The organism is Leptolyngbya sp. GGD (assembly GCF_026735145.1).
GTDB classification, from domain to species: Bacteria; Cyanobacteriota; Cyanobacteriia; order Leptolyngbyales; family Leptolyngbyaceae; genus Leptolyngbya; species Leptolyngbya boryana.
Genome location: NZ_JAPQKE010000009.1, coordinates 1 through 57,671, shown reverse-complemented (window position 1 = coordinate 57,671; position 57,671 = coordinate 1). Strand labels below are relative to the sequence as shown.

Genomic DNA, 57,671 nt, shown 5'->3' with positions numbered 1-57,671 from the left:
AGGTTACGGAGAACTTGGCAATGATGCCAAAGCAATGGAAGTGGCTCAAGCCTCCCTCACCTTTGCTCGCACCACCAAAAATAGACTTTGGGAAAAGCAATCCCTTGCGCTAATTGGCAGCATACACCGCAAATTCGGACGCCATCAGCAAGCGATCGACGCTTACGAACAAGCCCTTGCAATCCCTAGTGACAACCAAATTACTGGAGCTAATGCCTTCATCTACGCCGGACTTGCCCGCACCCGCAACGCTCTCAAACAGCCAACTGTTGCCATTACCCATTACAAACAAGCGATCGAGAATATCCAAGCGGTTCGTCGCGCAATTGTGGGGTTACCACCAGAACTCCAAAGAACATTTCTGGATGCAACGGTAGACCTCGATCGACGAAAGGTTTCTGACATCTATCGAGAACTTGCAGCTCTGTTGAACGATCAAGGCGAAATTGGTGAAGCTGTTAAAGTGATGGAATTGCTAAAAGACCAAGAATTGAAGGAAACGAAGACAGCATCTCCAACCCAACCGGCAAAGGTCACGCTGTCAGATGTACAGGAAAAAATTCGTCAACAGCATGGTACTCTCATCGCTTTGGGACAAAAAATCGATGAATGCCAAAATAAAGCAGGAAACTCACCACAACAATGTAGTGAATTAATTCGACAGCGGCAAGTTATCGTTGAAAGATACGCTACAGAGAATAGAGAAATTGACAAACAAATCAATGATCGACGAGCAAAAGATAGAGACTTTCTTGATCCAGGAGATCCCTATCAGCGTCAAGCGATCGAACTGACAGAACAACAACCGGATGGCGTTCTCATCTATCCTTTGGTATTAAACGATCGAATTCAGATTTTAGTGGCATCTAGAGGCAAAATTGTTCAAAAGTTTGAAACTAAAGTTGAACAGACTAAACTTAATCAAACGGTTGAGAAATTCCAGGAGCTTCTGAGAGATAAGAATTCCGATCTCAAAGAAGTACAAGCCACGGGACAAAAACTCTACACTTGGCTGATTCAGCCCCTTGAACAAGAACTGAAAGCTGGAAAAATTAAGCATTTAGTTTTTGCCCTCGATCGCTCAACCCGTTACATTCCAATGGCAGCATTGTTTGACGGAAAGCAATACTTGATTGAAAACTACACGATTGCGACTGTTCTCTCTGCCGAGAAAACGGATCTTTCCGACAAAGGTAAGTTACCAAACGATCGCGATTCTATCCGAGTTTTAGGGATGGGACTTTCTCAAAAAGTGCCAAATTGGGATTCACTACCCAACGTTCCCCAAGAACTTGATGCGATCGTGCGACAAACGAAACAGGAGAAAGGCATCTTTATGGGGAATAAGTTCCTTGATCCCGCATTTACCTTTGAGACTTTACGAGACAATCTGCATGGGCACCATATTCTCCATCTCGCAACTCATGGAAAGTTTGTTCCCGATCAACCTGCGGAGTCTTTCATCCTGCTGGGTAACGGCGAGAAGCTCAAAATTTCCCAATTCGGGACGTTACCAGATTTATTTGATGTCAATTTAGTGACGCTTTCTGCTTGTGAAACCGCACTAGGGCAAACTCGCAACGGCGATGGGCTAGAAATCGCTAGTGTCAGTAGTGCAATTTTGGCGAGATCGAAGAGCGTCATGGCTTCTCTCTGGCGTGTTGGCGACAATAGCACTCGCCTATTGATGGAAGGATTCTATAGTCAATTAGCTCAGAAACAATCCCTCACGAAAGCAGAATCTCTCCGGAATGCCCAGCTTGCCCTTTTAAGAAACCAAATCAAATCTAGTCCAGACAAAACCCGTAGCCTTCCAGAAGCAGACTGGGTTGAAGGTAAACCAGGCGCACGATCGCGCACTGATACCCCTGCTCCTGGGACGACTCATCCCTACCATTGGGCAGCCTTCATTCTGATCGGTAATAGCTTGTAGGGAATCTCTTGAAAGAATTCGTGTTGTTCTGAAAAAGCGATCGCAGCCTGTAAATGGGCACTGAACATATATCATCCGCTAGTCGATCGTCAAGAAGTGACTATTTTGTGTGCTCTGTCATCAAGCTGTGACCCCAGATTTTCATCTTTTCGATGGATCGATCTCGCTATAACGATCGCGACTTTGGTTGACAATTGCATATGATCAAATGCCTCAGAAATAAAAGAAGACATCAAAGAATTTTGCAATTGCACCTTTTCTTTTTTTCAATCGTATTTGTGGATGAAATCGGATGCCTTATGATGATGCTCTTCCTGCCCAAGGCCCTGGTTTGGCAAAGTGGACTGGTGTTAGCCCTCTCGCTGTTCGGATCCAGCGTCGGGATGGAGCGATCGATGGGAGATCAACCTGTAACGATTGCCCAAGTACAAGAAACTGAGCAGAAACAGAAAGCTGATCGATTATTCAATCAAGGAGTTCAGCAATACCAAGCAAACCAATATGAGGCAGCGATCGCATCCTGGGAAACGGCACTGAAGATTTATCGAGTGATTGGCGATCATCTAGGTGAAGCACTGGCACTGAACAATCGCGGCACTGCCTATCGTTCCCTGTCACGCTACGAGGCAGCAATTCGAGACTACAATCAAGCCTTACCCATTTTCCAAGACGTGAAAGACCGCAACGGTGAAGCACTGGCACTAAACAATCGCGGCACTGCCTATCTTTACCTGTCGCGCTATGAGGAAGCGATTCGAGACTTCAATCAAGCCTTACCCATTTTCCAAGACGTGAAAGACCGCAACGGTGAAGCACTGGCACTAAACAATCGCGGCACTGCCTATCTTTACCTGTCGCGCTACGAGGAAGCAATTCGAGACTTCAATCAAGCCTTGCCCATTTTCCAAGACGTGAAAGACCGCAACAGCGAAGCACTGGCACTGGCGAATCGCGGCACTGCCTATTTTTATCTGTCGCGCTACGAGACAGCAATTCGAGACTTCAATCAAGCCTTGCCCATTTTCCAAGACGTGAAAGACCGCAACAGCGAAGCAAAGGCACTAAACAATCGCGGCACTGCCTATCTTTACCTGTCGCGCTACGAGGAAGCGATTCGAGGCTTCAATCAAGCCTTGCCCATTTTCCAGGATGTGAAAGACCGCAACAGCGAAGCAAAGGCATTGAACAATCGCGGCCTTGCCTATCTTTACCTGTCGCGCTACGAGGAAGCGATTCGAGGCTTCAATCAAGCCTTACCCATTTTCCAAGACGTGAAAGACCGCAACGGTGAAGCAAAGGCACTGGCGAATCGCGGCATTGCTTATCGTTCTCTGTCGCGCTATGAGGAAGCGATTCGAGACTTCAATCAAGCCTTACCCATTTTCCAGGAAATAAAAGACCGCAACAGCGAAGCACTGGCACTGAACAATCGCGGCGATGCTTATCGTTCTCTGTCGCGCTATGAGGAAGCGATTCGAGACTACAATCAAGCCTTGCCCATTTTCCAGGATGTGAAAGACCGTAACGGCGAAGCAAAGGCACTGAACAATCGCGGCAATGCCTATCTTTACCTATCACGCTACGAGGCAGCAATTTTGGACTTCAATCGAGCCTTGCCCATTTTCCGGGACGTGAAAGACCGTAACGGCGAAGCAACTGCACTGAATAATCTCGGAGTGGCTCAGTTCAAAACCCAGCAGTTGCCCCAATCAGAACAGTCTCTCCGCAGCGCGATCTCGCTCTATGAAAGCATTCGCCTTGATCGCCTGTCCGAGGAAAATAAAATCTCATTCTTTGAGACGCAAGCTAGCAGCTATCGCATCCTACAGAAAGTTCTGATCGCCCAAAATCAACCTGAAACGGCTCTCACCATCTCTGAGTGGGGACGTACCAAAGCCCTCGTCGAACGCCTCAGCCAACAACTTCAACCTAATACACTCCTGACTAGCCAAGCGCCCAACCTCAAAATGCTTAAGCAGATTTCTCAAACTCATAATGCAACCTTGGTCGAGTACTCGATGATTTATGATGGCAAGGAAAAGCAACTCTACATCTGGGTGATTCAACCCAATGGAACGGTTAACTTCAAAGCTGTGGAGTTAGCCGATGTTTTGCCGAAACAGTGTGCTTCGATTGCTCAACTCATTGGCAATAGTCGTGACTCGATTGGGGTTCGCAGTCCTGAAGGCGACTGGGTTGCCGCAGACCCCGCTGCCAAAGCTAATCCTTGCTTACAAATCGATGCAGACGAGAACTTCACAACATTACACAACCTGTTGATTGATCCGATCTCTCAATATCTACCTACTGACCCCAATCAACAGGTTGTGTTCATTCCTGATGATGTTCTCTTTCTTGTTCCCTTCCCCGCACTCAAAGACGCAAATGGCAAGTATCTGATCGAAAAGCATACGATTCGCACTGCGTCTTCAATACAACTGCTCGACAAAACTCGTGCCCTCAAATCTCGTCCCAAAGGCAAGGGTACGCTGATTGTTGGCAATCCCCTCATGCCCAATGACCCGACTGCATTACAACCCAAACAACTCACAAACTTACCCAATGCAGAACGAGAAGCTAGAGCGATCGCTCCTCTCTTCAATACGAAAGCAATCACCGGAAAGAACGGAACCAAGAATGCAATTCTTCAGCAAATGTCCAATGCAAGAATCATTCACTTGGCAACACATGGCTCATTCTACGATCGTAACGGCTTCAAGAGTTGGCTTGCTCTCGCCCCTTCTGGTAAGGATAGTGGCATCCTCACCGCAGAAGAGATTGCCCAGATGCAACTGAAAGCTGAGTTAGTTGTATTGAGTGCCTGTGATACTGGACGGGGCAAGATTACGGGCGATGGTGTGGTAGGACTGTCGAGATCGTTCATTGCAGCAGGAGTGCCCAGTGTGATTGTCTCGTTGTGGTCAGTGCCTGATGCGCCGACTGCGGATTTGATGGTCGAATTCTACCAGCACCTTCGATCGAATCCCGACAAAGCGCAGGCCCTCCGACAAGCCATGCTCAAAACCATGAAAACCCATCCCAACCCCAAAAACTGGGCAGCCTTTACGCTCATGGGTGAAGCTCAATAATTATTCAAACTGAGAAATTCTATGAAACGTCGTCATTTTATTCAAGCTACAGGCGCAACCGCAACCACGATCGCACTGCATTCCTTCTTTGCTCAACTCGATCGTTATACTCAAGTCCTTGCCCAAGATGCGCCCCGCAAATTTGCCCTATTAGTCGGAATTAATGAATATGAGGATAGCGATCGCGGCTTTCTCCAACTCAACGGCTGCACGACTGATGTGGAACTGCAAAGGCAACTTTTGATCCATCGCTTTGGATTCGAGCCAGACAACATCAAAACTCTTAAGGATGCAGAAGCAACAAGAGAAGGAATTCTACAATCCTTTGAAACTCACCTCATCAAGCAAGCAAAACCAGGTGATCTAGTCGTTTTCCACTATTCCGGTCATGGTTCTCAAGTCATTGACCCGACTCCAATTAACGGAAATCGATTCAATAGCACAATCGTTCCCTATGGAGCCGAACAACCCAACCCCGATGGCACCATCAACGACATCATGGGCAGAACGCTATTTCTGCTGATGAGAGCGCTCCAGACCCAAACCGTCACCGTCGTCCTCGATTGCTGCCATTCTGGTGGTGCAACCCGTGGTGCTGGACGAGTCCGATCGAGCAATTCTACGGGAGACTACTACCCCAGTAGAGCCGAACTAGGTTATCAAGAAAACTGGCGCAAACGGCTGAATCTTGCTCCCGCACAACTGCGAGCCTTAAGAGCCGAATCTGTTGCCAAAGGAGCCGTACTTGCCTCTGCCGATCGCACTCAAGAAGCCGTCGATTTTGATTTTCCGGGCTTTAGTGCAGGAGCCTTCACCTATTTACTCACCCAGTATCTTTGGGAGCAATCAGGGAGTTTTGGTGACCTCGAAACCGTTCTCCCTCGATCGCTCTATTCCCTCATCAAGTATCGCCAGCAACCTGTTTTTGAGCTAGAACAGTCCGCCTTCAAAGCACGCCCCCTCTATTTCCTGTTACCTCAACGCCAATCGGCTCAAGCTGTGATCAAAACGATTCGGAATGGTCAGGCAATAATCTGGCTCGGTGGGTTAGATCCGATTTCGCTCAATGCGTTTGCGATCGGTTCAACCTTCGCGATTTTAGATCAAACCGCACAGAAAACCGGAACCGCAATTCTCAACACTCGCGAGGGCTTACAAGCCACAGCAACCCTGCAAGGAAAAGCCCAACCTGGCGCATTTTTACAAGAAATCGAACGAGTCATTCCCAACGATCTACGCTTAAAAATTGGCATTGATCCCTCGATCGCTCAACAAACCACCGAAGTTCAAACCATTCTCAACCAACTCAATCGCGTCGAAGCAATTCCCGCTCAAACTGGAAACATTCCCTATCCCAATGGCGTGGATTACATCATCAGTCGGATTACTCCTACCCATCTCGCTCGAATTCAAACTCAGCCCAAACCTCCCCTCAATGCGATCGCACTGTTCACCGCTAGCTTAGAATTTCTACCCAACACCGGTACAGTCGTAGACCAGAAACCCCTCTCAACCGTGATTCAAGAGAAACTCGCTGCACGAATACAGTCTCTCGTTGCCGCTCATATCATTCGTCAAACCCTAAATCCACGTACCTCAAATCTCAAGCTAGAAGTCCAACTTCAGCACCAAGACCAACCCAATGCAGTTATCGCAAGCGCCGCAACTCAGCGCCAGAAATCTGCATTGACGAACAATCCAATCCAGGTAAAAACTGCCTTTCAATTTAAAGTGCTCAATCGAGAAGCAACGCCCCTTTATCTCCTGATTGCGCTCGTCAGTCCGAGTGGACGCCTATCGATTCTCTTTCCCAATCGCTTTACAGAGGGCAACTTAAACGAAGTTAGCCAAATTACGCCTGACGTTTCTCGACTGGTACCCGATCGTGATGGGGGGGATAGCTTTAAATTTGTCTCGCAACTAACAGGACGGGGAGAAGCTTTGATTCTTGCGAGTCGCACTCCCCTCGATCGCGTCTATAAACGGCTCCAATCCTTGGCAGCAGAGCAATCAAACCAGAATGCTCCACTTCAAGGTGAACGCGGCGGAGATGCGATTTCAGAACTCCTTTCTGATCTAAGTCGCAGTGAAAATTCTGCTTACACAATCAATACCAATGACGTAGCAACATTGGCTATTCCTTTTGAGATCATTTGATCCTATGACAGAAGTTTGCGATCGAGCTAAATCTCAGAGCCGAAGCAATCCTCATTGTCAAACCATTCTTCTGATTGTGAATTGGGCAACCTCTCTTCAGAAGGTCGGGTTTCTGCTAGGCCAAGATTAGGTTGAGTATCGACGACGAGAAAACGTTTGCGCCCTTTCATCAGCTTTCCACCATCGAAGCCATAGACATCCCCCTTGTATCTTAGAGAAGTGGCAGACCGCTGCGCCTTGAATTGCTTGAGCATGAATCAGGATGGGGTTCTCTATTTACTTTTTCTTCCACCCCACTCTCTGCAGTTTAAACCGACTTGTGTGTACACGGTAGGTTTTTTAAGCGGGGGAGTAGTCAATTACAATTACAGAGTTATGAGATGAATTTGGAACAGCAGCAAGTTCAGGTGTTTATCGATCTAATTCAACAAGCGGTTTGCTGTCCGGTCTGCGTTCAGGTTGCTAATCGAGTGCATAGCCATCACAAACGAACCATTGTAGTTGATTCATTCTTGACATTGAGAGATTTGCTTACGGCGAGCGATCGCAGCAGCAATCTGCTCAAGTTGTTCCTCCAAAACTTCCAGTGTTTCATCCGACAGTACTGCGATCTGCTGAAGCCAATGATCCAGATCAAGTTGAATAGGCATCGCTACCGAATCTTGCTCTTCGCCAAAATCAGAACTTTGAGTCTGTGAATCTGATAGTAGATTGGGTGGGATAACAGCAACTTTCGTAGGAGGTCGCTGTGGAATGGGAAGAATTGAAGTTTCAACTGGAAGTTCTGTACGGACAGATGGAAGGGGATCAGCATTGCTTTCGTGCCGGTACTGATTACAACGCAGAGGCATTTCATGAATGCGATCGAGACTCAGTGTATCTCTATAAAATCCGCACCAAGCTCCATATTGATTACCTTCATGTTGAGAGTCGTGCCATCGGCAATCTCGGCAAGTTGCTTTTTCGAGATTTAATTGAGCCAGTAACTCTGTGGAAGTCGCTGCGATCGTTCGAGGATTATTTGCAACCAGTCGCTCGGTTTTTGCTCTTCCTTCTTGATCCCACCACCGCATTAAGGAAGCTGGAGACGCGATCGTAAATTGCTTATTCACTCCAGGAATTTGACTATCAACCACAACTCGCTCTGGCCGTTTTCGGGCTGGAGCAAGCTTCACTGACCAATGTGGATGGAGTAACTCGACCACTTGTTCAAATTGCGATTTAAGCCGATGAGCTTTCCATTCGGTGTATTGTTTATTGATATCACTATAGTTCCGAAACCAGTGCGCTACACCGTCCCGATCAACTAAGAAAAATGGATGTTCTTCCTCTGGATCTTCTAGCCGTTTTAACTCACCCCACGGCTCTATCAAATTCCGCTGAGCCATGAACTTTTCATCCGCTTCAACTGCGATCGCCCTTCGATGCTTGGAGATAATTTCACCAACCGCTTCTTGGGTGAGTTCTTCTCCATTCAGAATCCGCATGACAAATTCTTCGCGAGCAGATTTTGGCGCATTCGTAGAGGAGATTTGATTGAGGATACGGACATCGATCGATTCAAAGAAAATCTTTGAGTTCGTAGATTCAAATGGTTGAAAAGCTTTTGCAGTTGCCATTGCTGCATACAGCGTTGTGCGTTTCAGTCCTGTCTCATTCACTGCCCACTCAATGCAGTCTTTCGTTTTCCCACGTCCGTTAAAAAACTCACGAGCCGCAATCAATTCTTTGCCTATCTCGTAAATATCGATTAGCATTCGCCCAACACGATGGCGAATTCTGACAGCAATTTCAGCAAGTTTATCCTGTTCAGGTGTTTCTGGAGTCTCAGGTGTAGGAGGCTTTAGGATTGTCGTGATTCCATCTGACATAGTTCTATATTTGACTGCTTGAAGTTTGATCAGCAGCCGAATGACTTAATTGCAAGTCCGGGAATTAACAGATTGAGCAGCACTATCTGAGAAGTCAGGTGACTTTTTAGTAATCATATCAAGTTCAAGAAATTTGACTCTATAAATTTGAAAAAATCTACGCTTTGTTCAGTATCGCCGCTAGAATAAAGGCTGGAATGACTTTTTATCAAACAGTTTATAAAAAAATCCAACCTGTCGGACTTTTTTATAAATCGCTCTAAATAGAGTTATTCTTATCGCTAAGTTCTTCTGCTTCAGCAAAAGTCTATGATTTGCTCAAGAGTAAGCAGGTTTATTGTGATGAGCTAGAGGCAAGCGATCGTAATGATGCGTCAGCAAGTCAGCATAGAACGATATACAGACCAAGAAATTCAGTTCCTGATCAATGCGCTAGAAGTCTTACTAGACAGGAACTTTGAAGATGCTGAATTTGCTCTGACTGATGCACTATTACATGATTTTAGTCTGGGATATGAGGAGATTGCTCAAGCTCGTGGATATAGTAAAAACTATTTGCGCGGACAAGTTGGTCCTCGACTGTGGCAAGACTTATCCAACGCTTTTCAGAATGTCTTTAGTCAACCTATTAATAAATCCAGCTTTGAAAGGTTTATCAATTATTTTGCTGAACAATTTAACTTATCTGGAGATATTGATGCGAATCAGATTAGAGTGCAGCTTAAGCTTGAATCATCAGATACGATCGCAGTTCAGCGCGCAGACACTCTCGCACAGATTTATGGACGCAATACCGAACTTGCAGAGTTATCAGATTTACTTTCAAATTACCAGTGTGTATCGCTAGTTGGAGCGATTGGAGTCGGAAAAACATCGCTCGCTTCCCATTGGGTGCAGTCGTTTGGACAAAATCAGTTTGATGTGGTGATTTGGCGATCGCTCATCCACGCACCAACCCCAGAGTTACTCGTAGATGATCTCATCAGTGCATTTCGCCAAACTCCACCAAAATCATTCACTTTATTTGCTGAAAAGCTGAACTTCTTGATGACGTTACTTCAGCGACAGCGATGCTTAATCGTGCTAGATAGCGCAGAATCTATTATCCAAACGACCGCGATCTCAGCCCTTAATACTTACGGTGATTTGCGAGATTACAATCAACTAATTCGCTACATCGTTGAGCAACGGCATCAGAGTTCTTTACTATTGCTCAGTCGGCAACGATTTAACCAGATTGTTCGGTTGAATCACTCTAAACGATCTGCACAGGAGATGATGCTTTCAGGATTGGCTCTTGAAGCGGCTCAAAAGATTTTAGCGACTCATCAACTAAAAGACCAGTCAAGCTGGAATGCATTGATTGAAATGTATCAGGGCAATCCTGGACTATTGATGCAAATTAGTCGATACATTCAGACCTGCTTTGGGGGTCGGGTTCGTCATTTTTTACGGTGTGGTACGATCGTCGTCCCAGACGAAGCATCTAAATTGTATTTGGAGCAGATCCATCAGTTGAGTGAGAGCGATCGCATTGTGTTGCTTGATCTCGCGACTCAAAATGCGCCTGTTCAACTCTCTGAACTATATGGTGTTGTGAAATCACGATCAACCCTGATTAAGTCTCTAACTCGTCTTGTCGAACTTTGTTTAGTGGAGCGACGAGAGATTGAATCTGATAGTGAAACTGAGTTTGTTTTTAATTTAGCTCCAGTTGTCAGAAAGATTATCTTGGCGCATTCACCCTAAATCAGCTAGTATCACATAGTGCGATTTTATTGCCTTATTTTGTGTGTACTGTATCAACCCTGCTTGTCCGGAGCGCCAACAGTCTGGAGCGATCAGAGATTACTGTCCAGCTTGTGGAACATTATTAATTCTCGAATCAAAATATCAAGTTATTCAACGGATTACCCAAACACCTCAAACCGAGGTGTTCAAGGTCAATGTACTTGATCAAGATGAACAAAAAATTCTAAAAGTTCTTGAAACAACAGACGCAAAACAGCTAGAGCTTTTTGAACGAGAATACGCTGTTCTTTCTTGGCTAGATCATCCAAATATCCCTAAAGTGGATATCAATGATTACTTTGTTGTCAATACACCTGCTGGGCGATCGCTGCATTGCTTAGTACTAGAGAAGATAAAGGGTGAAACACTAGAGCAGTGGGTTGCCCAAAACGGAAGAACTTCTGAATCGATTGCACTAAAATGGATGCGGCAGTTATGCGCGCCTGAAAATTTACAAGACCTTCCAGGCGTTTTGACTTATTTACATTCTCACAATCTAATTCATCGTGATCTTAAGCTTTCAAACCTGATCCTACAACCTAATGGTGAGCTAGCTTTGATCGATTTTGGTGGAGTGCGAGAACTTGGGCAGACAGATGCGATCTCATCTAATCATCCGACGATCATCACTTCGCCAGGTTATTCACCTCCAGAGCAAGTGAATGGACAAGCAACGATGACTTCCGATTTCTATGCTTTGGGGCGAAGTTGGGTGAGTTTGCTTACTGGAAGAAATCCTATCGATCTGATCGATTCACAAACGAATCAATTGCGTTGGCGACATCATGCCCCTCAAGTTTCAAAACCTTTTGCTGATTGGTTAGATGCAGTGATGTCAGCGTCACCTTACCAGCGACCGCAATCTACAACTGAAATCTATACTTACCTCACTGAGAAGTTACCTCAACAGATTCGAGTGAGTCGGAGGATTAATTCTTGGTGGTTTAAAGTGTCGATCGCCAGTATTTCTGCTTCGCTGGTGTTTGGAATTGGTTGGGGAGTCAGCCTCTGGATATCGAATGACTATCTCCGAAAAGGAGCCGAAAACCTCCGAACAGAACAGTATCAATCTGCTCGGACTGATTTTGAAATCGCGCTGAAATGGAACGATCGTTCAGCCATTGCCCATAATAATTTGGCGTTGTCTTGCTATTACGTGGGAGATGATGAGTGTGCGATCGCACATTACACTCGTGCGATCGCGCTTTCACCGGACTACTGGGAGGCTTACTACAATTTGGGATCAATTTACGATCGACAAGAACGCTACGATTTAGCATCAGCCCAATACATGAAAGCCGCAAACGGTTCACCAGAAACCAAAGCTCAGGCAATCAATAACCTCGCAAGATTAAAGAATCGACAGCAGCAATATATAGAAGCAGTTTCGCTCGTGCAATCTGTCATTCAACTGACCCAAGCAGAGCAGACTTTAGCATCTCTGCGCAAAAATCTAGGATGGGCATTATTTAGATTAAATCGTTTTGAAGAAGCACAGGCAGCACTAGAGCATGCTTTATCGCTGGATGGTTCACGAATTGATACTTATTGTTTACTGGCATTCGTGAAACAAGCTAGAAAGCTTGAGTCGGATGCTGAAGTCAAGACATGCCTGTTTTCAGCCACGAAATCCCCACTTCCGGAAGTTAAAGAGTGGCGAATTCAGCTTGCAAAACGAGGCTTCTAACTTCGTGCAGTAATAGTAATCTTTATTCCTTTCTACGCCTCAGAATCGAGAGTATTGATTACTATAGATTTAATCGTGTTCGTATTGCGGTACGGTTCTCGAAAGCATCTGCCACTACTCAGGTTGAAGTCGTTGAATGAAAGAATATCGTGATTCGTTTTGTCAATCTAAAGATTCTGCTGATGGGGTGCTTGGTCAGTAACGCGAGCGCTAGTTTCCTCTCTGCTGCATATTCTGCGCCTCGGCAATGTGTTCCGATCGCTTACGTTCTCACAAAGAGTGATCAACGCTTCAAGCCTGGGGATGTGCTTTGTGTTGGAGACAAAATCGAACTGCGAGAGGCACGATCTCTTCTCGTGCTCTGCTTCGCAACAGGGAAAGTTGTAGAGCTATGGAATGGGCAAATTGCGCCAACTGGATGTGGCATTTCTCAAGAAGACAAACCTCAAGCGTGTGGAAACAATCTAACATTCTGTGTTCGTCCGCGTGGGAGCATTACGGCTCGATTAAAAATTACAGAACCTGACAGCAATATTACTAATCTTCGTCCTGAATTTAGCTGGCAAGAAATTCCTAGCGCGACGAGTTACCGAGTTCGGATACTTGGAAATGTGGCATGGAGCAAGGCAACAACGCGGACCCAACTCAGCTATCCAACAAATCAGCCATCGCTTAAACCTGGAAGCGCCTATCGCGTCATTATCAGTGCATATCGAGGGAACCAAATGATTCTGAGCGGGGAGCAGACCTTGAACGTGCTTTCTCCTAATCAGGCTGCTCCAATTAGTACAAAAGCTGACCAAAAATAAGGATTTGAGTAGGCTGAAGTTTGACGGAGTTTCATCTGAGCTTGCTGAAGTGCGATTTCGGCAGTTTGTCCTGATTTCAGATTTTCATAGAAATGCCGAATGAATATAGCGGTTGCAGTATCATCGATTAGCCATAGGCTTGCCAGCGTTGTTTTTGCACCTGATTGGGCTGCAATTCCAGCCAATCCTAAGGGAGAGCGTTTATCCCCCTGCGCAGTTTGACAAGCACTGAGAACCAGAAGATCAAGACCTGCGTTCGGCTGAAACCTTGATTTGAGTAAACTGCTAAACTGCGGTGCAGTAATTAACTGATCCCATCCGATCAGAAATGTTTCATCAGGGGATGAGCTAAACTGTCCGTGAGTTGCAATGTGAACGATGTTATGGGACGACTTGCTGAGATCGGACTGAAACTTTGCTAGAGTAAACCGCTCGTTTAATAGCTTTGTTACTGGCAAAATAGCTTGGATTGCTTGTACTTCGGATTCGACATTAGAGAGAGGAAGTTTTAGCGATCGCACTCGCGGATCTTGAAAGCTAGGGCTAGGTTGACTGAGTGCCGCGACCAGGGCAGTCAACTTGTTGTCTCTGTGCGGTGTAGCTCGAAGTTGAGAGCCGATCGACAAAGACATTGGATAATGGGCAATTAGATAATCTGTTCCATCATGCAGTAATCCGAGCGGAATTCCCTGAAAAGCAGTGTCCATGATAAAAACTAACGAAGACTTCTCATCGACCAATTTTGCTTGCTCAGCAGGTGCGATCAATTGCCGATATAGAGGCTCACTGTAGCTTCTGAGAACTGATTCACTTGGCAGTTTGAGTTCAGTATCTTGCACCGCATTTTGCAGATTGAAGATAAGCCCATCTACGCTGTTTCTAACAGTTTCCGCATTTGCAGTATAGTACTTCATCTGATTTTCGGTTTGAACAATCACACCAACGGTTTGATCGAGATCGAGAATATAGAACAACGTTGATTTTGATGTTGGAGATTTTTGAGAAAGAGGCATAAGTTCAAGTTTGCCACACTGTAAGAAATTCTCAAGTTCTGCTAACTTCAAGCGCTCATAGGTTTGAATGACACGCCGCAAGTTTGGATTGGGTTGGCTGACCAACAACGCCATGAAATCACGATAAATTGGTTCTACCTGATCCTGAAAGGAAAATTGCAGATCTGGAGTAATCGACAGTAAATTTCCCCGTACTTGATCTAGGCTGTCGATCGCAGCACCATAATATTTCAGCGCAGATTGAATATTGTCTTGCTGCTTGGCAATGAGAGCCAACTCTTTCTGCCATTGATACGCTACATCCCAGGCTGAGATTGATTGTGCGATCGCCATTGCTTCTATCAGTTGAGTTTGTGCTGTACTAAAGTTCTTAGATTTAGCTGATATCCGTCCCAAAGCACCCAGACTAAAAGAGATTGCACGTTGATTTTGTAGGTATTGAGATGCCTGAAGGGCTGCGGTCGCTTCGCTCCATATAGCGTTCGCAAATGATTGTGCAGTTTTTTCCTCTGAAAATTCAAGCAAGCTATTGACTAAATTTAGTCGGGCATAGATTCGATCAATTTCTGAAAGCTCTGTAAAGTCAGATTGTAATACGATCGGCAAAAGTACCTTACGTCGTTCTGTAACTGTTTGAGCAAGTTTCTGCAATTCTGGTAAGTCATGGCTCTGTTGAGTTTGAAGCCATTTTGTTAAATTGGCAAGAAAGCTTAATTCGTTCAGTTGTGCAATCTCGCGAGTTACATCAGTACGAGCAGCCAATTGATAGTACTGAAGCGCTTTTTCTACTTGATTGCAAAGTTGAATCAAAATAGTGCCAAATTCATCAAAGGCAGCAGAGCGAGCTAATTTAGCGCGAAGTTGAAGAAAAGAAGCACGTTCAAGATTCCCAAAGCTGAGATAGATTTCTTGAATCGATGGTTGCTTTGAAGTTTGTTTGAGTAAGGTTTCAAGCGCGACCTTTGCATTGGGAAAGTCACCAATGAGCCGGAGCATTTCACTCAGATGATAGAGGGCTAACTGACTGATTGGAGTGAACTGAAGTTGCGTAATTACGGTAGTAAATTCTTGTGCTGAGGTATTGGAGCGATAAAGCTGTTTGAAGCAGAGCGAATCAGACAATTTCAGCACATCTCTTGCGAGGACTTGACAGGCTTGTGGGAATTGACCGAGCGATCGCATTGCCAAACTTTGATTCACTAAGTTTCCAAGTTGCCCATCTTGAGAACCTTGCTGATGATATAGTTCAGCGGCTCTCTTCCAAGTCTTCAGGGCCGTAGCAGCATCTCCAGCATTGAAGTGAGCAAAGCCTTCATTTGTCAGCACAGACGCATCAATCGGTTGATTGACTTGAGCGCGGGCAAAATTACCGATCTGAGGCAACCATGAAAGCCCAACAACTAAGCATAGCCCCATGAAAAGAGAAATCAGAATACGATGAATCCGACTCACGGTGAAGAACTCCTAAATAAGCAGCGTTAAAAAGAGAAATTGTATTGAACTGAGAAGTCAAATTGATTCGCTTGGGGGCTTTGATTCTCCAGGGTCGTCAATGGAAAGGCGTAGTTTGCTCGAACTTGTAGATCGTTCTGAGTCCACTGCAACCCCAATCCTAGAGATGCAAGCGTGTTGGAATCATTTCCATTCCTGTTCCATGCTCTACCCATATCAACAAAAGGAATCAGGAGCAGGCTTGTCGAATCGTTGCGAAGTAATCCGATTCTAAATTCAGCTGATCCGAAAATTCCGTTATCATTTAGAGCCGCGTTCTGCGCATAACCCCGCACAGTAGATGAGCCACCTAAACTAAATTGCTCTGCGGGAACTAAAGCATGGTCACCACCTGGAGCGAAGCTAGCGCTAAATTGCAACTGCGATCGCAAGAAAAGATCAAGTTGAGAATTAACCCGTTGTAACCATAAAACTTGTCCTCTCCAGCTGAGAAATCGGCTATCTGGAGCGCCACGATTGATCGTTGAGTTTAGAGCATTAATTCCGAAACTGAAATGCGATCGCGCAGCGAAAACAGAAGAATCGCTACGTTGTGTCCACTCTTGGAAAAGCCGAATCGCTGAGATCCGAGTTCGTCCCTGATCATCTGCACCTGGAGACAATGGAAAGGGAACACCTAAGATTGAGGAACGGCTTTCACTATGAGAAGCTGTAATGCCAAGCGCAAGTTCTTGGATTGATTCTTCTGTCGCTCGTTGAACAATTGGCTGACGGAAGGTTAGATCGTAAAATGTTGAACTTGAGCGGATATCTGCTTCATCAAAGGGTTCCTCAATAATTCGGCTATTTAGCCACGTTGCACTTAGCTGCACAGTTCCGTTTTGAACATTGACAGGAATCGTGTAGGTTGTGCCTATCGTATTGCTGCCATTAGTGTTGGCGTAGAAGAGACTGAGATCATCACCCAATCCTAGTAAGTTGGCTTGTTTTAGATCAATTCGTCTTTCTAATCTTCCAACAAGTTGCGATCGCTGATTATTCAACTCCATAGAACCGCTAAACGTTGGATTTGTTAAAATTTGCACGTCTAAAATCCGCGTATTGGGTTCAGTACCAGGATTGAGAACGGCTGAAATTGTTCGGATGCGCGGATCTGCCTGTAGAAGTCGAAGCGCTTCAATCAAACGCTGCTCCTGCAAGATTGGATGGGTTGCTCGTTCGAGGCGAGATTGAACATATTCGGCGAAGCGATTGTCGCCCGTGACTCTGATTTGCTCAACCGTACCTTCGACAACTTGAATCGTTACGATCGCAGCCTGCGGATCAAGTGCCTCATTTCCTGCTTCTGGAATGAATGCACCTGCAACGAGATAGCCACGATCTACATAGAATCTCCGAATCGTCGCACTCGCTTGAAGTAGTTCAGCAATGCTAAGGTCGCGCCCAATAACACTAGCAACAACTTCACTCAGTTGTTGTTGTGTGAAAACCGTGTTTCCCTGAAACCTAAACTCTTTGACTCGTATTGTTCGAGGAGAAGGAGTTTGTGGCTCTGGCTGAGAGCTAGGAGCATTGATAATCTTATGAGGACTGACGCGAGGCAGAAGCGGCGGTGGGGCCGCTGGAGTCGCTGGAGGTAAATTTAAACTGGGAATCGGTTGAAGTGGAAGGGCTTGAGCTTGTACCACAGTTAACAATACAGTACCCTCAAACAACTAGAGGTGATCTTGAAGTGGTGATGCCCCATCTCTAGCTTAAGCCCGTAGTTCAGGATATGCAAGTTAGCAAAAAGGAGTAACGGTTGCATATGGAGTGCCGCGTCCTGCAACTACGAGCCTTATTGTTTTTTGATCGGGGTTAAGTACCCAATCTTGAATTTCAGTTGGAGGATTTGATCGAGAAATTGGCTGCGCTCTCACTGTAGAAGCTGGAACTTTTGGCAGCCATCCTCGGCGACTACTGAGTGAATCAGTTGGATTGCTTGGAATTCCGCCTGTTCCGTTATCGATCAGCGTACTAGCACGAGGATCGGCTTGTGAGGGGCAAATTGTCGCAATTTTAGAACCTTCGGGTGTGGGTAAAACTCTTAAGCTCGATCGCTGAAGTTGGGATTCAAGTGCATTAATTTGAACCGTTCCATCGAATTCAGGTCCACGATCGGAGGTTGCGCTAATTAAGCTACTGCGGTCATTAAACACGCCTTGAGCCGTGATTTGAACATTGCCACCTCGTCCGCGCTCCGCGTTGGCGCTAATGCGACTATTGTTTAATACAGCCAAGACACCCGAAGTTAATCCAATACTGCCTCCGTTTCCGCCTGCCCCTGCATTCGTCGTAATCTCACTTCTATCCCTTATCCATAGCTGATCTGCATTTACTACAACGTTTCCGCCGTTACCACTGAAGGTAGAAGCTGTGATTGCGCCTCCTCGATTGAGTTGAATTTGATTCGCATTCAGCTTCAGTTCACCAGCATCCCCGATTCCTGCATTTTGAACCGTGATTCGGGCATCCTTGACCTGAATTTTGGGACTATCAATCGTTACACTTCCAGCCCGACTCATTGAAGTCAGAGAGAAATTTGTAACTTGCTCAGTAAATAGATTTCTTAGTCCGCCGCCTGAGCCAATAATGCTGGAAACAGGACGATCGACCTTAACACTAGAGGGATCAATTTGAAATCGAAGCAGCCCCTGTCGCACTTCAGGTGTTAGTCGCGGATCTAAATCGAACTGAGTAGGGCGAGCCGTTCCTTCTACAGTCACAGATTCAGAAGCATTAATGGTTACCGTTCCTGCTTGTCCAGAAACTAAGGATACTGTTCCAAATTGAGCGCCATTCGTTACTCTAAGCTGTTGAGTTTGAACAAAAATATTGCCGCTATTAGCTGAACTCACTGAATTCGAGCCTAAACTTGTGGGGAGAAATGTTAATGCAGCCGATGGAAATGTATTCGCGACAACAGCAATCCGTAAGTCGCCACCATCTAGTGATAAGGTTTGGGAGTTGATAGAAATATTACCTGCTTGACCCAGGTTATAGGTCGTTGTGTAAATCAATCCACTTCTGGAGACTTCAACCTGATTCGCATTGATATCAATGTTTCCGCCCCGTCCAATTCCGTAAGTTGAAGTTGTCATGCTACTTGCGATCGCTGCCGCTTCGGTCTCCGCAATTCCCTGAATATCAAGGCGATTCGCTTGAACTTGGATATTCCCAGCATTGCCATTTCCTAATGTAAGCGCAGAAATATAAGCAGAATCAGTTAAGCGGATATTAGGACTGCTCAGTAAAATATTTGCGCCAGTGCCAGAGGTTGTGAGGCTGGTAATCGATCTCGAAATCTTCTGGACGAGAGGCAGCTGATCTTGACGATTGAAGGAAGTTAGTCCAATGACATTGATTTGCTGGTCAGCTTGTAGCTCAATGTCGCCAACAGTCCCGATTCCGGTATTTTCAATGACGAGCAAGGAAGCATCATTGAGATTGATTGTGCTACCACGCAACCGAATAGCGCTAAACCGATCGCCTGTCGTATCGATCGCAGATTGTTTCAACAAAGAAATACTTCCAAGTTGAGCGCTCTGAGGATAGTCAAATCTGAATCCAGATGCAGTATTACTCAGTCCAACAATTCCAGTTTTCACACTTCCAATTTCAACTTGCCCCGCAGGTGCAGTCAGTAGACCGCCGCTTAGCACTACATCCCCGCCGATTAGCGCAAGAGTTTGATTGGGTTGAACTCTTAGCCCAGATGTTGCTTGTCCTTGCCCGGTGAAGGCAAGACGACTCGCGAATCCACCTTGTAAGGAAGTGACAAGCTGCTGATGTCCTGCTCCATCGACTTGAATTAGAGCCGGGTTCGTAAAGGTTAATCCAACAGGAGCGCGGTTTGAAAAGAGAGGTGTCGGAGATTTGGCACTGAATTGAGTACGATCCTCAAACTGTACTGCGTCTGCTGTTGTTGCAAGAAAGGAGCCTCCGATATTCAACTGAGCGTTTACCCCAAACTGAATCCCATTGGGATTGATCAAAAACAGATTAGCGATTCCATTTGCTCGCAGAATGCCATCAATGATTGAAGGCTGACTGCCAGTGACACGAGAGAAAATATTCTGAACATCTAGCCCATTATTGAACAGGACTTGTCCACCTGTTGGAATTGAAAATTCTTGAAAACTGTGAAATAGATTGCCACCTCGCTGAATTCCCCCACTGATAATACAGTTTGTACAACCTAGAGTCACTTCAGATGGGGTTAGAATAGTTTTGTCCGGAGTCACTTGACTGATTCCAGCATTTGCTGAGACTAGCCCCATTCCAAGGCTTAGAATGAAGGCAGAACTAAGATTCCGCAGCATAATTGTTGAAAGATTATTTGTTCAGGAATAAGGAGATGGTTGATGCCTGATTTACCGATCGGACCCGAAGTGCCTACCCTGTTTTGGCAGCTTCAAGGCATCCTCAATCCTCTATCGTTGCTTCGAGAAGCTCACGATCGCTATGGTGACATGTTTCGGTTGCCCTACACAGAATTTACTGCAATTTGTGTGAGTAGTCCAACGGGATTGCAATCGATTTTTTCAGCATCTTCGGAAGTTTTGTCCTCTCATCAACGCGGCGGAATTTTCGATCTGATTCTGGGACAAAATGCTTTGGTATTCCTTGAAGGGCGTGAACATCAACGTCACCGTCGTTTGATTGTGCCATCATTTCATGGTGAAGCACTGAATCAGTGGGGGCGAGACATCTGCTCAACAACAAAGTATGTATTCGATCAACCTCAGTATCAAACAGTGCTACCGCTTCGACAACCTTTGAAAGAAATCGCTCTGCGTGTGATTTTACAGGTATTGTTTGGCGGACTAAGAACTCCGTTACTTCGAGAGCTATATCATCTTCTGTATAGTTTCTTTCAGGATGTAGAATCGCCACTGAGTGCTGTTGGAATGTTATTTCCAGCACTTCGCGTTGATCTAGGAAGTTGGAGTCCTTGGGGGCGATTTCTTCAACAAAAGCAGCAGATCAATCAATTGATTCAACAGCAGATCGATCGTCAAAGAACCTCGACTTTGCTAGAAGCACATCCAAGTGTGTTAGCGATGTTACTACAAGTCCGAGATGAATTTGATCAACCGCTGAGTGATGATGAGATTCGAGATGAACTACTGATGCTCGTTTTAGCAGGATATGAAACGACGACTTCTGCGATCGCTTGGGCGTTGTACTGGATACATCATGATTTAACGGTGCAAGAGAAGCTAAGGCAGGAACTAGAGGGAATTGATGATCCAATGGAGATTGCTCGACTGCCTTATTTGAGCGCGGTTTGTCATGAAGCTTTGAGAATCTATCCAGTGGCGATCGGGTGTTTTGCGCGTCAGGTATTGCAGCCTTTCTCGATCGATGGCTATGAATTACCAATTGGGACAGTGATTTCTCCCTCGATCTATCTTGCTCATCATCGTGCAACAGTCTATCCAGATCCCGATGCATTCCGCCCAGAACGCTTTCTGTCTCAACAGTTTTCGGCTTATGAGTACTTACCTTTTGGTGGAGGATCAAGACGATGTGTGGGTGGAGAATTTACCAAATTTGAGATCAAGTTGATCGTGGCAACCACGTTGAAGCAGATGCGGCTTCAGGCATTTGATTCAAAACCTGTCCTTCCTATTCGATACGGCATTACAATGGCGCCCCCAGTCGATCTGAAACTTAAGGTTCTGCCCCGTTAACTTATTGAATCTGTGTGACAGAACATAGATGAAAAAATTTGATTGCAGAAGTACATTACTTTCGCTAAAATCCCGATTAAAGTCAGGTGACTTTGTTTCTCTACTAGGATTACTTTGACAAATCAGGCACAGCTACCTTCTACCTCAACACGCAAAACCTGAGTTTTGGTGTGAGTGAACAACTTACGTTTCACTGCAATCTGATGCAGTGAAATGATGATATCGAGAACGCAACGACAAAGAACGACTTTTGTAAGATTTTTAATGATGATCAGTATTGTTGAGGCAAGCGATGGCACGTTTGTCTATGTTCAGGCTGAGTTTACACATTTGTTTGGATTCTCACTAGAGGGAATCAATGAGCTAGGTGGATTTGAAGCACTGTTTTGTAACCAGACAGTTGCTGAAGAAATTCGATCGATTCTAATGAATGGCTATCCGTGGACGGGCATTGCAGATCTACAGGCAGCAGATGGCACCTCGATCGAGGCTTCGTTGCAGATTACGCCGATCGCGGAAGAGGTGAGTGAACAAGTCGTTGGCTTTGTCCTGTTTCACACGTCTTTAATGGCAGCAAAGACCTTTAGCATTCATCAAACTTTGTCGATCGAACATGAAATCACTCAAGTACTGCAAGCGTCAAAGATGAGCTTGTGGCGGCTGAATGTACAGGGTCAGGCGAGTTGGGCACTCAATCTTGACTCAGTGCTAGGCGAGACAGAGTTACCTTCGTATTCTGAATTTCTCAATGCTGTTCACCCAGAGGATCGCGCCCAATTCGAGGAGGTGCTGACGCGATCACAGATCATGACTGCTTATGAGTTTGCGTTCCGCTACTTTCGCCGCGATGGTCAACTTGTGTGGATTAAAAGTCGAGGCGAAGTTGCGTTTGATGAGGATGGGCAACCGCTTTACCTATCGGGAACTCTCACCGATATCACCTGGCGCAAACATGCTCAACATCTTCGACAACTCAATCATCGACGAACTAACACACTGTTGAAGTCGTTGCCTGAGCATGTCATTTGTGTGGGCAGAGATGGCATTTACCGCAGGATTATTTCGAGCAATCCTGATTTCGCGATCGTATTTCCCAAAGAGCAAGTCGGGGCAAGCATCTATGATGTTTTACGGTTAGAAACTGCCGATCAACGCATGGTTCACCTTCAGCGATCGTTTGTCTTACACCGACCTCAAACCTATGAATATCAGACCGTGAGCGCGAATGGACAACGCTACTACCTCGAAGAAAGTGTGGTCGCCATTGATGTAAAGCCGAATGGAGCAGCGACAGCAGGAGATGAGGCGCTGATTCTGGTTCGGGACATTACTCGGCACAAGCAATTAGAAGCGGCGCTTTTAGCAAGTCAAATTGAGCTTCAAGAAAAATGGGTTGTCGATCGCTCACTCAAGAACATTGATGCAGAGTCTCGATACGCAACCTTTCTCAAGCGAATAGGAGGAGACTACGTGAGTTGTAATCAAGCATTTACTCAGTTGATAGGACGATCGATTCAGGAAATTTGCGGCAAATCTGACTTCGATCTTTTCTCGCCTAAAATTGCTGAAATACTAATGCAACATGATTTAGCGGTTTTGAATTCGGGGAAGATGCTTGATTTTGATGAAGTCTTTGAACGGGACGGTCAGCCGCACTGGTGCTTAGTCGATCGCGCTCCTTTGTATGACGAAGCGGGTCAGTTGTTTGGAGTTTGTGGAACGGCGGTTGAGATGAGATCGTTCTGATAATAAAGCTCAATGGCATTGCAAAAGCTAGTTAGGCGATGCAGCAATGCGTTGTAGTAGAGATAGGCATCCTCTCGCTCATTCTGAAGATGGGCATATAGGGTAAGTTCTGGCTCTACGGCTAGACGATCTTTCGGAATATCTAAGCCCGCTTCGGTTAGGCGGGTTGCAGCGATCGCGACGAGTAATGAGCTAACAGTATTGGGCTTCCCATTTTGCAGATCATCCAGTCCAGGTAAGATTAGCTCTGCACCTGGTAGCTCATTTAGGCTTATCATTGTTCCTCCGCTGAGTTTCCTTCAAATCGTTCGATAAAGTTCTCAACTCTGCTTCTAAGTACATCAGGATTCAGAGCAGGAAACCGGATTAATTCGGGTGCAATGGCTTCAAAGCTATCACGTAGTTCTTCTAAAGAAAATAATTGCTGTTTATACATCGCTTGAACGTGTTTCAGGTCACGATCAAATCCTCTGGAGAACCCTGAGCATCTCTACCCAAGACTTGCATTAGTCGTTCTATTTTCTGAGGATCGACGTTCGGACGCACATTCTGTACAACTGTTTCAACAGTAACGGACTTCTCCAAACTCTACATCAATCTGCCTCAAGTTTTCAAATCTCAGTTCTGCTCAAGCGCTTTGGCAGACAAGTCTTGCAGAATGTGAAGGTCAGCGTTGGTGTTTGGTTGATCGCTCTACTTCATATGACGAAGCAGGGCAACTGTTTGGAATTTGTGGAACAGCGGTTGAAGTGGGTGGGATGCGCTCGTTCTCGTAACGGGTCTGTTGTGCGGCGACGAGTAGCACTGAAACGAAGCGAGAATGCTCCACTTGCCGATCCAACAGAATGGTTATGACGTGTATTTACGACTTTCTCCATAGGCTCGAACCACTCAGTTTTGTGCGGAATCTGTCAATTGTTGTTGGAGTTGTTGAACTTCTTCGATCGATAGCCCAGTTCCACGAGCAACCATCTCAACCGATAAGCCTTCTCGGAGAAAATTGAGTGCGATCGCCCGATCTCTTTCTTCTTGGACTTCTCTTTGAATGGAACGATAAACAGTGGATTCCTGCATAATGTCTCTCCGTAGAATTCGATAAACGATCTCATCTTCTAATCTTAGCCCAGCTAAAATGCCTGATGCTGCGATCAAATTTGCTTGCGTTTCCGAGCCTGCGATCTGGTTAATCCTTTGAGCCGCTTGCCGCAACGTTTCCTCTGCATCCGCACTTTGACCGAGAGCCGCAAATGGAATTAGTCCTGGGTATTGCAGAAACAATGAGGCAGGTTGCTCCCAGATTCGCACGACTTCAAACTCATGGCGCGTGTTTTCCATCTCAAAACTGGTCTGATACACGCGCTCTGATGAAGTTTGCTTCAGGTAAATCACGACTTGCCGCATGGGTTTAGTCGAGTCTTTGCGATACCCTCGCACACGGTAGTCTAACATTCGGAATGGGACTTTTTCTTTAGGTAAAGTTTGGAACTCTAGATGCAAAAAAGAGGATTCTGATTGCAATAAAATCAAGGCATCCGTGCGAATCGGATCAAGAGAGAGTTCAGAGGGTTTTAGTTCTGTCATCTCGACAGGCTCTCCCAACAGCCAACTGGCGAAGTCAGCGGAGAAGTGTTCAGCAAGAAATCGGCAGGTATCGTCGTACATAGAAATAGTAAAATTGTACGCCCTGCACGATCAATTTTAGTTCTAAGAAAATATGAATTTTGATGACTGATTATTGCGGTGCGATCGCGCAAAATTCGTCAGGCTCGTTTGTGTGTTTAGTGCGTAACGATCATTCCACTTGGAGAGCCATATTTCCGAGCAATTGTTTGCATTGTGTCCCATCGCTCACGAACTTCGTCTTCTTCAAGACGTTCACCATTCACATAGGAACGAATTGGGAATATTGTTCCAATGGCTTCAACACATTCTGCGATTGCCAGCATCATGTTAGTCAAACTAGGAAACCACAATTCGTCGCGTTTGTCTTCTCGTTGCCGCACAGGTGAAACATCTATCTGATTTTCCGAGCCACCAATCAATAACACGCCATTCTCATAGGAAATAAACGGAAGACCCTTTGTATCATAAATGTCGGCATTCAGTGAATAGTTGGAATAGACCTCCTCTACTTCTTCAAGAGACATCAAGAGACATAAAGTGAATTAAATCGCTTGCACCGTCTAAAAAAGACTTCAGCACACAGCTATAGGTCGAATTGTCGTTATAAGAACCATCGCAACCGGGAGGACGTTGATTGCCAATGGGTGCGCCTGCCCATTGATAATATTCATACACTTCCTCAGATAGCTCAAATGGAAAGAACTCAAGCTGTCTTTCAACCTCTTCTCTGGTTCTTTTTGGTTTAGTAGGGTGACATTTACTAATTCGCTCAAGCGCTTCCGTCATCTGAGACATGCACTTTTTCTCCCGCTCAAAATTAAGAATACTGCCACTATGCCCCTACAGTCGCAAAAAGTATCAGACAGTCAATAGCTTATTCACAGATTAGCCTTGGTACTTTACATAAATTGAAATTAAGCGGGGGTCATGTTCTAGACCTGTGTATTTTATGCAAGGATAGAATCGTAGTTGAGCTGTTCTTGTAAACATGGTACTCAAACCCGTTTGCCGTCCGACCTGCAACAGCACTAACGTTGTGAAAAATGGCAAAAGTGACGAAGGGAAACAGCGGTATCGTTGCCGCAATGCCGATTGTCTCCGCCGCTCTTTCATCCGAGACTACAGCTATCGCGGCTATTTGCCAGAAGTCAAGCAGCAAATCAGCGATATGGCAGTGAATGGCAGTGGGATTCGAGATACGGCAAGAGTGTTGAAAATTAGCCCAACCACTGTGATTGAAGAATAAAAAAAAAGATCGACATCTCGAACAAGTCAACACCACTCTACTTCAGCAGTTGGACAGTCCACCCACGAGTGCGATGGTAGTCAAAGTGGAAGCGGAAATGGATGAGATGTGGAGCTTCGTGCAATCCAAGCGTCAACAGCGCTGGCTGTGGCATACCATTGACCACTGTACAGGCGTAGTTCTCGCTTATGTGCTGGCTCCGCATGAAGATGCAGCCCTCAAGCAACTTCAGCAATTGCTGGCTCCGTTTGCTATTGAGCACTTCTACACCGATAGTTGGGGTGCATACTTGCGATTGTTAGATTCCCAAAAGCACACGATTGGGAAGACAAACACGCAACGCATTGAGCGCAAGCACTTAACGCTTCGGACTCGGATTAAACGGTTAGCTCGAAAAACAATCTGCTTTTCTAAGTCCACTTGGCTTCACGATGTCGTGATTGGATTGTTCATCAACCGCTACGAATTTGGTCGGGCTGTCTGATAGTTCATCCACAGGTCTAGAACATGACCTTAAGCGGGATAACTCTTATTACACTGAAATTTTCCATATATCACCCCGAATCGGCTTACTATACAGAAAATTTTCCGCATATCACACCGTTTTGAGTTGATAGGTAGAAATTTCTCTGCATATTACGCTTACATGGATGGATATACGGAAAATTTCCATATATTTTCCACTTCACAATATTTCTCCTCGTCTTGATGCCTGAGTGATTAAAGGCATAGAAGTGAAAGCTAGAAAATCAGCAATCGTAAACCCCCAAGCTAGTCCTACTCAGGCACAATCTGTTTAAAGTGCTGAATTGCCTGACCAAGTTGCAGAAGTTGAGTGGATGATAGTTTTGGAACATTACTGAGCATTACAGCAAAATCTCGATCGCTGATCCCCGCCTTCTCCTCAACTTCAGAAGTCTGTGCCGCAATCGTAACCACCTCCTCCCTCTTCTCAATCGCCTGAGAACTCACCTTCCCATTCTCCAACCGAGGCGTGTGTTGAAACGGATAAGCATCGATATCAGCCGAATGCCACTTCCGGCACTGCTCCGGCATGACATCCGCTTTATCTCGCCCCACTGTATCCCGGTAATACCCACACCAAAGCTCATGCGGTTGCAACCCATAATAATTTGGGTCGTTCCATCCACAAGTCAAGCAGCTTATCGCTCCAATCGGTTCAGCGCTGGCAGTGTCTTGAACTATCTCCGCAGGCTGGCTCAACGAATCCCGACGATCGATCCCCGCTGCCTGTCGCTCCAAAAATCGTTCAGTCGCAGCTTGTCCTTGCTTGTTCCACCAGTCATGCGCCGATCGCGGATTCTTCGCCGTCAACAACTGATGCGTATTCGGGATCAAGCATTCTAGCTCCAGGCGATACGGCTCTTGTCGGCTCGGACGATGCCGAACCTTCCAATGCGGAGCCATCAAAGTTTTGACCTCATTCAGCGAAGCCTCAAACGCCTCAGTCTGCCAAGTCTTAAACGATTTTTTCAGATCTCGGTAATTCTGAAAGGTATAGCTCCTTCCCGCCTGGTCAATCAACTGAAGTAGTGCATCCTCAACTGGGGGCAAGAGAGTTCCCCAAGCCTGCACCAACGCTTGATGCTCCTGAAAGCGATCGGGCTGATATTTCTCAATTAATTCTTTACCTAAGGTATAGCTGATCGATTTTCCTTGCCGAATCAGCGCGATCGCTTCGGTTCGAGCCGCTTCTGGCACACTGGATGCCGCCAGCAAAATCAAGGCACTCGAATCGATCTGTACCGATTGCGAACAGGCTTTCAGCACCTCCCCAAACACCTTAAACGCATTCAAATACCCATAGACTGCCGACTTTTCCAACCCCGTTTCTTGCTTCGCCCAATCCAAAAACGCCTGATTTTGCCCACGCGGAAACATCTCCTTCGCTTCCATCAGACAAGTCCCAATGCGATAAATATCCTCTGCGAATTTGTGCAGCCGTCGTCGAATCTCGATCGCAAGCTCACTCAACCGCGATCTATCCGCAGGCTCCAGCGGCAAGTTCAAAGGTTCCAATGCAACCTCATCAGAGGGCAGATTCGGTAGAAGCGGTTTTTCAGTCACCTTTGGTGGCACGGGGGCAACTCCAGAGCATTTGCAAAAGGTGTGTAAAATCAGGGAAATAGAAAATCGTCTAACGAAAGGGTTATTCCAAATCGTAAGTCTTGTAAGGAAGCCTTGCAAGTTAACTTACAAAGTCCGGTTTCAATCGTACCACGATGGGCGCATCGTTTAGATTGGGAAGGGGATTTCGTGATACCTTGTAGAGAGGCTTGCTGGGGGCTAGGACAGTATGATCGAGTCAAAATCGGTAATTATTGATGCGCCTACCAAACGCGGCTGTTTAGTGCTGGGCAACTTACTGAAGCGCGATCGCGAGGCGCTGAACTGGTCGCAGGACGAGGTTGTGCTACAGATTTTTGCGACAGTGCGAGTGCGCGGTGAAGATGGGCAACTGTGTCCGTACCGAGTGACTCGTGCCACCATTTCTGACTTAGAACGTGGTCGAAATTTGGAACCGAAGACGACACTATTGGAAGCGATCGCGGCAGTCGGCTACGTCATACACCCAAGCGGACGTGCTTTCACCGGACAAGAACTTCGTGCCATCACTCAAGAACGTCTTGATCCCCTCACTGGAACGCGAATCGAATCGTTTGATAATCTGTCTCATAGCTCAAAATTAAGTGTCGAGTGGGCAGAAGCAGCGACCTCAGCCGCGTAGAGACTGTTGCCAAATTTCTGGATATCGAACGCTAGACGGTTCCAATTCAACCCACGCAGTTTCTGGAAGCAATGGCTGGAGCGTCACCTGAAAGACATTTCCGGTCTGAAGCCGACGTAACGTTTTTAGAACGCTGATTGATCGATGACACAGCATCCCGATCGTTTTTCCATCAACCTTGGCGTACCAAAGTAATTTGGACTTATTCTGCTCCGACGGTTGAGCCACAATCTCCAGCAAAATTAAAGATTCAGATTCTAGAAATTGTGCAGTCTGGGAGCGAATTCGTAGGGGAATTCCGTCGCTTGTCGTCGCGGCTGTGATCGAATTCGGTAAGAGATCAATTGTTGCGATCGCAGTTGTGCCCAGTGGTAACCGTGGCGATTGAGCCGTCAACCGTCCCAGCATTTCACCTTCCACTAGGACAACAGATTTCCCATAATCTGGGCTGTTCACGATACTGTTTTGGCTAATCGTAATTGGAACCGATCTCGATCCCCAGTCTCGCCCCAGATGCTTATTCGTGAAATACTGTAATCCAGTCACTTTCAGCCGCCTGAATTGCAGCACTTTCAGCCGCCCCAAAATAGACTGCGGAAAGCACAAGAAAATCAGTTTTGCCAATTCTAACTCTTCAGTCTGGAGCCGCACTGCGGCATCAGAGCGTTTTCGACGATGAAACCATTGCCAAAACTGCGTGGCTATGGTTAATGGCTCCGGAACAGCCCAGAATTGAGAGAGCATTTCTACCGCATTGTTTAACTCAGCTTGATACATCTTAGTTGCAGGAGTTGTCAGCAAAGCAGCACGAAGACCATACAAAGCTTTCGCAACTTCTATACAGTCAGAAAAATGTTTTTCACTCCCAGAAATCTCCGCAGGAACTGACGGAAATAGCTGCCTAAATTGAACTAATGGACGTATTTGCAAAGGTGAAGCCGTTGCCCAAATCTGATTGGTTTGCTGAATCACAGTGTCGATAGTTCCGCTATAAGAGTAAGTATTCTCACTTGGCCTCGGACGATCCAAATAGATACCAGTTGGCAAATCATCCAACCAAGCAACAGGCTTATAGCGACTCAAGGCAAAACAGACTTCCATTTCAGCCTGATTCAAAGCAGCTTGTCCACCGTTTGCAAACCGCAAAACCGAAGAGAGATAGCCAATCACAACTCTTAGAATCTGTTTCAACTGATCGAAAAACGGTTGTAGCAAAGCTGGCTGCGCGGTTACATCAAGAGAACTGAATTCGATACAGAATGATCGTACCTGAGTTTGAAGGCGAACAATGGTAGGACTAAGTTGATCATCCCAATCTATCTGCTGAAAGGAATTGCAAGCCTCTTGAAAGTAAGCAAATCTCTGTTCTGGTGTTAGTCGCTGCATTTCCGTTAGCAGTGCGATCGCGTGTTGTACGTGTCGGCGTAGCTGAACCATTAGCGTTAGCTGATAGCTTGAAATGAATTGCTCAAAAGTTGACACAGATTCACTCTGCTCGATTGTAGGGTAACGGTTGTGAGGATATTGAAGATCAGTAACTTCAGCCGCAAAAGTCGGGTAATCGACTGCTGAAAGAAATGCTAACCGATCGCCTCCAAAATTGATTTGAAAGTCAGCGGCCCTATCTGGATGGAGATAGATACAGTTGTCTACACGATTCGGCAGATGATGATTTCGTAGTATCCAAGCATCATTCGAGTTGATAAATGGCAGCTTCAGAACAATCGTTTCTGCACCGTCCGGTAGTTCTGGAACTGAGACTTGATCAGGCTGAAGAGTTAGATCAGGTTGAGCGATCGCGCTTCGAGCTGTCAGCGTCTCACCTGTTGCGATCGCGCTCCACCAAGACTGTCCAAATTCAACCAATCGAGCCGCGATATACGGATGCTCCAGCATCTGAAGATAGTGATCGAGATCGGTTTGAAGAAAAAGATCAAATAATCTAGCTTCTTCAGGCGTGAGAGAAGGTAAGGACCAATCAGAATCCATTCGACGCTGATTCAAATACTGCTGAGCCAAACGACGAGGATCATACTGAAGTTGAGCAAAATCTTCTGCTTGTACGCGAAGCTGTGGCAAGAACTCAGTTTCAAGGGTATGGGGATAGTTCACTAGAACGGCTGTGCCGAGCGAAAACTCTTGCAGTGTTGCAAATTCAAAAATCCCAAAGCCGATCGTCAAGCAGTAATCGCCGACTGCCAATGCCTCACCCCGGAAACAGGAACGTGGCAAAATCAGATCATAGGGAGCAACATCGGCATCGGATGTCACTGTTGCGATCGCGAATTGCCCTTCCGCCTGATTATTTTGGGGCTTAATACCAAAACCAACCTGAAAAACAGGAGGAGCTAACCCTGCAAGATTTTGTGCTAGAGAATCACTAATTTTACCGTGACCTAATCCAATAAAAAGATTATCACCAATCACAGTGCCATCTTCCACGACCTTCAATCGAACAGTCAGTTCTTGTACTGGAGTTCGACAAGAGCGGAATAGATGACTAGCAGCTAAAAAATCTGATGCTGTATTCAGGCGGAGTCGCTGCCGAATTGGCTCATTTGAATAGTAACCACGATCGCAATCAACACATTGTAAATGCATAGACTGGAAAGGCGAGAGATCATACTCCACAGAGGAATCGAACCAACCGATCGCGAAATGCGCCTCTGGGAAAAGATATTCAGCAAGAGTGTTTTCAAGAGAAAAACAGTAAGGCAAAGGCTGTTTCAAGGGAACAACAAACTGCTCCAAAAGCAGAGTCATGGTTAAACGCGAGAGGAATTTAGATTGGCGAAAATCAAGTTTGCGACTTTCACCAAAGTTATAGCCAATTCCAAAAATATCTTCAACTTATGGTGAAAAGTAATTTTGCAAATTTCACCAAAAAAATTGAAAAACTGCTTGAAAAATCCAATCAGTCGCGATAGAACAGAAACATTGAGCCAAATCTAATAATTAGGGTTCAGATCCTCCTTTAGGAGGGATGTTCGCACTTCTAAGTTGAATAAGCTAAGAAGCAATCAGTTGCATTTCACTCTTGTACCCACTTTCACCCCTATACGCTAGGTCAAAAACCATTGGTTGACGACTCAGCGATGCTCTGCGTCGGGTACGCTAGCTCGATTGCAGTTTCTTTATCGAATTTAGCATCATTTTACCGTTAGAGTATTATTGAGGAACACATTAGGATGATCGCTTCAGAACATTCAGTCGATCAAAATTCTCATCACAGTAACGAGTCTGGTGCAGCAATTAATGGCACTGCATCGTCGAATCATACAAGTAATGGATCTCAAGGAACTTCCATCGAGAGCGATCGTGTGGAAGCCTCACTTAGTCAAGCAGTATCAACGGATTCCAATACATCTCGCTTACACAAGACCTCCAGCTCTCAAACCTCAGAGAGTAAGATATTCAATCACATTTCTCCCGACCAGTTAAAGGACACGAAAACCGTTAATTCAAGTCGCATTCAAACAGAGGCGACCTTGAGCGATCGACTTGGAACCAATGGTGATTTGCTCGCTCCGGGTGGCGGAACGAATACCGTCATCTCAAGCCAAGGCAATGACATCATTCTGGGCAACGCAGGCGGCTTCAACACCATTACCACAGGCGAAGGGCGCGATTTGCTCGTACTAGGTCGAGAAACAACAAACCGAGTCTTCGATTTCAATCCTGAGCAAGACCAATTTGGAATTAATCATAGTTTGAGCAAAGATATTGTGATTGGACAAGGACAAAACCCAACCAAAGGCGGAATCGACCAACCTTTAGATAGCGAAAACAATACGGTCATTATTGATCGCTCAACTGATCACATTTTGGCATCGCTTACCTTTACAAACACTGGTGACATTAGCGATCGCAACTTTGTCCGTGTTGAGAACAGGGATCTGCAATCCCTACAGAACGGCTCTACTACCAGCAAAGAAGCTTGACCTCAAAATTATTACCCTACTCAGGAGCAAAACTTATTATGGCAACTGGCTCAACCCACTCATTTGATCACCACTCACAGCAAGAATCTGTCGGAGCCGCAATCTCAGTAACATCTGCCTCAAATGCTTCCTCAAATTTAGGCTCAACAGGCTCATCAATTCAAAACGATGATGTAAAACAAGCTCTGATTCAAGTTACTAGCACGGACGACAATCATAATCACGCAAAGCCTGCTGGCACGATCGACTTACAGCAAACTGACCATGAGGAGTTTCGGCAGCAGAACGGAACGGATCAGAGTGATCGCATTACAGGCAGCGACAGAAACGACTTCTTGATGGCGGGAAGCCATTTGATTCAAGGAACCGCAAGCGGTAACGGACCCGGTGAATTTCCATTTGCAAATGACAGCCCAGCAAACACCTCTGTGAATTTTGAACTAAAAGATGGTCAGCTTAAAATTGACGGGGTTGCCAATAATCTGGATGGCGCTCCCTTGTTTTCTCAAGACGAAACCGTGATCGATCCGGCAGCAAAAATTCTGAATGGGTCAGACCCAGAGACATTAATCGAGGGATTTCTCAAAGTCCCGCAAGATAGTGAAGGCAACACTTTAACTGGAACTCATCTTCACTTCAGCCCAACCGAGGATTCACGCGGCAATTTTGCGGATGCAACAGTTATCCGGTACGTCGAGAATACGCCAACAGGTAATCGGTCTGCTCAATTAACAGGAGAATTTGACCTCAACCCAGAAGAGCAGGCTGCTTTTGCAGCTGGAAATCTCTATCTCAATCTGCACACGAATGTAGATGTTGATCAAGACGGTCGAGCCGGATTTCCAACTGGAGAAAATCGTGTCAATTTTAATCAAACCGTTGTCAAAGCCTAAACCTTAAAGCTTGAGCAATCTGAATCGTGCTGCCTTCTACCTACCATGATTGGCAAACTTTTAATTGGACGTTACTTGGTGCTTGAGCAGATCGGTGCTGGAAGTTTTAGCAAAACCTTTCTCACTCTCGATAAATATCTACCACAGTCACCGCTCTGTGTGGTCAAATCGCTCAATATTGATCCTGAGCAAGATTTGTCGATCGAGCAAATCCGTCCCTTATTTGAGCGAGAAGCCCAAATCCTGCAAAACCTTGGACAAAAAAGCGATCGCGTTCCACATCTGTTAGCCTACATCGAAGAAGACTCACAGCTATACCTCGTTGAAGAGTACATTGCTGGAACTGCGATCGATCAGATATTGGTGCGGAAGCAAATTCTAACATCGAACGAAGTGATTGCTATCTTGCACGAGGTTCTGGAAATCTTTGAAGTCATCCATGCACAAGGACTGATCTATCAAGATCTAAAGCCGAATCATCTGATTCGCTGCGATCGCGATGGCAAGCTAGTTCTGATTGATTTTGGATCAGCGATTCATGTTGAAGATCTGGATCGCGAAACCATTGCGTTTGGTACGCTCGAATACAGCCCGATCGAACAGCAAAACGGGCATCCGACCTTCAGCAGTGACCTGTATGCTTTGGGCGTTTGCGCCATTCAACTTCTAACTGGAATACCACCGGATCAGCTACAACGTCATCCTGAGTTGTGGAGATCTGCTCTTAATGCCAACTCGGTTGATCCAAACTTCGTCGCAATCCTTAATCGATTAGTAGCTCCTAGAGTGAGCGATCGCTACTCCAACACTCGCGAAGTTCTAGCCGCCTTGCAGTCGCGCTCTCTGACACCCAAACCAGCTTGGAGCGATCAAAATAGAATTTCTTGGGAAGCTCTCAAAAAAAACATTCGCTATTCACGATTGTTGGATAAATGGCACAGGGTTGCACGCCCTTCTTGGGGAGCTACTGCACTGCTAGCAATTGGAGCAATTGTTTTGGCAAAGCCGTGGCTCTCTACGCCGTCGATGAACAATGCGATGGCGGCTCAAATTGCCACAATTCGATCTAGTACTCAGCCACTAACGCTCCTATCAGAGCGAAATATCCCTGCGCCAGCAAAATATTTAGCATTGACGGCTAATCAAACAATCCTAGCCAGAGACAGTAATGAAACGCTTCAACTTTGGGACGTTCGCTCTGGAAAAAGTCTTCATTCCTTTCAACTTCCTAGAACAGTGACAACATTGATTTCAGATTCAAAAGGTCAGTGGTTGATTGGGAAAGCTGACCAAAATCAGGTGTGGGTCTGGAATACTACAACTGGAAAATTAGTTCATCGCTTACAGTCTCGCCAGCCCATTTCAAATCTCATTCTAAGTTCAGATGAACGAACTTTGATAGCTACCAGTCCTAATCAGATTCAGATGTGGAACCTCACGACTGGAAAATTAGCCCATGCGATCGCCATTACGGACACAGAAGGAATCAGAATGCCTCTACTGCACACACCCATGAATGAACTGATTTGTGTGAATAGTCAGCATCATCTACAGGTTGTTGATTCTCAAACGGGCGAAACAAAAAGAGTTCTAGCAGGACATACGGATACAATCCACCAGGTAATGCTAAGTCCAGATCAGCAATTCTTGTATAGCGTGGGTCGCGATCGCATACTGATGTGGAACCTCACCACTGGAGAATTGATAAAAGCCTTTCCTTCTCAATCTGCCCAAGTTGAGATCGCTGCCGTTCACGAAAATCGTATGGTGACCCTCCACACCAACGGCGCATTGAGAATTTGGAATCGAGAGACAGGAACACTTCAGCGCACGATTAGTTCTCTCGACGGGCAAACGCTCCTGAGTCCCGACGGTCGATATGTATTGAATTACGCAAAGGATCAGCATCTAAGAGTTTTACAAATCGCTTTTGATTAATCATGTTTAGCCGCCTTTCAGAAAAAACGTTTCATCGTATCCGATGGGTGTTGACGATCGGATGGTTCCTATTGATCGCATCCTTAATCTACGATCCAATTACGGTGCAATGGACACAGCCTCAAGCGAATTCTTCAGGTCTTCCAAGTCCGTTTCGACTTGATCCAAATATTTACTTGAACCCCCAGAATTGCGTCAAAATTCGATCTAACTGCATCTCAGAACAACCGTTTGCGCTTGGGACGTTGATCTGGTGGTCGATGATTGTCCCCAGTGCTATTTTTATTTTGCTGGTTTTCGGGCACGAGTTCTGGCGGCGCATTTGTCCATTATCATTTATATCCCAATTGCCGCGTGCTTTGGGAATTCAGCGAAAGCGCACAGTCATTGATCCAGTTACAGGTAATCCTCGTCAAGAGGTTGCCACGATCGAACAGAACTCATGGTTAGGGCGAAATCATCTCTACGTGCAGTTTGGATTGTTTGTTTTGGGATTAGCAGCTCGTTTGCTATGGGTAAATGGTGATCGCATTCTACTCGCAGGTTTCCTAATCGCCACGATCGCCTGCGCGATTTTCGTTGGCTATCTTTATAACGGTAAAAGTTGGTGTCATTACTTCTGCCCGATGAGTCCTGTCCAACTTGTCTACACAGGTCCACGATCGCTGCTCGGTTCTCAGGCACATCGCTTGCATCCTGGTACATTGACTCAGTCGATGTGCAGAACAGCCAATCCACAAACACAACAGGAGCAGGGCGCTTGCGTTGCGTGTAAGACTGCCTGTTTCGATATTGATGCCGAAAACGCCTACTGGCAAGAACTGAAAAAACCAGGGCGGCGGTTGGTGCAGTACGGGTATTTGGGCATGGTCATTGCTTTTTATCTGTATTTCTTTCTCTACAGCGGGAATTGGGACTATTACTTTACAGGGTCTTGGGCACACGAAGAGGACGCTCGGAGCAAAATTGCTGATGTAGGCTTTTACATCTTCGGTTCTGCAATTTCGATCCCTAAATGGATAGCAATATTTCTGACGTTTGCAGCTTTGATTGCTGCTTTTGTTGTCTTGGGATGTTGGCTAGAGAAGCAGTATCGTTCATATCGAGTGCGACGAGGGCAGAAAGTTTCAGCAGAACAGGCACAGCATGTTGTCTTCACTACCTTTACGATAGTGTCATTTTGGGCGTTCTTCTCGTGGGGAGCGCGTCCAACCTTAAATCGGCTTCCACCCATGCTTCTCCTTGGAATCAATGCTCTGATTGTTCTGGTCGGGACACTTTGGGCAGTTCGTACCTTTGGGCGATCTCAATCTCAGTACAAGCGTGAAAAAGTGTGTCTCAGCCTGCGTCAGCAATTAGAGCACGTCGAAATTCCAAATGAGATTTTGGCTGGACGATCGCTAGATGAACTGAGCGTTGACGAGATCTATACACTTGCCAAAACACTGCCAAACTGGCCGCAGGAATCCCGACTTAGAGCTTACGCAGACATTCTGGCTGATGTCATCACTCATCATAAAATCAATGTCGCCGATAGCTTCAGCTTCCTAGATTCGCTGAGGCAAACCATGCAGCTATCTGATTCAGACCATTTCATTGCAATTCAATTTCTCGCTGAAAAGCGCTCTGGATTATTTACCACTCATACTCAAAGTTTCGCCCAAGCAGGTGATCAAAACAGCATCCCGACCATTACCTTCTCACGACAAACGGCTAAAACAATTCCCTACCGCCCAAAACCTCGTTAACTCCAGCAATCGCGTCTCATGATTAAGTTTCAATCGATCACCCTTAACCAGCAAGAACACGGGCAACATACGTTAGCTCAAAATGATCCCGACCAAACAGAATGGCTGATCGGCAGAGCAACCCTATGTGATTTAGTTCTTGTTAGTCCAGGAATTAGCCGTGTCCATGCCAAGATTAAATTTATAGATGGAGTTTACTATCTTGTGGATGCAGGCAGCTTAGACGGCTCGTTTGTAAATGGCAAAACGATATCTCAACCGCATCCGCTACAAGTCGGTGATCGCATTCAAATTGGTGAAACGTTCCTATATGTTGAGGAAATGCTTTCCCAAACAACGATAGCACAGGCAAGTACTAAAGAAAATGCTGCAAGGTATTGGACAGATGAAGATCTTACAGTCTTTTGTTTCCGAATTGTTGACGAAACACCTGATACGAAAACCTTTTGGTTTACGAGTAATCCTGCCGAACCAACGATACTGTTCTACTATCAGCCAGGGCAGTTTGTAATGATCGCAGTTGAGATCGGCGGGAAACCTGTTTCTCGCCCCTACTCAATTTCTTCTAGTCCATCGCGCCCTTACGCGATCGCGCTTACGGTAAAGCGAGTTCCAGCCCAATCGCCCGATACGCCTCCAGGAACCGTTTCAAATTGGCTACATGATCATTTGCGCGTCGGTGACTCGATCAAACTGCTTGGAGGGGCATCTGGGCAATTTACATTTCTTCCAAATCTGCCACCCAAACTCCTGCTAATTTCCGCAGGCAGTGGGATCACCCCAATGATGTCAATGGCTCGATGGCTCTACGACACTGCCTCGGATACAGATGTCGTGTTTTTGCATGCCGCTCGCACTTCCACAGACATTATTTTTCGCGATGAACTCGCATGGATAACAGCACAACTGCCAAATTTTCATTTGAGAGTAACAGTAACTCAGCAACCTCTCAAAAGTGCGTGGATGGGACTAGCTGGAAGGATTTCGCGATCGATGCTGGAACTTCCTGATTTATGCGATCGCACCGTCTTTGTCTGCGGCTCTGATGGATTTAGACAAAGCATTCGTGCTTTACTTGAGGAATTACAGTTCCCAATGCAGCAGTACCACGAAGAAAGCTTTGGGCAGCGAACGCCTGTTCAAGAGGTAATCGTTCCTACACTAGAATCCGCTTCCTTGATGAATGGTAAACAGCCGTCATGCTCGGTTCAATTTACGCGATCGCAGCAAGAAGTAACAGCGTCTCCCAATACATCAATTTTGGAAGTTGCTGAACAGGCAGGAGTGGCAACCATTCGGTATGCCTGCCGAGCAGGTGTATGCGGTGCGTGTAAGGTCAAAGTGCCAGCAGGGGAAGTGAAATATCAACACGCTCCGACCGCTCTCACCAGTGAGGAGCAAACGGCTGGATATGCGTTAGCTTGCGTTGCTCATCCTGTGGGTCAAGTTACCGTCGAAGCCTAAACCGATTGAGCTTCAAATCGCGTCGGTTCATCTGGGTAGAGAAGTTGCACGACGCTAAAAACGTTGATATCGAGAATTAGATTCTCCATGGCTAAGGAATAGCAGCGATCGCGTGAGTCATATTCGCCGATCGCTTTAAGCTGCCGATGGGTCGTGTATCCCCAAAGCTGAAGCCACGAATCATCCGGTTCGACTTGCATTGCAAAATAATAATCTCCAGCGTGGTCTGTATCATCTACCCAAAATTGTGGTACTCGAATTTCGCTTCTATCAATGCTGAGATCAGGGATCAGAACAAAGCTCTTTTGACCTAGCTGAACTGAACTACCGTTAATGCGTGCCCAATCTTCAAATAGCAGTGCTGCTTGAGAATTGATTTCTGATCGAAGCCACGGGAGCACAGTTTGTAAGCTGATCTGATTTATGTAACTGTTCCACTGTGCCCACTGGGAGGAATGAGTTCGGTTACTCATCCAAGCTTGCTCTTGAAGATGAGATGAGATCGCAAATGAAGGCTGTTGAATTGAAAAGTTTGGAAGCATTTTTCGTTAGAACTATGGCGAAGCAACATAAATGAGCGAAAGTCACAGACGCGAACCCTTGATCATTCAGAGAAATGGACTGGTTAAATTTCCATGCCTACGTTACAAAATCATTAGCTGATAGTTGTGAATTATCAATTCTGATAGTTGTGAATTATCAATTAGTGCTGCGAACTGATTCCCATTACCAAATCCAGCCTCCGCTCCATTTGAGTTATAATTTTCTCAACGTACCGATCTCATCGCATCAAATGCCTTAAGAATTGGTTCAGCGACGTAGCTAATTGGAGTGCGGGATTGGGTTTTCATGTTTGCTGTTAATGTCATTCCAGGCGCGATGGTAAAACGTCTCCCTTGGCGCTCTAGAAAGGGCTGATCGAGCCGAATTTCAACTGGGAAAACAGTTTGCCCATTACGCTGATTTGGATCAGCAGGGACAGCTTCGCTGCTAATTTTAGTGACGACTCCAGAGATTGAGCCGTGTTCAGTAAATGGATAAGCATCAAGCCGAACTTCAACAGGAATCTCGTTGCTTAAGCTTCCTACATCAGCATTAGCAACCTGTATCCGTGCGATCAATGCTTCGTTCGGAGTGACCTTCACTAGCGCCTGACCTGGCTGCGCGAAAAGTCCAGGGATTCTTGTTGCTAGATCAAACACAACACCGCTTGTTGGAGCTTTGACTTCTTGCGCTTGCAAATCAAGTTTGGCTTGTTTGAGTTGGGCATCAAGTTGGGTTAATTGGCTTTGATTAGTTTGCAGCGTGTTATCAATTTGGGCATCAAGTTGGCTTAGTTCAGCTTGAGTTGCCCGCAACTGATCCGTGATCGTTTTCTGCCCATCGATCTGAGTTTGCAGGCGATTTACATCGAGCAAGCGCCGCTGAACTTGATTCTGATTAAATTGATTCTGCAAGGCGTTTACCTCAGTTACTCGGCGCAGATACTCAGTTCGCGAAATTCCTCCAGATTGCCTTAGTGCCGTCAAATTAGAGAGTTGCTGTCGCTCTGCGCGTAGTCTTGCTTGATTCTCCACAAGCTGGGCATCTGCCCCGGTTGTCTGAGTTTCTAGCGCACTCACTTGAAGTTGACTTAGCGATCGGAGATCATTCAATCCCTGCACAAATAAAGTGTACTGCTGTAATTGTTCAGGAGTAAGATTTTGAGGTTTGCCGGTCAACTTCGCAATCAGGAGATTTCGGCGTTGCACCTGACTCAACAGCTCTTGTGGAATCTTTAGTTTAGGATCTGCCAGATTCACACTGCGTCCTTGTCGAGCTAGCCTGAGCAGAGAAACTTGTTTTGAAATCGGCTCGCGCTGCCGCATCAACGCTTCAAAACGGTTGAGAAGCTCAGTTTTATCAAGCTGCATCAAGGTCTGTCCCTGCTCTACAGTCTGTCCATTCTGCACTAACACTGCTGTTACGACCCCACCAGCGCGGGATTGAACGGACTGAGATGAGGACAACGGTTCAAGCTTGCCACGGGCGGTCACAACCACATCAATCCGAGCGAGAATCGACCAACCTAAAAGCCCTGCGCCTAACCCTAAAATAAGCAGCTGCGATCGTCGCACCCACATTTCAGCGTGAGGCACATCAAATTCGGGGCGTTCAAGCTGCGCATCCACTTGCTCTGCTGCCGCTTGCATCCATTGACGTAGGGCATGAGCAACTCGAAAGAATAAGCGAGGTTTTTGCGAAGTCATAGTTTCAACTAGATTCCTGAACTTGTCGTGTATAAAGGCAGTAATACAACTGGCGTTTTGCCATGAGTTCGGCATGAGTGCCCTGCTCCATCAACGCACCAGATTGAAGGTACAAGATTAAATCCGCGTGGCGTAAATTTGCGAGGCGATGCGTGATGAAGAAGACAGTTGTATTCCGAAATCGATTCATCAAATTCTCGACGACGCGCCGCTCTGTTTCATAATCGAGGGCACTGGTTGCCTCGTCGAGAATAACTAAGTGAGGATTGCTCAGAACCATTCGAGCGATCGTAATTCGCTGCCGCTGCCCACCCGATAGTGATGCTCCACGCTCCTCAACTCGTGTGCTGTAGCCATCCGGCAGTTCCATAATAAAATCATGTGCTTCTGCCACCTTTGCGGCTTCAACAACAGCTCGATCGTCCGCATCCGAGAATAAAGTGATGTTGTCGCGAATGGTTCCTTCAAATAAACCTGGTTCTTGTGGGACGGTTCCAATCTGCCGACGTAGCGAGGCAAGACTCACTTTACTAATATCGATTCCATCAACGTAAATCGAGCCTTGATTTAGAGAATATAGACGTGGCAGAAGTTTGACTAAAGTGCTTTTCCCTGAGCCACTTTGACCCACAATGCCAACAAACGCCCCTGGCGCGATATCGAAGTTAATATTGACCAATTGTTGTTGCTGGCTATTAAATCCAAAGCTCACAGTCTGATATTGCACTCGTCCAATGATTTCAGAAAGTGCAACTCTTTCAGCATCTTCAACCGAAAATTCCATCGCAGTATTTTTGATATCAGATAATAGCTCGATCGATAAATTTGCTTCCTGCACTCGCTGTCCCATGTGCGACAGTCGAATGAGGGGACCTGTCACATATCCACTAATAATCCGAAAAGCAATCAGCCCGCCCAACGTCAATTCGCCATTCAAAACCAAGCTACCGCCAATCCACAAGACAACTAAACTACTGAGATTATTGATAAACGTACTCATCGCTTGAAATACTGACCCCGCGATCGTCGTCCGAAGACTGCTGCCCAAATATTGCAGATAACGATCGCGCCAATGTGCTTGCGCTAAAGACTCGATATACTGTGCTTTCACGGTAAAAATACTATTTAGCACCTCAATCAAATAAGACTGCATTCGAGCGTGCTGATCTGATCTCTTCCGAATCAACCTATCGAGAATCGGAGATGCAAATAATGTAAGTAGCGCAATCAACGGCACAAACCCCAACACACAGAGCGTGAGAAAAGGGCTATAGAGCCACATCACTCCCACATACAGTAGCGAAAAGATAACATCCAAGGCAACGGTAATCGAAGTGCCCGTGAGAAACTGCCGAATCGTTTCCAGTTCTGAAATTCTCGCTGCCAGTTCTCCCACAGGACGCTTCTGAAAGAAGGGGAGCGGCAAATTGAGCAGATGCCGGACAATTTCAGTTCCAACAACCAAATCAACTCGGTTGGTGGTGCTATTGAGTAAGTACGTCCGCAACACAGTCAAGACGGATTCTGCTGCTGTCACCACCACTAGCAACCCACCGAAGACAGGTAATGCTCTGGGATTAGAATTAATGATGACTTTATCGATAATCTGCTGAGTCATCAGAGGATTCGCAAGCCCCAAAAGCTGCACTACCATTGAGGCAAATAAAACTTGCAGCAGAATGCCTTGGTGCGGCTTGAAGTATGGCAAAAACCAGCGCCACCCGAACTGCTGCATTGGGCTATCTGCATGACGACGAGCAATCAGCGCATAACTGAGTTGAATACCAGAGCTATTTTCTGCGATCGCAAGTTGCTCAGTCACCTGCTCCGGCTCTAAATGCAGTAAGCCGTCAATAGGAGAAGCGATCGTAACCGATGTCGAAGTCGCCTCATACAGAACGCACGGAATTCCATTCAAAACAAGTAATGCTGGCATTTGCAGCCGGAGTAGCCCCTTAGCAGTTGGAGAGAATCGAGTGACCTGGGCTTGCAGTCCAAATGCTTCTGATATCCGAACATAGCGCTGCATTCGCTGATCACTGAGCGTTGCTAGCCGAGGATACCAACGCCTGAGAATATCTGGACGGTAGGGAATTTGCAGGGATTCGCATAAATTCCAGAATGTCGTAACCCAATATTCAGAAAGCTCTGAGGACTGCGATCGATGAGCAGGATAAGATTTACGCTCTAACAGGAGTGGTGTCGGTAACGATTGAGAAGGAGTTAGAAGCCGCTCTAGTCGGTCAATGACGGTTGAAGTAGATGTGTGACTTAGGGGATCTGCCTCCAATATCGAGTTGAGAAAAGCACGATCGATGCCAATCAAGCGAGTAGGAGACAGATTCGTGTGGATCGCTGAGAAATCTTCAGTTGTTTGAATTAAAGTACCAATCGGCTGCAAATTACCACTACTCATGAACCATACATAGCCCGATGGCAGGGTTTCAAGCATTTGAGGTTGATAGGTAATTGCAAGATTCTGCTCAATGATTGTCTGAATAACGCAGTTCAAGTCAGGTCTGTTGACTTGAACTGGCAACGTTGCAAGGAAACGAGATAGAACATCATAAAGCTCGATCACACTAACACACTCGCTCACTACGGGCATTAATTCCGCACTCAGTAATTGCTCAAATTCATCCGCAGAAAGCGATAGGGTTAGCGTTTCATCCAGCCCTGCCGATCGCACTGATCCAACACTGACGCGCCGCAAGAGTCCTTCCCATCCAAACGTTTGCCCAGTTTCTAATCGAGCGATCGTGACTTGCTGTGGCTGAGTTGAACTAACGATACGAATTTGCCCTTGGACAACGCAATGAACTGCGATCGGAAGCTCACCTTCGGCAAAAATGACCTGGCCTGGCTGGAAATCATTCAGCGTTAGTCTTGAGGCAATATACCGACAAGCTTCAGGAGAGAGTCGATTAAATGGAAAGGAACTGAAAAAGATGGGTAGAAACGATCTCACTTCCAGATTAATCATACGATCGCCTCAGCAGGTGTTTGATTAGCGTTGAGCTGAAGTTGTCCAGGTTCAGCAATGCTAGAGCGGAGTGTAGAGCGCAGCCACCGATTGAATCGCTGATTGCGGAGGTCAGCGCGAACCCATTCCGTCAATCGCGCCGCGAAAAACTGCTCAATCCGAATGATCCAAGCTTGATCCTCAAGTACGATAGGTCCATAAATTTGTCCAACTTGTCCTTGGTAAACGATTTGAGCAACAGGCATCGGCAAGTTAGACAGACGCACTAATCCAATCCATCCTTGCGAATCGCGTTCTGTCCCCTCTGAGTACTGGGTAGCAAGCGATTCAAACGATACTTGATCATCCCGAAGCTGAAATAGCAATTCTTCGGCAAGCTGGTGATTTGAGGTGCGAATCAGGGACAACACAACCTGATCAAACTCTGACTTCCGTTGCAGAAACTCGGCATCGATTTGGCGATCGAACTGTGTTTGCTTCAGTTTCTGAATTCGTAGCTGTCGAACTGCTTTTTCCAGATCTGCTTGCGTTAGCTGCCGTTGACTTGCCCAGTCTCTTAGAAACACCTGAAAATCGTCGGGCGCGATCGTGCGATTGCGCCCTGTCAAATGCTCAAACACTTCGCCTTCGCTAATCGAAACTGAGGTGAGTATTGAGTCCAGCAAGATTTGCTCTAGAAGCGATTCTAGAAGTTGATGACGAATCAAAGCTGCTACCACTTGTTCGCCAGTCAGCTTTAAATTTCCAAACGTTAAACAGACTGTCATTTTAGTTGAGTTGCAATGATCATCTCAAATCAAAGCTGGCTGAACTCGAACGATCGCGAATTCAACTCAGTTAGGGGTTTAGACTAGCTTCCGCACCGTTAGCAATACGCAATTGCGTATATCCTCCAGTAAGTGGAGTCAAAGATACGGTTTCGGTGTTGCGATTTGAATCAATCAGGCTAATGCAGCGATCGCTGCTTCGATTACATAAGGGTTATCACGCTCTGAAATACGATACCTATCCCCATAGAGAGATTTCAAAGCAACAGAATGGGCTGATGGAGACTCTATCGATCGGAAGAAGAAATCACAAATTGAGCGCGATAGCATTTCGGCATTTGCATTCTAAACACTACGAACATTTTCTTACTGGGTTTGTCCACCAAGCTACACCTCCAGCAAGTATTAGCCGTTGGAGTATTCGCCTTGTCAAAATTAAACGTTTTTAGGAGACTGACTGCCATGAGTCGTTGGATCTTAGGCGGCGGACTATCTGTATCTGTCGTGTCACTTGCTTTGTATGCGATGACAGTAGGGATTCCAGTTCAGAAGAGTGGAATCCCAAACGAGATGGAAACTATCTATGCCAATATGTTGAAACAGGCAGAATCTTTAGCGAGTCGCGATCGCTTTGCTCAAGCTCTTCAGGAGGTTCAAGGCATTCCTCGGAACAGCCGCCATTTTTTTCAAGCCCAACAATTTCAGGAAAGTTGGTCAAAAGAAGTTTTACAACAAGCGTTAGAACAATACCGCCAAGGCAAACTTGATCAAGCCGTAGCTTCGCTCAAACCCATCCCGTCGGGCGCAAGCATCACCTCACAAGCCCAAGCATTTCGTACCGCTTGGACGCAGGAAGCCAGATTTCTGAATCAAGCTCTTTCTGCGGCTGCTAACCGGGATTGGTCAAATGCACTGCGATCGCTCGAAGCGTTGCGTGGAACCGGAACTTACACTACACCACGAGTCCAAACACTACTTGAACAAGCGATCGCAAATGCGTTTGATCCCTCTGTCACAACGATTCGCCTCGCTACTGCACCGCATAATCAATCCGCTCCATATACGCAATCCATTCCGCCTCTGACACAATTTACGCCACCTAGATTAACGCCCCTGGCAGTCGATACCGAAGCAGCGATCGCACAGTCTGAACCTCGAACAGCGGATACAACTGTTGCGACAAACCCACCTGCCGCACTTAATCGAACGGCTCCTGTTCCGGTTACGCCCGTTCTTCCTGTTCCTTCTCCACCACCAGCCCCTTCAACAGTCGCCCGTTCTGAACTCACTCAAACGCCAGTAGCAACACCTCAAGAGACAGTACCTCAAGCGCTCGCAACTTCCCCTCAAACTCAGTCATCCTCGACTGCATTACCGCCACCCGCTAGTACACAGCAAAACCCTGAAGCAGCCGTTCAAAGCAAAGTGACTCAAAGAGAACAAATCGCAGTGCCTCAATCTCAACCGCGATTAATTCCCCCACAATCAGAAACCACTCAAACCGATATAAGAGGAGTCGTTCAGCCTTCCCAGCAAATCCCACGAACCGTTTTGCCTCAGCTTCCATCCGTCCCTACGAGAGAATCATCACCGCCATCCGCGATCGATAATCAACCCTCTCAGGTCGAGACCGCTCCTTCTGAACCTTTGAGTACAGATTTAGTTGCTGAATTACCTCCAGCAGAGCGAACTTTGATGCTCAAGCCGCTAGATACTCAAACCTTGCAGAAAGTAACCGAGGTTCTGCAAGCTAATACGGAATCTTCTCAGTCAGGGCAGAGAAATGCGATTTCGACGCGGTAAGTTAAGCAGTGCGATCGCATCTCCTCTTACAAGCAGCGCACCATTCAATTCAAGAGCTAAACCTGTGAGCGAGTGTCTTCAATTCCGCTACATTCAACTGATCCTAGTTGTTCTGGCTTGCTTTGGAGTGGTCACCTGGATAAGCAGAGCCGAAGCTCGTCCAATCAGCAGGACAAGAGTTCAATCAATTGTTTATCCCACTCCTGTTACCCGTTCCGTACCAAGAGTTCAGGCGATCCAGTATGGCAGTGTAATTCCTGGAGTATTAGCACCAGGAGGATTTCAATTTCGAGGACGATTCTTCGATGCCTATCGTTTTCGAGGAATTCGAGGCGACTACGTTCGGGTGAGCATCGTTGGATCAGCAGATTCTCGCTCCATAAACTCGCTCAAGCTCAAACCTGCTTTTGTGCTATTGGATGCAAATAACAACGTGATTGGCGAAGGGAAACAATCCGCAGAAGCCATTAATATTCGACTTCAAACCAAGTTGTCAGCAACAGGAATTTATACGATCGTGGTCACAAGCCGCCAGCCAGGAGATATTGGACGCTACAGTTTGGCACTTCAGCGACCCTACAAGACAATCTATCAAGCAGAACCCCATCCGTCTCAGCAAAATAAATCTTGGTGAAACTCTCCCACACTTTTTTCACCAAACTATAAATCTGCGGCTGAAGCCGTTATCCTATCACTTTATAGATGTTGGTGTTGATGCCCCGCTTTTTCAGGACAGTATCCGGACGTATAGAATTTTAGTGTACAGCACTAAAATCCAAGAGATTGTCGCATGGATCGAGTAGAGCAATACCGAAACATTGTTAAACAAGTTCTTCAGCACTATTACGATCTGTATCAGCGAATGCAAGATGCAGAGACAGCACTGTTATGTGATCCTGTAACTGATCAGTATCAGGTGATTCAGACTGGGTGGGATGCTCAACAGCGAAGGATTTACACAACACTGCATCTTTCGTTGAAAAATGGAAAAATTTACATTCACAGCGACCCGACGGAAGAGGGGATCGCAAACGTTCTGATTGAGGAAGGTATCCCTAAAACTGATATTGTCTTGGAGTACCAAGCCCCAACCCTGAGAAAGTATTCGGAGTTTGCTCAGGCTTAGGAGGCAAAGCAGGACGCTCCTGAGAAGTGCGATCGCAACAAAACCTACCCGTTAGATAATGCCTCGCTTTTCAGGAAGTCTAGTTCAGTTGGTTTTGCCATAAGTAGCAAGGCGAAAAGAGCCTTGATCTGAGCAGGAGATGCAAGGTGTTGCCATACCTTCGCCCAGTTCACAGGTTCTAGCCAACTCAGAAAGATTTCGTGAAGTATCTCCAGAACTTGGATTGGCGTTTGACTGTCAGCTAATGCCTGTTGTGTCACTGGAATTAGCATCTCTAGCGGAGTCGTTTCCTCCGAGGAATCTTCATGATGAGTGCGATCGATCGGATCTAATAGCGTTTGTAATAATTTTCGGAATTGGCGACTGATGTAACCTTGGCTCACTCCAACTCGCCCCGCGATCGCGGCTTGAGTTGGTTTCTGATCGATTGATTGCAGGTATTCAACCGCCTGCTGGATTGCCACAGTCAGCCGTTCTGTTCTAGTTGCAGCTTCTAGCGTGACCTCTGAAGCTTTAAGGGGTTCAGCCGCTAAATCAATTGGGAAATTCGTGATCAGAATGACTTGCAACTGTTCAGTGGGTCGTCGCTGCGATCGCAGTCGTCCAATTTCCTGAATCAGTTCAGCTTGAATCGTTTGGTATAACCAAGCCTGAAATCCAGGAGTTGCCTCGGTCGCAATGTCACCTGTCGAAACCGAATACTCTGCCAGCATCTCTGTCAAATTGGGACAAGGTGCGCCCACAATAATCAGAGTATTAGTTTGCAAGAAAGTATTCACCCCACGACTATCTCGCCAATGTGCGCCATCCGCATCGAATTTTTTGAAGTCAATGACTTTTGTGGTGGGATCAATCGATCGGTAGTGATCCACCAATGCAGCTAAACGCCGCTCCTGCTGTTTGCCGCGCTGCATTCCCATTCGTCCCAAATCTGTGATGTGAAATAATTTCAAATTCTTGGAAATTTTAGTCTTCTCACGACACACAAAAATCTGATCTGATGGACAGTTCAACTTTTGAGCAAGTTCTTCTGGAGTTAGCGTAGCATCCAGAAATAATGTCGCTTTGGCAGCCGCTACGATCGAGCGATGGCGAGGATCAGGAAGGGTCATCGTGAGCGACTGACGATGGAAGGAAAGATAGCCGCCAGGAATTTTGCCTTGTAGAATCAGCACGAAGTCTGAAAACCACTGTTTTAGAACCTGCTGTTGAGCTTGTTCGGCTTTGGTGTGATCGCTCTCAAGAAACTGCTTGCGTAAGTTTCTGGGCAAATCTTGTAGGTCAGCACCATACTGAGCCGTTGTATTGAGAAAGCTTAGCGTTGGCTGAAGGGCTTGCTCCAGAAGCATCGGAGCGAGGGGTGGCACTTGTGTAAATTTGGAAATGACTTCATCATGCGTCAAACCGAATTTGCGATCGGATGCTCCAGAAAACAAATCTAGAAGCGCAATAAGAAGCGGAGATAAGACTTCCAAAAGTTGAGGACAATGTTTCAGCAAGTGTGCGAGTAGAGCTTCAACATCGCTAATTGTGACCTGAATTTTCTGTGAAACCTTAAAGCTATGTCCAGGTTCATCCCAGGCTAGTAAAACGGTAGTGTAGTCGTAGTCGATCGCAGGTGCAAGACTATCAGGGTGAGATCGCACTTTGGGCGAGGATAGAGCAATCCGGCGCTGGTTGAGAAATCCATAGCCATTGCCTTGAGCGTGAGTACAGCTTTCTTTTAATGGGCAAGTGCCGCAAATTAAAGCGGCTGTATCTGCACCATGAACATTCTTCGATCTCAGCACATTAATCAATTGATTACGGTTACAGTTGGGCGCGACTGTATACGCTACTCCAGCGGCAGCACGTTGCAGTCTTTCACTTCCATCTGGCTGAGTTTTCGTCACAAGTCCGCCATGCCGCGCCTCTAAGTCAATCCAGCCATTCTGAAGCTGAAGTGTTTCGGTTGTGGGATTGCGGTGGTCATTCGATAAATAGAAAACCTGCCGTACTCCAAACTCTTCAGGAGAAAGTTGTCCAGTGCTGTAAGACTTCCCGCTTCCTGTTCCACTTTGATCCAGAATATACCGATACCCTTGATGAACTGCTTGCTGCCAGACTTGTTTGCGATCGCACGACTCATATTCCACGATCGCAGTCACTTGCAGTGCAGGAGTGGGTTGAAAACCACGAGCAGGCTTTGGTTTCGGAGTGAGGCGACGAAGCAGATGCTTGAGTTCTTGAATTAGGAGATTTTCTTGTTCAGCCGCGATCGCTTCAAAGGCTTCAACACTGATCAATTGAGCCTTGTTAAAGCCTACGGAGTCAAGTTCATCAATATCACAAGCTGCTTTCGTGACTTGTTCCCACCAGCGAATTTGAACGGTATAGCCCCAACCCTGAAGGAGTTCCCAGGTTAAGCGATATTCACGCAGGACATCACGATTTTGAACCGCGCCCGCATCTGCGTTCAGCACAACCGTTTGAGTATTAAGTTCAGTCGCAGCTTGATCAAGAAACTGCCTGAATAACTGTGGACTTCTTGCCCACTGCCCGCCAGCGGCTCCAATAAATAACAAGCCAAACCGTTGTGCAGCAATTAAGGGTTTAAGAAAGCCTTCGGCTAAGTTAATTTCAGAACTTTGGACAGTTTCTTTCGCTCGGTAAACTCCGATCGGTACTTCTCCATTGGGCAGGTTGATGCCTGCACCCCCGATTTTCTTAGAACTGATCCAGAAATATTTGCCATTGTCGGGTTTGATTTGTGCGCCGAGAATTCTGCCATTAATATCAGGAATCGCGATCGCCATCCCTCGATATCGCCGCAAGTGCCCACGAGAAGTCACACCTGGTAACTCAGCAGTAATGCCGGAAATCTGAGCGTCAGCAGCCCAAGTCCATAAAAGTCCTTGCTGATGTGCCCATTCGATTTGCTCCGGCGCTAAACCACGCTTGACCAAGGCTTGCTGATGTCGAGTTGCTAGATATCCAGAACTTTGACAAATTCTGCGGAATTGTCGATCGCGCTCCTCAGTGCTCAAGGTTTGCTTGGGTTGAGATCGCTCAACTTGTCGCGGTTCACGCTGGAACGTTGCAGAATTTGCCGAATCTTCAACCCACATCGAAAATCCGATCGCGTCTTCTCCAATAAATCGGAACCCCATCGGAGTCGCGTTGAGATCTCGACAGTGAATAATGTGCGTTGCCGTATTCTCACGACAGTCTTTGCGATCGCCCTGACAGATCGGGCAATCGCCTTTGAGAGAACGAAAGGATCGGCTCATAGCATCTGCCCTCCTGTGAGGGTTGGACACCAAAGCGCGATCGAGGGAACGGTGAGCGATTGAATGCAATCACTCACGCAAACCTCACCCTGTAGATCGACAGGGATCAATAAATTAAATTGCATGAGTTGCCTCTACTTCGTAGGCGCGAAGTAGGGAGCGTGACAGTGGCAACTTGCCCGCAAACTTGATACGATGATCGTCAAATGGCGGAATTAGGCGTTCCGTCATCCAGTTCGGGGTAAGGGTTTCGGACACATTTAGATAGATCCAGCGACCAAACTTGAGCTATCTAGACGTGCTGCTCCTCTACTCCGGCGCAATGTACACACACGAACCCAAAGCCAAATTGATTGCCCCGTCACATCAGGCATTCAGTCAGCTTTTGCTTGCCCATTTCTCCGAGAAACGGGCGATCGAGATTTCGGGAACTTCGCTGTTGCCAGAGGAAATTAGGCTCTCCGACGATCGGCGGTTCTAAATTACAAAAATTTCGTACCCAGGCTTGGCACGACAAAGCGTTCTGTGGCATAATTTTTCTCATGAAAAAGGAGCGCAATTTTGAATTGCGTTTTCTAGAAACCGTGTTGATAGCACGGATTTATAAGTCGAGAACCATTTTTTGTGGGGTGATCCTTGGCAGAGGATTGCCCCTCTCGCTTTTTGAAGCGAATGGTTAGGCAGTTTTGAGAATAGGAAGATTGGTTGGAATTAGGGGACTGGGGCGTTCCTCCTCTGGGTGAAAGATCGATTGAATGGATTTCGCTTTACGACGACCGCGTACCGGAACCACTTTCAGGGTTAGTAAGCGATCAACGGTCGGTAAGCTGAGTGCCTGACAGATCTTCTCGATCGAACTGAGTTCAAATCGATTCATCGAGTCAAAGTCATTCACCCAGTTTGAAATGGTGTTCGCGTGCATCCGCGTGTCCATCTCTAATCGATATTGACTTTTACCTTGCTGCTTCAGGATTTCTGACACATGACCGATGAGCAGAACCGAATCCGGTCGCATCTCAACGAATTCGTCTGGAGTCTCTGGAGCAGTATCAAAGTCAATCAGTTGTCCCACCCGCGTCAGCCCAAATAAGCGGCAGCAATCGAGGAGTGCTTCCCGACCGAGCCGTTTCGTGTGCCCGTAGTACAGTTTGATTAACTGATCTCGGTTCAACGAGGACTCCGGTAGTTTCTGCTTAATGATGTCATAGAGCGCGTCAGGATCGTTGATCCCGTAATGCTCCATCACTTTTGGCAGTTTACTAACCAGCATTTTGGTGTCCTTCGACAGATGGTTCGCCCTTTAAAATTACACCTCGAACAAATTACTGTCAACGCCTAAACGCTCGAAAGATCAGCTATATCGACATTTTTGTAAAAAGTAGGTGGGGGTAATCTTCCATTTAGCTAGGAAATACCTGATCAAATAGGTATAGGTATAGCTGAAAAGAACCTGAAATGACAAATTGATAGGCGGGCAGCTTTGCTGTGCCGAAGGCAACGAGCCATATACTTACTAATCTGGAATTTTCCAAACTTTGGAAAGTACGAAAATTTCGCCTCTCTGAATTTTCCAAAGTTTGGAAAATTGGGGAATTGAAGGGAGTTGAAGAGGATTTACGCTGATCTTACTTCAGGTCATGCGTTCTGGTACATCTAACCCTCAGAATTTTGATGAGCCGTGGCAGAATTAAGAAGCTATCGCTATTGGGGCATAATCAGATGAATAATGCTGATCTGAGAGCCAAGGTCTAGCAAGAGATCGAACAGATTTCTGATGATAAGCTCGTCGAACTGTATCATCTTGTGCAGAGCTTTCGACAGTCCGCAGAACCTACAATCGCTTGTACCATATCCTTCGCAGGTTGTTGGAGTGACCTCTCCGACGAGGCTTACAATAAGTTTCTGATTTAGGTGATTGCTTTAGTCCAGCCTTCTCCAAATCTAGATTCACGTACTTTTTGCCGTACTTAATTGGAAGTGTCTCGTTTGATTAGGCAACGCTATTTCCAAATTCCTGCTTAATGCAGCGGTCTGCCAAAATAAAATCTGAAAAATAACTATGTAAGCCTGTTCTTCAGGTTCAAGGACTCGATACGTTCTATTACAGCAGCAAATAACTTACAGTCCTGTTCAAGTTGACGTGTAAATCCTTCTGTGTTTTCCAGCAAAACTGATGCAATTTCACTAGTACTTGTAGCTCTATATGCTTCAAATAATTGTCTTGCATCATTGAGACTATCTTGCATAGCTTTAGTCTCTTTAAGATAGCCATAGCAAATAGCAGTAAAAATTGAAGATACGCAGGCTTTCTTATAATTTATCATTCTCGGATAATCAAGAGGACTTGTAGATTTCGCCCCTCCGATAAAAGCTTCACAAATCTGCTGCCAACGTGTTGTAGAGCTGATTGCGCTCATATACTTAGTTCTAGCGAGTCTAAACATCGTAGCAGCATTTTCAATGTGCATTCTTGCATCACTACCAGTCTGACTCCAAATCAATGATCTTTGCGCTTCTTTAAATTCATCATCTCCAAGTTCTGACAACAAATCTACTATTCCTTTTTCCATAAAAAGCTTTATTTTGTGTTTACTTTCCGCACCGTTTTGAACTGATAACAGAACAGCTTGAAAATTCATAAAATTTCTCGATTACTCTCAATCAAATCTCTGTTTCCAAATGTGAAAGAGACAAGTTTCGTCGCTTAGTCACTCATGCCTTAGTGATGTAGAAAAGTCCTGAAACGGTTGATTTAATGAATGTCTCATGTGAGACAGGAATGACTTGGGCGGGGCAAATTGTGAGATGCTCAAGTTTCCACACCAAAGCAAACTTATGCAATTGCCCCATCTGTATCGTGAACTAAATGACCAATTGAGTCAATGGATTCAACCGCGTGACCAACGGCACTTAGAAGGCGTGTCCGAAGCAGTTGCCGCGATTCTCCAATCCGAAAGTGCCTGCTTAAATCATTGGCTGCCCTACTTGAGCCATCGCGGGTGTACTGCTCGCAGTCACCACGCCCGCTTGAATTACTTACTGATCAATCCGCAGGTCAATGCTGAAACCTTCTACGCCCCGTTATTGAAACAACTGCTCCAAGCCTTTGCTGGGACAGAGTTACTGTTAACGCTCGATACGAGTGTGTTGTGGGATCAGTTCTGTTGGGTAGGAGTCTGTTTCGTCTGGGGTGGGCGCTCGTTCACGTTAGCGCAAACGGTTTTAGAACACGGCAGTGCCAGTGCTGCTTTTACTGCCTATCTTCCCCTCTTGGAACAGGTATTAAACTTGCTGCCCTCTCAGGGTCAGGTAACACTGCTCGCAGACCGGGGCTTTGAGCATGGCGAGTTGATGCGGTGGTGCAATCGACACGCTTGGAACTGGTTGATTCGTGCCAAAAGCAATCTCACCATTACTCTCGCTCCCGGTGTGTCTCAGTCCATTGCTCAATTGTTGCCTCCGGTCGAGCAAGCTTATCTGTTCCCAAACGTGACGATTCTCGAAGACATCCCCTGCCATCTCGCGACTGCTACACTGCCAGGAGTCCAGGAATCTTGGGCTGTCCTCAGTAGTCAACCGCCCTCATTGCAGACCTTTGAGCGCTATGGTCGTCGTTTTGGCGGGATTGAACCGCACATCAAAGACTACAAGTCGGCTGCCTTTGACCTGATTGGGTCGCATCTGCGCGATGCCACAGCACTTACCAATCTGTTCATGCTGCTCGATATCGCCACGCTGATTGCTTTGGTCTTAGGTTTCTTGCTGGTCCGTTGTGGTCAACGCAAACGGCTCGATTCCCATCCAGAGCGAGGCTTGAGTTTTCTGCAACTCGGTTTGCGCTATCTCCAACAACTGCGTCATTTAGGGCAACCGTTGCCCCAATTTGAACCCTTGCCACGTCGCAGTCCACCCGCAGCTTGTGCCTCTCAGAGTAAGCGTGCTCGTTTAAACCATCGCCTTCAATTCTCTAAAGTCACAACCTTCTCATCTTGAGACGACAAAAAGTTTTCTACATCACTAAGCACTCATGCACTAGTATTCCCTATATTCATAAGATCCTCACAACTAAGCCAATTTCCTTGTACACACTTTTCAGTTTTGGTTGAATATTTGACATTTGCATCATTCAAGTAATTTAGTAAAGCTCTCAGCCATTTATTCTGATCGCAACGATCGCCCCTCAGTATGAGAGCGATCGTCAAACTCAATTTTGCGCCGCTTGCTCGGCATTCCCATCAAATAATTGAGCAGTTCTTCGGGTTTCTGATGCTTTGCACCTTGCAGTCGAACTTTCAAGCGAGTTGCCATCTGTTGCTGTTCGTCTGTCGCCGCAACGTGACGAAATGCTATTTTGACCAGCTTTTCGAGTAGCTGAAGAAATTCAATGCTGCTGTAAGAGGACTGTAACTGCTGAGTGGTTGGATCAAAGGTGATAATCGCTCGATTTTGTGCGTCAGACAAAACCACTTGGGTTGTGGTTTCAATCAGTTGAAGTGGAGCTTCGGTAAGCTGACTGAGCAACACTAGACCGCACATTGTTGGAGTGGGATCGATCGTCTTAGCAGGCGAACGAGATGAAGCTGTTGCAGTACTGGCGGTCTGCCGTTTCGAGGAGGTAGGGGGCTTTGATTTTGAACGGTGATTAGCGCTCGGCGCAACTCCGTAGGAAGCACGCCCTCCTGATTTGCTGGAAGTGTCTTGAAAGGACAACTTCGAGGGGGCAGACTCAGAATCAGCAGCGCGATCGAGTGGAGTCAGTGCATCATCTTGATCCTTCAACGCTTGGTGTTCCGGTTGAATATATTCTGCTTTGATTGCTGAAAATTCAGATTCAGACAAAATCTCGATTTGCCAATCGTCTTCACGCAGTTCATTTTGCAAGCAGCCTGGGTAGCTGAAGATAAAAGACTGTGAGGTGGGAAGAAGTTGCTTTAGGCGAAGCTCAATTCCTAGCTCTGGTACGTCCGAAGCATATTCTGGTAAAGGCTGTTTGTTCTTCCTCGCTTCGTTTCGCGATCGACGTTTTTGAGCTTCTTCCTGACGGAATTGCTTAATAGCAGGAACCAGTTCAAACAGAGAGCGATCGGTGTACAGCCCTTCACAGAGAACAATCCTAATTTTTCCAGTCGTGCGATGCTGGAGGCGGATGATTTGATCTCGCTTAAACGGAATTGTCCCGATGTACTGCCGATGCAATTTCTCTCGATCCCACCAATAGAGCTTCACCGAATAATTAGGGCTATTGGCATAGGGAGAGTTGTACTCAAAACAATCATTGCGAAATCGACTTCCATCCTGCGGATTATCTTCAAACTCAGCCGCAAAATTATGCTCGGTGAATACGCGAATGATTCGCTTACGCCCTTCTACACCAAGCCGCTCAGAGAGTTTGAGGATGCTTTTTACCAAGTCATCCAAGGATAATTGCCGACCAAGTTCCACGAACTGCCGCTCTTCTGACCCTAGGAGAGTAAGCAGATCATCAGGTGTAGAATTGCTCGATCGCTTCAACGCCATAGTTGTAATGGTGTGGGTTAAATTTCTGAACTGTTCAACAGTAGCGCGATCACTGAATCTGATTCATCGCTCTAAAGAGTTTTGGCGATCGCAAAAGTGGCTGTGTTCAACAACACCCTATTCCACGCCCTCTTGCAATGCTCAGAATTAGATTCGCGAGAAGCTTAGATTTTTTCATCCTATCAGAAGTTTCGATTTTTGAGATTTCCAAGATACGTCGGCTCTAAAAGCGTTTCCTTGGCACGACCTCCTTCTCGTTCTACTCGATAGGCTTTTGCCGTTGATCGAGAACTAACAATATTCACCAAAGCTCCGTTCACAAAGTGTAATCCAACTCCATCATCCGCAGCATATCCATCTGCTAATTCTCCTGCTGCAATCATTTGGTGATAGACAGGTCTACGATCTCGCTCCCCATCATAATGTGGACAATGGCTGCCCTTGAGAAAGCCAAGGCAGTGTAAAGGCTTGTACATCCCATTTCCGGTGTAATCACTCAAGCCTTCCTCAAACCAGCACATTGACCCTGCACTCAAACCGCAAAGAATGATTCCTTGCTCCCAACCCTCTCTCAAAATTTGATCAATGCCCCAATCTCGCCACAGCGCAACCAAATTCTTTGTATTACCTCCACCCACATAAATAATATCTTGCTGGAGCAAAAAACCGCGAAGATCCAGTGTGGGTGGGTTGAACAGTGAAAGATGACAGGGCTGACAAGCAAACTTGAGAAACGCTGAATAGAATTTAACAATATAGCGATCGCTGTCTCCACTAGCAGTCGGAAGAAAACAGACCTTGGGTTGAGATTTTTTGCTGAGTCCCAAAATGTACTGATCGAGTAAGGGATTTTCTGGCTCCATTGAGAAACCACCTCCCCCGATCGCGACAATATGTGTATCTAGAGTAGAACGAATAGTCACTTTTACTAGCTAACTTATGAGTTGTGCTGACAGTTCACGATTTTACAAGACTGGCGGTTCAGTTTTCTACTCGTTCGACAGATTGGCACGGAGTCGTTCTACTTCTGCGATCGACAACTTAGTCACCCGTGCAACCACCTCCGGTATAA

Annotated in this window: 42 protein-coding genes (1 of these 42 running past the window's edge); 20 read left to right on the top strand and 22 right to left on the bottom strand. The window is 46.2% G+C overall.

Annotated features, from left to right (window positions below):
* The 3 genes from OU814_RS27140 to OU814_RS27125 form a co-directional block, all read left to right on the top strand.
* Positions 1-1,933 carry the 3' end of a CHAT domain-containing tetratricopeptide repeat protein gene (locus OU814_RS27140; protein ID WP_268242720.1) on the top strand. It extends 3,296 nt beyond the left edge of the window, so 1,933 of the gene's 5,229 nt are visible here — the last part of the coding sequence; its start codon lies beyond the left edge, outside the window; the stop codon is at positions 1,931-1,933.
* Positions 1,934-2,232: 299 nt separating this feature from the next.
* Entirely contained in the window at positions 2,233-5,022 is a 2,790-nt protein-coding gene (locus OU814_RS27130) for a CHAT domain-containing tetratricopeptide repeat protein (RefSeq protein ID WP_326498334.1), read from the top strand.
* 21 nt (positions 5,023-5,043) lie between these two features.
* The gene (locus tag OU814_RS27125; RefSeq protein ID WP_268242719.1) at positions 5,044-7,179 is read left to right on the top strand and encodes a caspase family protein; all 2,136 of its coding nucleotides are present in this window, start codon (positions 5,044-5,046) and stop codon (positions 7,177-7,179) included.
* 26 nt (positions 7,180-7,205) lie between these two features.
* Here OU814_RS27125 and OU814_RS27120 read toward each other — a convergent pair whose 3' ends face one another.
* Together OU814_RS27120 and OU814_RS27115 are read right to left on the bottom strand one after the other, a co-directional pair.
* Positions 7,206-7,433 (bottom strand): hypothetical protein, encoded by a 228-nt coding sequence (locus OU814_RS27120; protein ID WP_268242837.1) that lies wholly within the window; start codon positions 7,431-7,433, stop codon positions 7,206-7,208.
* A 252-nt stretch (positions 7,434-7,685) separates the two neighbouring features.
* Positions 7,686-9,050, bottom strand: a complete 1,365-nt coding sequence (locus OU814_RS27115; RefSeq protein ID WP_268242718.1) for a hypothetical protein — start codon at positions 9,048-9,050, stop codon at positions 7,686-7,688.
* Between the two features lie 366 nt (positions 9,051-9,416).
* On the opposite strand from OU814_RS27115, the gene OU814_RS27110 reads away from it, so the two are divergent.
* The 3 genes from OU814_RS27110 (at position 9,417) to OU814_RS27100 (ending at position 13,337) form a co-directional block, all read left to right on the top strand.
* Entirely contained in the window at positions 9,417-10,799 is a 1,383-nt protein-coding gene (locus OU814_RS27110) for an NB-ARC domain-containing protein (RefSeq protein WP_268242717.1), read from the top strand.
* A gap of 43 nt (positions 10,800-10,842) precedes the next feature.
* Positions 10,843-12,528, top strand: a complete 1,686-nt coding sequence (locus OU814_RS27105; protein ID WP_268242716.1) for a protein kinase domain-containing protein — start codon at positions 10,843-10,845, stop codon at positions 12,526-12,528.
* Between the two features lie 149 nt (positions 12,529-12,677).
* On the top strand, positions 12,678-13,337 hold the full coding sequence (locus tag OU814_RS27100; RefSeq protein ID WP_268242715.1) for a hypothetical protein: 660 nt from the start codon (positions 12,678-12,680) through the stop codon (positions 13,335-13,337).
* Here the strand turns inward: OU814_RS27100 and OU814_RS27095 are convergent.
* The 3 genes from OU814_RS27095 to OU814_RS27085 all read right to left on the bottom strand — a co-directional run bounded on the left by OU814_RS27095 (position 13,298) and on the right by OU814_RS27085 (position 20,163).
* A complete protein-coding gene (locus OU814_RS27095) occupies positions 13,298-15,802 on the bottom strand; it encodes a CHAT domain-containing protein (protein ID WP_268242714.1) in 2,505 nt (834 codons plus the stop codon). The genes OU814_RS27100 and OU814_RS27095 overlap by 40 nt on opposite strands.
* Positions 15,803-15,828: 26 nt before the next feature.
* Positions 15,829-17,490, bottom strand: a complete 1,662-nt coding sequence (locus OU814_RS27090; RefSeq protein ID WP_268242832.1) for a ShlB/FhaC/HecB family hemolysin secretion/activation protein — start codon at positions 17,488-17,490, stop codon at positions 15,829-15,831.
* Between the two features lie 93 nt (positions 17,491-17,583).
* Positions 17,584-20,163, bottom strand: coding sequence for a two-partner secretion domain-containing protein (locus OU814_RS27085; RefSeq protein WP_268242713.1), 2,580 nt, complete (start codon positions 20,161-20,163; stop codon positions 17,584-17,586).
* A gap of 42 nt (positions 20,164-20,205) precedes the next feature.
* On the opposite strand from OU814_RS27085, the gene OU814_RS27080 reads away from it, so the two are divergent.
* Both OU814_RS27080 and OU814_RS27075 read left to right on the top strand, forming a co-directional pair.
* A complete protein-coding gene (locus OU814_RS27080) occupies positions 20,206-21,537 on the top strand; it encodes a cytochrome P450 (RefSeq protein WP_268242712.1) in 1,332 nt (443 codons plus the stop codon).
* A 264-nt stretch (positions 21,538-21,801) separates the two neighbouring features.
* On the top strand, positions 21,802-23,283 hold the full coding sequence (locus OU814_RS27075; protein WP_268242711.1) for a PAS domain-containing protein: 1,482 nt from the start codon (positions 21,802-21,804) through the stop codon (positions 23,281-23,283).
* On the opposite strand, the gene OU814_RS27070 is transcribed toward OU814_RS27075, so the two are convergent.
* Positions 23,235-23,561, bottom strand: a complete 327-nt coding sequence (locus OU814_RS27070; RefSeq protein WP_268242710.1) for a hypothetical protein — start codon at positions 23,559-23,561, stop codon at positions 23,235-23,237. The two genes, OU814_RS27075 and OU814_RS27070, sit on opposite strands and share 49 nt — an antisense overlap.
* 373 nt (positions 23,562-23,934) lie before the next feature.
* Between OU814_RS27070 and OU814_RS27065 the strand changes: the two genes are divergently transcribed.
* A complete protein-coding gene (locus OU814_RS27065) occupies positions 23,935-24,138 on the top strand; it encodes a hypothetical protein (RefSeq protein WP_268242709.1) in 204 nt (67 codons plus the stop codon).
* 36 nt (positions 24,139-24,174) lie between these two features.
* On the opposite strand, the gene OU814_RS27060 is transcribed toward OU814_RS27065, so the two are convergent.
* The 3 genes from OU814_RS27060 to OU814_RS27050 all read right to left on the bottom strand — a co-directional run bounded on the left by OU814_RS27060 (position 24,175) and on the right by OU814_RS27050 (position 25,701).
* A complete protein-coding gene (locus tag OU814_RS27060) occupies positions 24,175-24,945 on the bottom strand; it encodes an Rpn family recombination-promoting nuclease/putative transposase (RefSeq protein WP_268242708.1) in 771 nt (256 codons plus the stop codon).
* Positions 24,946-25,061: 116 nt separating this feature from the next.
* Entirely contained in the window at positions 25,062-25,433 is a 372-nt protein-coding gene (locus OU814_RS27055; protein ID WP_268242707.1) for a hypothetical protein, read from the bottom strand.
* Complete coding sequence (locus tag OU814_RS27050) at positions 25,420-25,701, bottom strand: hypothetical protein (protein WP_268242706.1); 282 nt, start codon at positions 25,699-25,701, stop codon at positions 25,420-25,422. The genes OU814_RS27055 and OU814_RS27050 overlap by 14 nt, the downstream gene beginning before the upstream one ends.
* A gap of 193 nt (positions 25,702-25,894) precedes the next feature.
* Between OU814_RS27050 and OU814_RS27040 the strand changes: the two genes are divergently transcribed.
* Positions 25,895-26,636, top strand: a protein-coding gene (locus OU814_RS27040; protein ID WP_442786154.1) for an IS1 family transposase whose coding sequence is annotated in 2 segments (ribosomal slippage) — positions 25,895-26,143 and positions 26,145-26,636 — 741 coding nt in all. Because the reading frame shifts where the segments join, the coding sequence is not laid out codon by codon here.
* Positions 26,637-26,929: 293 nt separating this feature from the next.
* Here the strand turns inward: OU814_RS27040 and OU814_RS27035 are convergent.
* Positions 26,930-28,252 carry a hypothetical protein gene (locus OU814_RS27035; protein WP_268242703.1) on the bottom strand — a complete coding sequence of 441 codons (1,323 nt, stop codon included), beginning with the start codon at positions 28,250-28,252 and terminating at the stop codon, positions 26,930-26,932.
* 217 nt (positions 28,253-28,469) lie between these two features.
* Between OU814_RS27035 and OU814_RS27030 the strand changes: the two genes are divergently transcribed.
* The gene (locus OU814_RS27030) at positions 28,470-28,901 is read left to right on the top strand and encodes a helix-turn-helix domain-containing protein (RefSeq protein WP_268242702.1); all 432 of its coding nucleotides are present in this window, start codon (positions 28,470-28,472) and stop codon (positions 28,899-28,901) included.
* Here the strand turns inward: OU814_RS27030 and OU814_RS27025 are convergent.
* The gene (locus OU814_RS27025; RefSeq protein WP_268242701.1) at positions 28,890-31,664 is read right to left on the bottom strand and encodes a hypothetical protein; all 2,775 of its coding nucleotides are present in this window, start codon (positions 31,662-31,664) and stop codon (positions 28,890-28,892) included. The genes OU814_RS27030 and OU814_RS27025 overlap by 12 nt on opposite strands.
* 425 nt (positions 31,665-32,089) lie before the next feature.
* Here OU814_RS27025 and OU814_RS27020 point away from each other — a divergent pair, with 425 nt between their 5' ends.
* From OU814_RS27020 to OU814_RS27000, 5 genes are read left to right on the top strand one after another with little or no spacing between them, the layout of a single operon-like run.
* Positions 32,090-32,842, top strand: coding sequence for a hypothetical protein (locus OU814_RS27020; protein WP_268242700.1), 753 nt, complete (start codon positions 32,090-32,092; stop codon positions 32,840-32,842).
* Positions 32,843-32,880: 38 nt separating this feature from the next.
* Complete coding sequence (locus OU814_RS27015; protein WP_268242699.1) at positions 32,881-33,735, top strand: CHRD domain-containing protein; 855 nt, start codon at positions 32,881-32,883, stop codon at positions 33,733-33,735.
* Between the two features lie 45 nt (positions 33,736-33,780).
* The gene (locus tag OU814_RS27010) at positions 33,781-35,673 is read left to right on the top strand and encodes a serine/threonine-protein kinase (RefSeq protein ID WP_268242698.1); all 1,893 of its coding nucleotides are present in this window, start codon (positions 33,781-33,783) and stop codon (positions 35,671-35,673) included.
* Between the two features lie 2 nt (positions 35,674-35,675).
* Entirely contained in the window at positions 35,676-37,421 is a 1,746-nt protein-coding gene (locus OU814_RS27005) for a hypothetical protein (protein WP_268242697.1), read from the top strand.
* Positions 37,422-37,439: 18 nt separating this feature from the next.
* The gene (locus OU814_RS27000) at positions 37,440-38,885 is read left to right on the top strand and encodes an FHA domain-containing protein (protein ID WP_268242696.1); all 1,446 of its coding nucleotides are present in this window, start codon (positions 37,440-37,442) and stop codon (positions 38,883-38,885) included.
* Here the strand turns inward: OU814_RS27000 and OU814_RS26995 are convergent.
* The 4 genes from OU814_RS26995 to OU814_RS26980 form a co-directional block, all read right to left on the bottom strand.
* Positions 38,882-39,427 carry a DUF1822 family protein gene (locus tag OU814_RS26995; protein WP_268242695.1) on the bottom strand — a complete coding sequence of 182 codons (546 nt, stop codon included), beginning with the start codon at positions 39,425-39,427 and terminating at the stop codon, positions 38,882-38,884. The two genes, OU814_RS27000 and OU814_RS26995, sit on opposite strands and share 4 nt — an antisense overlap.
* 225 nt (positions 39,428-39,652) lie before the next feature.
* Positions 39,653-41,134: an HlyD family type I secretion periplasmic adaptor subunit gene (locus tag OU814_RS26990; protein WP_268242694.1), complete on the bottom strand. Its 1,482-nt coding sequence runs from the start codon at positions 41,132-41,134 to the stop codon at positions 39,653-39,655.
* A 4-nt stretch (positions 41,135-41,138) separates the two neighbouring features.
* On the bottom strand, positions 41,139-44,117 hold the full coding sequence (locus tag OU814_RS26985; RefSeq protein ID WP_268242693.1) for a peptidase domain-containing ABC transporter: 2,979 nt from the start codon (positions 44,115-44,117) through the stop codon (positions 41,139-41,141).
* The gene (locus tag OU814_RS26980; protein WP_268242692.1) at positions 44,114-44,884 is read right to left on the bottom strand and encodes a peptidylprolyl isomerase; all 771 of its coding nucleotides are present in this window, start codon (positions 44,882-44,884) and stop codon (positions 44,114-44,116) included. Before OU814_RS26980 ends, OU814_RS26985 begins: the two co-directional genes overlap by 4 nt.
* A gap of 462 nt (positions 44,885-45,346) precedes the next feature.
* Here OU814_RS26980 and OU814_RS26975 point away from each other — a divergent pair, with 462 nt between their 5' ends.
* The 3 genes from OU814_RS26975 to OU814_RS26965 all read left to right on the top strand — a co-directional run bounded on the left by OU814_RS26975 (position 45,347) and on the right by OU814_RS26965 (position 47,813).
* Complete coding sequence (locus OU814_RS26975) at positions 45,347-46,687, top strand: hypothetical protein (protein WP_268242691.1); 1,341 nt, start codon at positions 45,347-45,349, stop codon at positions 46,685-46,687.
* Positions 46,688-46,751: 64 nt separating this feature from the next.
* Positions 46,752-47,321, top strand: coding sequence for a hypothetical protein (locus OU814_RS26970; protein WP_268242690.1), 570 nt, complete (start codon positions 46,752-46,754; stop codon positions 47,319-47,321).
* Between the two features lie 156 nt (positions 47,322-47,477).
* Complete coding sequence (locus OU814_RS26965; protein WP_268242689.1) at positions 47,478-47,813, top strand: XisI protein; 336 nt, start codon at positions 47,478-47,480, stop codon at positions 47,811-47,813.
* Between the two features lie 44 nt (positions 47,814-47,857).
* On the opposite strand, the gene OU814_RS26960 is transcribed toward OU814_RS26965, so the two are convergent.
* The 5 genes from OU814_RS26960 to OU814_RS26940 all read right to left on the bottom strand — a co-directional run bounded on the left by OU814_RS26960 (position 47,858) and on the right by OU814_RS26940 (position 53,721).
* Positions 47,858-51,082, bottom strand: coding sequence for a hypothetical protein (locus OU814_RS26960; RefSeq protein WP_268242688.1), 3,225 nt, complete (start codon positions 51,080-51,082; stop codon positions 47,858-47,860).
* A complete protein-coding gene (locus OU814_RS26955; protein ID WP_268242687.1) occupies positions 51,079-51,207 on the bottom strand; it encodes a hypothetical protein in 129 nt (42 codons plus the stop codon). The genes OU814_RS26960 and OU814_RS26955 overlap by 4 nt, the downstream gene beginning before the upstream one ends.
* A 236-nt stretch (positions 51,208-51,443) precedes the next feature.
* Positions 51,444-51,614 carry a hypothetical protein gene (locus tag OU814_RS26950; protein WP_268242686.1) on the bottom strand — a complete coding sequence of 57 codons (171 nt, stop codon included), beginning with the start codon at positions 51,612-51,614 and terminating at the stop codon, positions 51,444-51,446.
* 144 nt (positions 51,615-51,758) lie between these two features.
* The gene (locus OU814_RS26945) at positions 51,759-52,352 is read right to left on the bottom strand and encodes a helix-turn-helix domain-containing protein (RefSeq protein WP_268242685.1); all 594 of its coding nucleotides are present in this window, start codon (positions 52,350-52,352) and stop codon (positions 51,759-51,761) included.
* Positions 52,353-53,139: 787 nt separating this feature from the next.
* A complete protein-coding gene (locus tag OU814_RS26940; protein ID WP_268242684.1) occupies positions 53,140-53,721 on the bottom strand; it encodes a hypothetical protein in 582 nt (193 codons plus the stop codon).
* Positions 53,722-53,917: 196 nt separating this feature from the next.
* Between OU814_RS26940 and OU814_RS26935 the strand changes: the two genes are divergently transcribed.
* Entirely contained in the window at positions 53,918-55,075 is a 1,158-nt protein-coding gene (locus OU814_RS26935; protein WP_268242683.1) for a transposase, read from the top strand.
* A gap of 162 nt (positions 55,076-55,237) precedes the next feature.
* Here OU814_RS26935 and OU814_RS26930 read toward each other — a convergent pair whose 3' ends face one another.
* Both OU814_RS26930 and OU814_RS26925 read right to left on the bottom strand, forming a co-directional pair.
* Positions 55,238-56,599, bottom strand: a complete 1,362-nt coding sequence (locus tag OU814_RS26930; RefSeq protein WP_268242682.1) for a hypothetical protein — start codon at positions 56,597-56,599, stop codon at positions 55,238-55,240.
* A 182-nt stretch (positions 56,600-56,781) separates the two neighbouring features.
* Positions 56,782-57,522, bottom strand: a complete 741-nt coding sequence (locus OU814_RS26925; RefSeq protein ID WP_268242681.1) for a peptidase E — start codon at positions 57,520-57,522, stop codon at positions 56,782-56,784.
* Positions 57,523-57,671: the final 149 nt, after the last annotated feature.

What these genes read in the sequence shown, in the direction of transcription:
- OU814_RS26940 (WP_268242684.1), bottom strand. Translation starts at nt 53,721, where the DNA reads ATGAATTTTCAAGCTGTTCTGTTATCAGTTCAAAACGGTGCGGAAAGT.
- OU814_RS27020 (WP_268242700.1), top strand. Translation starts at nt 32,090, where the DNA reads ATGATCGCTTCAGAACATTCAGTCGATCAAAATTCTCATCACAGTAAC.
- OU814_RS26995 (WP_268242695.1), bottom strand. Translation starts at nt 39,427, where the DNA reads ATGCTTCCAAACTTTTCAATTCAACAGCCTTCATTTGCGATCTCATCT.
- OU814_RS27005 (WP_268242697.1), top strand. Translation starts at nt 35,676, where the DNA reads ATGTTTAGCCGCCTTTCAGAAAAAACGTTTCATCGTATCCGATGGGTG.
- OU814_RS27125 (WP_268242719.1), top strand. Translation starts at nt 5,044, where the DNA reads ATGAAACGTCGTCATTTTATTCAAGCTACAGGCGCAACCGCAACCACG.
- OU814_RS27010 (WP_268242698.1), top strand. Translation starts at nt 33,781, where the DNA reads ATGATTGGCAAACTTTTAATTGGACGTTACTTGGTGCTTGAGCAGATC.
- OU814_RS27130 (WP_326498334.1), top strand. Translation starts at nt 2,233, where the DNA reads ATGATGATGCTCTTCCTGCCCAAGGCCCTGGTTTGGCAAAGTGGACTG.
- OU814_RS26935 (WP_268242683.1), top strand. Translation starts at nt 53,918, where the DNA reads ATGCAATTGCCCCATCTGTATCGTGAACTAAATGACCAATTGAGTCAA.
- OU814_RS27015 (WP_268242699.1), top strand. Translation starts at nt 32,881, where the DNA reads ATGGCAACTGGCTCAACCCACTCATTTGATCACCACTCACAGCAAGAA.
- OU814_RS27025 (WP_268242701.1), bottom strand. Translation starts at nt 31,664, where the DNA reads ATGACTCTGCTTTTGGAGCAGTTTGTTGTTCCCTTGAAACAGCCTTTG.
- OU814_RS27115 (WP_268242718.1), bottom strand. Translation starts at nt 9,050, where the DNA reads ATGTCAGATGGAATCACGACAATCCTAAAGCCTCCTACACCTGAGACT.
- OU814_RS27120 (WP_268242837.1), bottom strand. Translation starts at nt 7,433, where the DNA reads ATGCTCAAGCAATTCAAGGCGCAGCGGTCTGCCACTTCTCTAAGATAC.
- OU814_RS26990 (WP_268242694.1), bottom strand. Translation starts at nt 41,134, where the DNA reads ATGACTTCGCAAAAACCTCGCTTATTCTTTCGAGTTGCTCATGCCCTA.
- OU814_RS26955 (WP_268242687.1), bottom strand. Translation starts at nt 51,207, where the DNA reads ATGCAATTTAATTTATTGATCCCTGTCGATCTACAGGGTGAGGTTTGC.
- OU814_RS27075 (WP_268242711.1), top strand. Translation starts at nt 21,802, where the DNA reads ATGATGATCAGTATTGTTGAGGCAAGCGATGGCACGTTTGTCTATGTT.
- OU814_RS26930 (WP_268242682.1), bottom strand. Translation starts at nt 56,599, where the DNA reads ATGGCGTTGAAGCGATCGAGCAATTCTACACCTGATGATCTGCTTACT.
- OU814_RS27080 (WP_268242712.1), top strand. Translation starts at nt 20,206, where the DNA reads ATGCCTGATTTACCGATCGGACCCGAAGTGCCTACCCTGTTTTGGCAG.
- OU814_RS27030 (WP_268242702.1), top strand. Translation starts at nt 28,470, where the DNA reads ATGATCGAGTCAAAATCGGTAATTATTGATGCGCCTACCAAACGCGGC.
- OU814_RS27060 (WP_268242708.1), bottom strand. Translation starts at nt 24,945, where the DNA reads ATGTACGACGATACCTGCCGATTTCTTGCTGAACACTTCTCCGCTGAC.
- OU814_RS26960 (WP_268242688.1), bottom strand. Translation starts at nt 51,082, where the DNA reads ATGAGCCGATCCTTTCGTTCTCTCAAAGGCGATTGCCCGATCTGTCAG.
- OU814_RS27070 (WP_268242710.1), bottom strand. Translation starts at nt 23,561, where the DNA reads ATGATAAGCCTAAATGAGCTACCAGGTGCAGAGCTAATCTTACCTGGA.
- OU814_RS26985 (WP_268242693.1), bottom strand. Translation starts at nt 44,117, where the DNA reads ATGATTAATCTGGAAGTGAGATCGTTTCTACCCATCTTTTTCAGTTCC.
- OU814_RS27085 (WP_268242713.1), bottom strand. Translation starts at nt 20,163, where the DNA reads ATGCTGCGGAATCTTAGTTCTGCCTTCATTCTAAGCCTTGGAATGGGG.
- OU814_RS27000 (WP_268242696.1), top strand. Translation starts at nt 37,440, where the DNA reads ATGATTAAGTTTCAATCGATCACCCTTAACCAGCAAGAACACGGGCAA.
- OU814_RS27110 (WP_268242717.1), top strand. Translation starts at nt 9,417, where the DNA reads ATGATGCGTCAGCAAGTCAGCATAGAACGATATACAGACCAAGAAATT.
- OU814_RS26980 (WP_268242692.1), bottom strand. Translation starts at nt 44,884, where the DNA reads ATGACAGTCTGTTTAACGTTTGGAAATTTAAAGCTGACTGGCGAACAA.
- OU814_RS26975 (WP_268242691.1), top strand. Translation starts at nt 45,347, where the DNA reads ATGAGTCGTTGGATCTTAGGCGGCGGACTATCTGTATCTGTCGTGTCA.
- OU814_RS26965 (WP_268242689.1), top strand. Translation starts at nt 47,478, where the DNA reads ATGGATCGAGTAGAGCAATACCGAAACATTGTTAAACAAGTTCTTCAG.
- OU814_RS27050 (WP_268242706.1), bottom strand. Translation starts at nt 25,701, where the DNA reads ATGTCTCAGATGACGGAAGCGCTTGAGCGAATTAGTAAATGTCACCCT.
- OU814_RS26945 (WP_268242685.1), bottom strand. Translation starts at nt 52,352, where the DNA reads ATGCTGGTTAGTAAACTGCCAAAAGTGATGGAGCATTACGGGATCAAC.
- OU814_RS26950 (WP_268242686.1), bottom strand. Translation starts at nt 51,614, where the DNA reads ATGCCACAGAACGCTTTGTCGTGCCAAGCCTGGGTACGAAATTTTTGT.